General features: G+C 71.1%; 53 protein-coding genes (1 of these 53 cut by a window edge). 39 read left to right on the plus strand and 14 right to left on the minus strand.

The features are described from left to right. From ACFYZ8_RS25680 to ACFYZ8_RS25770, 19 genes are all read left to right on the plus strand, one after another. A protein-coding gene (locus tag ACFYZ8_RS25680) for an enoyl-CoA hydratase/isomerase family protein (RefSeq protein ID WP_388535904.1) crosses the window boundary here: on the plus strand, positions 1-219 show its 3' portion. It extends 555 nt beyond the left edge of the window; only the last 219 of its 774 coding nucleotides appear in the window; its start codon lies beyond the left edge, outside the window; it ends in the stop codon at positions 217-219. Between the two features lies 1 nt (position 220). Next, entirely contained in the window at positions 221-1,030 is an 810-nt protein-coding gene (locus ACFYZ8_RS25685; RefSeq protein ID WP_388535902.1) for an enoyl-CoA hydratase/isomerase family protein, read from the plus strand. Between the two features lie 16 nt (positions 1,031-1,046). Further along, entirely contained in the window at positions 1,047-1,838 is a 792-nt protein-coding gene (locus ACFYZ8_RS25690) for an enoyl-CoA hydratase/isomerase family protein (RefSeq protein ID WP_388535899.1), read from the plus strand. Positions 1,839-1,840: 2 nt separating this feature from the next. Continuing rightward, a complete protein-coding gene (locus ACFYZ8_RS25695; protein ID WP_388535897.1) occupies positions 1,841-3,457 on the plus strand; it encodes a class I adenylate-forming enzyme family protein in 1,617 nt (538 codons plus the stop codon). Positions 3,458-3,549: 92 nt separating this feature from the next. After that, positions 3,550-5,253 (plus strand): class I adenylate-forming enzyme family protein, encoded by a 1,704-nt coding sequence (locus ACFYZ8_RS25700; protein WP_388535894.1) that lies wholly within the window; start codon positions 3,550-3,552, stop codon positions 5,251-5,253. Beyond that, positions 5,250-6,527, plus strand: coding sequence for a Rieske 2Fe-2S domain-containing protein (locus ACFYZ8_RS25705; RefSeq protein ID WP_388535891.1), 1,278 nt, complete (start codon positions 5,250-5,252; stop codon positions 6,525-6,527). The genes ACFYZ8_RS25700 and ACFYZ8_RS25705 overlap by 4 nt, the downstream gene beginning before the upstream one ends. Continuing rightward, positions 6,524-7,045 carry an aromatic-ring-hydroxylating dioxygenase subunit beta gene (locus ACFYZ8_RS25710; protein ID WP_388535889.1) on the plus strand — a complete coding sequence of 174 codons (522 nt, stop codon included), beginning with the start codon at positions 6,524-6,526 and terminating at the stop codon, positions 7,043-7,045. Before ACFYZ8_RS25705 ends, ACFYZ8_RS25710 begins: the two co-directional genes overlap by 4 nt. An 11-nt stretch (positions 7,046-7,056) precedes the next feature. Then, positions 7,057-7,278, plus strand: coding sequence for a hypothetical protein (locus ACFYZ8_RS25715; protein WP_177262142.1), 222 nt, complete (start codon positions 7,057-7,059; stop codon positions 7,276-7,278). 11 nt (positions 7,279-7,289) lie between these two features. Further along, positions 7,290-8,552, plus strand: a complete 1,263-nt coding sequence (locus ACFYZ8_RS25720) for an acetyl-CoA hydrolase/transferase family protein (RefSeq protein ID WP_388535885.1) — start codon at positions 7,290-7,292, stop codon at positions 8,550-8,552. Next, the gene (locus ACFYZ8_RS25725) at positions 8,549-9,766 is read left to right on the plus strand and encodes an acetyl-CoA C-acetyltransferase (RefSeq protein WP_388535882.1); all 1,218 of its coding nucleotides are present in this window, start codon (positions 8,549-8,551) and stop codon (positions 9,764-9,766) included. The genes ACFYZ8_RS25720 and ACFYZ8_RS25725 overlap by 4 nt, the downstream gene beginning before the upstream one ends. 5 nt (positions 9,767-9,771) lie before the next feature. Next, entirely contained in the window at positions 9,772-11,238 is a 1,467-nt protein-coding gene (locus ACFYZ8_RS25730) for an OB-fold domain-containing protein (RefSeq protein WP_388535880.1), read from the plus strand. Next, on the plus strand, positions 11,235-12,428 hold the full coding sequence (locus ACFYZ8_RS25735; RefSeq protein ID WP_388535877.1) for an acetyl-CoA acetyltransferase: 1,194 nt from the start codon (positions 11,235-11,237) through the stop codon (positions 12,426-12,428). The genes ACFYZ8_RS25730 and ACFYZ8_RS25735 overlap by 4 nt, the downstream gene beginning before the upstream one ends. A 79-nt stretch (positions 12,429-12,507) precedes the next feature. Then, entirely contained in the window at positions 12,508-13,704 is a 1,197-nt protein-coding gene (locus ACFYZ8_RS25740) for an enoyl-CoA hydratase-related protein (RefSeq protein ID WP_388535874.1), read from the plus strand. Positions 13,705-13,706: 2 nt separating this feature from the next. Then, a complete protein-coding gene (locus tag ACFYZ8_RS25745) occupies positions 13,707-14,873 on the plus strand; it encodes an acyl-CoA dehydrogenase family protein (RefSeq protein ID WP_388535871.1) in 1,167 nt (388 codons plus the stop codon). A gap of 41 nt (positions 14,874-14,914) precedes the next feature. Next, positions 14,915-15,778 carry an SDR family NAD(P)-dependent oxidoreductase gene (locus tag ACFYZ8_RS25750; protein WP_388535869.1) on the plus strand — a complete coding sequence of 288 codons (864 nt, stop codon included), beginning with the start codon at positions 14,915-14,917 and terminating at the stop codon, positions 15,776-15,778. Positions 15,779-15,814: 36 nt separating this feature from the next. After that, a complete protein-coding gene (locus ACFYZ8_RS25755) occupies positions 15,815-17,146 on the plus strand; it encodes a phytoene desaturase family protein (protein WP_388535866.1) in 1,332 nt (443 codons plus the stop codon). After that, positions 17,146-17,337 carry a ferredoxin gene (locus ACFYZ8_RS25760; protein WP_388535863.1) on the plus strand — a complete coding sequence of 64 codons (192 nt, stop codon included), beginning with the start codon at positions 17,146-17,148 and terminating at the stop codon, positions 17,335-17,337. Before ACFYZ8_RS25755 ends, ACFYZ8_RS25760 begins: the two co-directional genes overlap by 1 nt. Beyond that, positions 17,337-18,572 carry an NAD(P)/FAD-dependent oxidoreductase gene (locus ACFYZ8_RS25765; protein ID WP_388535861.1) on the plus strand — a complete coding sequence of 412 codons (1,236 nt, stop codon included), beginning with the start codon at positions 17,337-17,339 and terminating at the stop codon, positions 18,570-18,572. Before ACFYZ8_RS25760 ends, ACFYZ8_RS25765 begins: the two co-directional genes overlap by 1 nt. Before the next feature lie 11 nt (positions 18,573-18,583). After that, positions 18,584-19,726, plus strand: coding sequence for a CaiB/BaiF CoA transferase family protein (locus ACFYZ8_RS25770; RefSeq protein ID WP_388535858.1), 1,143 nt, complete (start codon positions 18,584-18,586; stop codon positions 19,724-19,726). 81 nt (positions 19,727-19,807) lie between these two features. On the opposite strand, the gene ACFYZ8_RS25775 is transcribed toward ACFYZ8_RS25770, so the two are convergent. The 3 genes from ACFYZ8_RS25775 to ACFYZ8_RS25785 are packed head-to-tail and all read right to left on the minus strand — an operon-like array spanning position 19,808 to position 22,770. Then, on the minus strand, positions 19,808-20,518 hold the full coding sequence (locus tag ACFYZ8_RS25775) for a TetR/AcrR family transcriptional regulator (protein ID WP_359035500.1): 711 nt from the start codon (positions 20,516-20,518) through the stop codon (positions 19,808-19,810). A gap of 7 nt (positions 20,519-20,525) precedes the next feature. Beyond that, positions 20,526-21,575 carry an LLM class F420-dependent oxidoreductase gene (locus ACFYZ8_RS25780; RefSeq protein ID WP_388535855.1) on the minus strand — a complete coding sequence of 350 codons (1,050 nt, stop codon included), beginning with the start codon at positions 21,573-21,575 and terminating at the stop codon, positions 20,526-20,528. A gap of 37 nt (positions 21,576-21,612) precedes the next feature. After that, positions 21,613-22,770 (minus strand): acyl-CoA dehydrogenase family protein, encoded by a 1,158-nt coding sequence (locus ACFYZ8_RS25785; protein WP_388535854.1) that lies wholly within the window; start codon positions 22,768-22,770, stop codon positions 21,613-21,615. Between the two features lie 79 nt (positions 22,771-22,849). Between ACFYZ8_RS25785 and ACFYZ8_RS25790 the strand changes: the two genes are divergently transcribed. Then, a complete protein-coding gene (locus tag ACFYZ8_RS25790) occupies positions 22,850-23,737 on the plus strand; it encodes an HpcH/HpaI aldolase/citrate lyase family protein (RefSeq protein ID WP_388535851.1) in 888 nt (295 codons plus the stop codon). Between the two features lie 53 nt (positions 23,738-23,790). Then, entirely contained in the window at positions 23,791-24,813 is a 1,023-nt protein-coding gene (locus tag ACFYZ8_RS25795) for a MaoC family dehydratase (RefSeq protein WP_388535848.1), read from the plus strand. 9 nt (positions 24,814-24,822) lie between these two features. Here ACFYZ8_RS25795 and ACFYZ8_RS25800 read toward each other — a convergent pair whose 3' ends face one another. Both ACFYZ8_RS25800 and ACFYZ8_RS25805 read right to left on the minus strand, forming a co-directional pair. Beyond that, the gene (locus tag ACFYZ8_RS25800; RefSeq protein WP_388535845.1) at positions 24,823-25,860 is read right to left on the minus strand and encodes an MBL fold metallo-hydrolase; all 1,038 of its coding nucleotides are present in this window, start codon (positions 25,858-25,860) and stop codon (positions 24,823-24,825) included. 128 nt (positions 25,861-25,988) lie between these two features. Beyond that, positions 25,989-26,549: a TetR/AcrR family transcriptional regulator gene (locus ACFYZ8_RS25805; protein ID WP_388535842.1), complete on the minus strand. Its 561-nt coding sequence runs from the start codon at positions 26,547-26,549 to the stop codon at positions 25,989-25,991. A gap of 242 nt (positions 26,550-26,791) precedes the next feature. Between ACFYZ8_RS25805 and ACFYZ8_RS25810 the strand changes: the two genes are divergently transcribed. From ACFYZ8_RS25810 to ACFYZ8_RS25840, 7 genes are all read left to right on the plus strand, one after another. Beyond that, positions 26,792-27,193, plus strand: a complete 402-nt coding sequence (locus tag ACFYZ8_RS25810; RefSeq protein ID WP_388535840.1) for an SCP2 sterol-binding domain-containing protein — start codon at positions 26,792-26,794, stop codon at positions 27,191-27,193. 37 nt (positions 27,194-27,230) lie between these two features. Continuing rightward, positions 27,231-28,499: a cytochrome P450 gene (locus tag ACFYZ8_RS25815; protein WP_388535837.1), complete on the plus strand. Its 1,269-nt coding sequence runs from the start codon at positions 27,231-27,233 to the stop codon at positions 28,497-28,499. Between the two features lie 370 nt (positions 28,500-28,869). Then, positions 28,870-29,661, plus strand: a complete 792-nt coding sequence (locus tag ACFYZ8_RS25820) for a coniferyl-alcohol dehydrogenase (RefSeq protein WP_388535835.1) — start codon at positions 28,870-28,872, stop codon at positions 29,659-29,661. 13 nt (positions 29,662-29,674) lie between these two features. After that, the gene (locus tag ACFYZ8_RS25825) at positions 29,675-31,075 is read left to right on the plus strand and encodes an aldehyde dehydrogenase family protein (RefSeq protein WP_388535832.1); all 1,401 of its coding nucleotides are present in this window, start codon (positions 29,675-29,677) and stop codon (positions 31,073-31,075) included. 61 nt (positions 31,076-31,136) lie between these two features. Continuing rightward, positions 31,137-32,642 carry an acyl-CoA synthetase gene (locus ACFYZ8_RS25830; protein WP_389050107.1) on the plus strand — a complete coding sequence of 502 codons (1,506 nt, stop codon included), beginning with the start codon at positions 31,137-31,139 and terminating at the stop codon, positions 32,640-32,642. Positions 32,643-32,744: 102 nt separating this feature from the next. Then, positions 32,745-33,959 carry an acetyl-CoA C-acetyltransferase gene (locus ACFYZ8_RS25835; RefSeq protein WP_388535826.1) on the plus strand — a complete coding sequence of 405 codons (1,215 nt, stop codon included), beginning with the start codon at positions 32,745-32,747 and terminating at the stop codon, positions 33,957-33,959. A gap of 38 nt (positions 33,960-33,997) precedes the next feature. Next, complete coding sequence (locus ACFYZ8_RS25840) at positions 33,998-36,163, plus strand: 3-hydroxyacyl-CoA dehydrogenase NAD-binding domain-containing protein (RefSeq protein WP_388535824.1); 2,166 nt, start codon at positions 33,998-34,000, stop codon at positions 36,161-36,163. A gap of 166 nt (positions 36,164-36,329) precedes the next feature. On the opposite strand, the gene ACFYZ8_RS25845 is transcribed toward ACFYZ8_RS25840, so the two are convergent. Then, positions 36,330-36,731 (minus strand): hypothetical protein, encoded by a 402-nt coding sequence (locus ACFYZ8_RS25845; RefSeq protein ID WP_388535821.1) that lies wholly within the window; start codon positions 36,729-36,731, stop codon positions 36,330-36,332. Positions 36,732-37,084: 353 nt separating this feature from the next. Between ACFYZ8_RS25845 and argC the strand changes: the two genes are divergently transcribed. The 5 genes from argC to ACFYZ8_RS25870 are packed head-to-tail and all read left to right on the plus strand — an operon-like array spanning position 37,085 to position 41,927. Then, positions 37,085-38,113, plus strand: coding sequence for an N-acetyl-gamma-glutamyl-phosphate reductase (gene argC, locus ACFYZ8_RS25850; RefSeq protein WP_388535818.1), 1,029 nt, complete (start codon positions 37,085-37,087; stop codon positions 38,111-38,113). Next, positions 38,110-39,261, plus strand: a complete 1,152-nt coding sequence (gene argJ, locus ACFYZ8_RS25855; protein ID WP_388535815.1) for a bifunctional glutamate N-acetyltransferase/amino-acid acetyltransferase ArgJ — start codon at positions 38,110-38,112, stop codon at positions 39,259-39,261. Before argC ends, argJ begins: the two co-directional genes overlap by 4 nt. Then, entirely contained in the window at positions 39,258-40,169 is a 912-nt protein-coding gene (gene argB, locus ACFYZ8_RS25860) for an acetylglutamate kinase (RefSeq protein ID WP_388535814.1), read from the plus strand. Before argJ ends, argB begins: the two co-directional genes overlap by 4 nt. Next, complete coding sequence (locus ACFYZ8_RS25865; protein ID WP_388535812.1) at positions 40,166-41,362, plus strand: acetylornithine transaminase; 1,197 nt, start codon at positions 40,166-40,168, stop codon at positions 41,360-41,362. The genes argB and ACFYZ8_RS25865 overlap by 4 nt, the downstream gene beginning before the upstream one ends. A 19-nt stretch (positions 41,363-41,381) precedes the next feature. Continuing rightward, entirely contained in the window at positions 41,382-41,927 is a 546-nt protein-coding gene (locus ACFYZ8_RS25870) for an arginine repressor (RefSeq protein WP_069761381.1), read from the plus strand. A gap of 70 nt (positions 41,928-41,997) precedes the next feature. Here ACFYZ8_RS25870 and ACFYZ8_RS25875 read toward each other — a convergent pair whose 3' ends face one another. The 5 genes from ACFYZ8_RS25875 to ACFYZ8_RS25895 form a co-directional block, all read right to left on the minus strand. Next, positions 41,998-42,798 (minus strand): FAD:protein FMN transferase, encoded by an 801-nt coding sequence (locus tag ACFYZ8_RS25875; protein WP_359039177.1) that lies wholly within the window; start codon positions 42,796-42,798, stop codon positions 41,998-42,000. Then, positions 42,791-43,579 carry an FMN-binding protein gene (locus tag ACFYZ8_RS25880; protein ID WP_359039179.1) on the minus strand — a complete coding sequence of 263 codons (789 nt, stop codon included), beginning with the start codon at positions 43,577-43,579 and terminating at the stop codon, positions 42,791-42,793. The genes ACFYZ8_RS25875 and ACFYZ8_RS25880 overlap by 8 nt, the downstream gene beginning before the upstream one ends. Before the next feature lie 29 nt (positions 43,580-43,608). After that, a complete protein-coding gene (locus ACFYZ8_RS25885) occupies positions 43,609-44,991 on the minus strand; it encodes a ferric reductase-like transmembrane domain-containing protein (protein ID WP_388535806.1) in 1,383 nt (460 codons plus the stop codon). A 77-nt stretch (positions 44,992-45,068) separates the two neighbouring features. Next, positions 45,069-45,545: an FMN-binding protein gene (locus tag ACFYZ8_RS25890; RefSeq protein WP_388535803.1), complete on the minus strand. Its 477-nt coding sequence runs from the start codon at positions 45,543-45,545 to the stop codon at positions 45,069-45,071. 19 nt (positions 45,546-45,564) lie between these two features. Next, entirely contained in the window at positions 45,565-46,917 is a 1,353-nt protein-coding gene (locus ACFYZ8_RS25895; protein ID WP_388535800.1) for a ferric reductase-like transmembrane domain-containing protein, read from the minus strand. A 149-nt stretch (positions 46,918-47,066) separates the two neighbouring features. Between ACFYZ8_RS25895 and ACFYZ8_RS25900 the strand changes: the two genes are divergently transcribed. Together ACFYZ8_RS25900 and ACFYZ8_RS25905 are read left to right on the plus strand one after the other, a co-directional pair. Continuing rightward, positions 47,067-47,807, plus strand: a complete 741-nt coding sequence (locus ACFYZ8_RS25900) for a response regulator transcription factor (protein WP_388535797.1) — start codon at positions 47,067-47,069, stop codon at positions 47,805-47,807. Beyond that, positions 47,804-49,246, plus strand: a complete 1,443-nt coding sequence (locus ACFYZ8_RS25905; RefSeq protein ID WP_388535795.1) for a sensor histidine kinase — start codon at positions 47,804-47,806, stop codon at positions 49,244-49,246. Before ACFYZ8_RS25900 ends, ACFYZ8_RS25905 begins: the two co-directional genes overlap by 4 nt. A gap of 18 nt (positions 49,247-49,264) precedes the next feature. On the opposite strand, the gene ACFYZ8_RS25910 is transcribed toward ACFYZ8_RS25905, so the two are convergent. After that, positions 49,265-49,852, minus strand: coding sequence for a pyridoxamine 5'-phosphate oxidase family protein (locus tag ACFYZ8_RS25910; RefSeq protein WP_388535793.1), 588 nt, complete (start codon positions 49,850-49,852; stop codon positions 49,265-49,267). 121 nt (positions 49,853-49,973) lie between these two features. Next, positions 49,974-50,876: a hypothetical protein gene (locus tag ACFYZ8_RS25915; protein WP_359039194.1), complete on the minus strand. Its 903-nt coding sequence runs from the start codon at positions 50,874-50,876 to the stop codon at positions 49,974-49,976. A gap of 220 nt (positions 50,877-51,096) precedes the next feature. On the opposite strand from ACFYZ8_RS25915, the gene argH reads away from it, so the two are divergent. The 4 genes from argH to ACFYZ8_RS25935 all read left to right on the plus strand — a co-directional run bounded on the left by argH (position 51,097) and on the right by ACFYZ8_RS25935 (position 55,768). Next, positions 51,097-52,521, plus strand: a complete 1,425-nt coding sequence (gene argH / locus ACFYZ8_RS25920) for an argininosuccinate lyase (protein ID WP_388535790.1) — start codon at positions 51,097-51,099, stop codon at positions 52,519-52,521. Between the two features lie 129 nt (positions 52,522-52,650). After that, positions 52,651-53,622 (plus strand): aldo/keto reductase, encoded by a 972-nt coding sequence (locus tag ACFYZ8_RS25925; protein WP_388535787.1) that lies wholly within the window; start codon positions 52,651-52,653, stop codon positions 53,620-53,622. A gap of 83 nt (positions 53,623-53,705) precedes the next feature. Further along, a complete protein-coding gene (locus ACFYZ8_RS25930; RefSeq protein WP_359039200.1) occupies positions 53,706-54,254 on the plus strand; it encodes a helix-turn-helix domain-containing protein in 549 nt (182 codons plus the stop codon). Continuing rightward, positions 54,251-55,768 (plus strand): MFS transporter, encoded by a 1,518-nt coding sequence (locus ACFYZ8_RS25935; RefSeq protein WP_359039202.1) that lies wholly within the window; start codon positions 54,251-54,253, stop codon positions 55,766-55,768. The genes ACFYZ8_RS25930 and ACFYZ8_RS25935 overlap by 4 nt, the downstream gene beginning before the upstream one ends. A gap of 79 nt (positions 55,769-55,847) precedes the next feature. Here the strand turns inward: ACFYZ8_RS25935 and ACFYZ8_RS25940 are convergent, their stop codons facing one another. Then, positions 55,848-56,519 carry a lysophospholipid acyltransferase family protein gene (locus ACFYZ8_RS25940; RefSeq protein WP_359039204.1) on the minus strand — a complete coding sequence of 224 codons (672 nt, stop codon included), beginning with the start codon at positions 56,517-56,519 and terminating at the stop codon, positions 55,848-55,850. Positions 56,520-56,886 lie beyond the last annotated feature (367 nt).

Genomic DNA, 56,886 nt, shown 5'->3' on the forward strand with positions numbered 1-56,886 from the left:
CTGCCGGACGAGGGGTTCGAGGAGGCGGTCGCCGCGTTCGCCGAACGGCTCGGCGGCATGGACCCCCGGGCGCTCGGCACCGCGAAACGCCTGGTGTACGAGGGGCTGCGGCTGCCGCTGGCGGACGGCCTCGCCCTGGAGCGGGCCGCGGTGCTCGACCACCTGGGCGGGGCGGCGGCCGGTGCCGGAATCGAGGCCTTCACGGCGAGAGGCGAGTGAGATGACGGACAAACTGATCGATTCCGGGCCGGTGCTCCTGGACCTGGACACGGACGGAGTGGCACGGCTGCGGCTCAACCGTCCGGAGGCGTCCAACGGCATGGACGTGCCCTTCCTGCGCGCACTGCACGCGGCCGTCATGCGCTGCCACGCCGAGGACGGGGCGCGCGTGGTGCTGATCACCGGAGAGGGCCGCAACTTCTGCGCGGGCGGCGATGTCCACACCTTCGCCGGCCAGGGGGAGAAACTCCCCAAGTACCTGCGGGAGGCCACCTCCTGGCTGCAGATCACCACCTCCGCGCTGCTCCAGCTGCGTGCCCCGGTCGTCGCCGCGGTGCACGGTTTCGCGGCCGGAGGCGGTGGCTTCGGGCTGGTGTGCGCGGCGGACTTCGTCATCGCCGCGGAGTCGGCGCGGTTCATGTCGGGCGCGGTCCGGGTCGGAATGGCCCCGGACGCCGGAGTCTCGGTGACGTTGACCCGGCTCGTGGGTCTGCGCAAGGCCATGGAGATCCTGCTGACCAACCCCACCCTGACCGCCGCCGAGGCGCTGGACGCGGGGCTGCTCACCCGGGTCGTGCCGGACGACCGGCTGCTCGACGAGGCCCTCGCGTTCGCCGGCGGCCTCGCCGCGGGCGCGCCCCTGGCGCTGGCGGCGACCAAGCGGCTGGTGTGGGGCGGGGTGGGCGCCGGCGTCGAGGAGCGACTGGCCGAAGAGGCCCGTACGGTCGCCGAACTGTCGGGCACGGCGGATTCCAGGGAGGGGCTGGCGGCGGTCATCGAGCGCAGGCCCCCGGTCTTCACGGGACGGTGACAGGGGATGAGACGCCATGACTGACCACAGCGGCGAGGACATCGTGCTGGCCGAGGACCACGGCGCCGTCCGGGTACTGACCCTGAACAGGCCCAGGAAGCGCAACGCGATCGACCTCGCGCTGCGGGTGGTGCTCGCGGAGATGCTGGAGTCCGCGATGGCCGACGACACCGTACGGGCGATCGTGCTGACCGGCGGCGGTGGCACCTTCTGTTCGGGCGGGGACATCTCCACGATGCGTCGGCAGAGCCCCGAGGAGACCCGTCCCAGGGCCGAGGCGGCCCAGCGGGTGATCCGGGCCATCTGGGACGGGCCCACACCGGTGGTGGCGGCCGTCGAGGGTTTCGCGTACGGCGCGGGGGCGGCGCTCGCGCTGGCCTGCGACCGGGTGGTCGCCGCGACCGACGCGTCGTTCAGCACGGCGTTCACCGGCGTCGGCCTCGCCGGTGACATGGGGATCACCGTGTCCCTGCCGGCCAGGACCGGTCCGGCCGCCGCCCGGCAGCTGCTCCTGCTGCCCCGCCCGGTCCAGGGCCCGGAAGCGCTCACCCTCGGTCTGGCCGACGTACTGACCGAGCCGGGGGCCGCGTTGGACCGGGCGCTCGCCGACGCCGAACGCATCGCCGAGGGCCCGCCCCTCGCGCTCTCCGCTCTGCGGGCGATGCTCGGCGTCCGCGCCGGGGGCGATCCGCGCGCGGCACTCGACCACGAGGTCGAGCACCAGGTCCGGCTCTTCGACTCGGCGGACTTCGCCGAAGGCGTCGCCGCTTTCCACGAACGGCGCCGCCCCGAGTTCAAGGGATGCTGACCATGACAGAACCACTGGTGTCCTCACTGTGGCCCAGGGACGAGAGTGTGCCCCTGCTCGACCACACCGTCGGCTCCCTGCTGGCGGAGCGGGCCGTGACCCACGCCGACGCCACGGCCCTGGCCGGTGTCGCGCACGGCGGTGGTGCGGAACGCCGGCTGACCTACCGGCAGCTGTACACCGAGGCCCGGCGGGTGGCCGCCGCCCTGCTGAGGCTGGCCGAGCCGGGGGAGTTCGTCGCCCTGTGGGCGCCGAACGTCGTCGAGTGGCCGATCGTCCAGTACGGCGCCGCGCTGGCGGGAGTCACCCTGGTCGCCCTCAACCCCGTACTGCGGCCCGAGGAACTCGTCCATGCCCTCAACCACTCCGGAGCCGTCGCGCTGCTGCACGCGGACGTGAGCCGCGACTACGACCTCGCGGCCGTCGCCGCGGCCGTCCGGCCCCGGTGCCCCGGGCTGCGGCACGTGGTCTCCCTCGCCGAACACGACCGGTGGAACGCCGAGCCGCGGGATCCGCCGGACGCGGCTGTCCAGGACCCCGGTGCACCGGTGATGCTCCAGTACACCTCGGGCACCACCGGCCTGCCCAAGGGCGTGCTGCTGACCCATCGGTCTCTGGTCAACGTCGCGCGACTGAACCTGGAGACGGTTCAGGCCGAGCCGGGAGCGGTGCACGTCAGCCCGTTGCCGATGTTCCACACGGCCGGGTGCGTGGTCGCCACCCTCGGCACCCTGTGGCTGGGAGGCTGCCTCGTACTGGTCGAGCAGTTCCGGCCCGGCCCCGTACTGGAGGTGATGCGCGAGGAGCGGGCCTCCGTCCTGTTCTGCGTGCCCGCCATGCTGTCCGCCCTGAACGAGACCGCCCGGGAGACGGGTGGTCCGGCCCCCGCCCTGCGCAAGGTCCTCGTGGGCGGCGCCAATGTGCCCGCACCCCTGATCGAGGCGACCCGGGAACTGTTCGGCGCCCGCGTGCACAACCTGTACGGCCAGACGGAACTGGGCCCCACCCTGACCGCCACGCGGGTCACGGACGACGACACGGACGTCAGGGACACCGTGGGGCGGCCGCTGCCGCAGGTGGAGTGCAAGATCGCCGACCCGGTGACCGGCCAGGTGCAGCCGCTCGGCACGCCGGGTGAGATCTGCGCCCGCGGCTACCAGCAGATGATCGGGTACCTGCACGATCCGGAGGCGACCGCGCGCACGGTAGACCCCGAGGGCTGGCTGCACACCGGTGATCTCGGCGCCATGGACGCGCGCGGGGTGATCACCATCACCGGACGGCTGAAGGACCTGATCATCCGCGGTGGCGAGAACATCGCGCCGGCCGAGATAGAGACCTGCCTGCTGGGACACGAGGCCGTGCTGGAGGCCGCCGTGGTGGCCCTGCCGGACGAGAGGTGGGGCGAGGCCGTGGCAGCGGTCGTACGTCTTCGAGGACAGGTGCACGACGGCCTGCACGAGGCCCTGGTCGAGCACTGCCGCGGCCGCCTGGCGAAGTACAAGGTCCCGCAGTACTGGTACGTCGCGCACGAGATGCCGGTCACCCCGGCCGGCAAGGTGCGCAAGTTCAAGCTCCGTGAGGCCGCCGCCGCGGGGATCCTGCGCCGACTGGGGTGAGTCCCGTGAACCGGTGAGTCCCGTGAACCGGTGGTTGCCTATCTCTGTCCTCGTCATTTAATCTAACGTCAATTAGAAAAAGGAGGTGTTTCGTGACCTCGGAAATCGAGCGGCGCCGCGAGCACCTGAGTGCCCGGTTCCCGCGCTGGACCCCACGCACCCTCGACGACTGGCTCGACCACTGCGCCGCGCGGTACGGAGACCGCCCCTTCGTCATCACGGACGAGCGGACCATCGGCTATGCCGAGACGGCCGAGTGGGCCGCCCGCCTCGCGGACGGTCTTGCCGCGTTCGGTGTGCGCCCCGGCGACCGGGTGGGGCTGCTGATGGCGAACTTCCTGGAGTTCGCCCCGCTGAAGTTCGCCGTCGCCCGGACCGGTGCCGTGGCGATCCCGTTCAACTACCTCTACCGGCAGGAGGAACTGGCCTACGTCCTGGCCCAGTCCGAGTGCTCCGTCCTGATCTCCATGACCGCGTTCGGCGACCTCGACTACCAGAGCATGCTCGACGCCGTCGCACCCGGCTGGGACACCGGCGCGGCGCCCGCGCTGCCGCACCTGCGGCAGGTCGTCCTGCTGCCCACCGAGGGCACCGAGCCGCGCGACGGCGTGCCGACCGTGGCCTCGCTCGCGGACTTCGGCGACCGCCACCGAGGGGAGTGCCCCGCCGGAGCGGCCCGGCCGGACGAGATCGGGGACCTGCTCTACACCTCCGGCACCACCGGCTCGCCCAAGGGTGTCCTCGTCACCCATGACTCCGTGCTGCGGACCGCCTACGCCTCGGCCCTGACCAGGGCGTTCCAGGACGGCAGGAGGATCCTGTTCTCGCTGCCCTGCTACCACATGTTCGGCTACGTCGAGGGGATGCTCGCCGCGATGACGGTCGGCGGCGCGATCGTCCCGCAGACCGCCTTCGACCCGGTCGCATACCTCGCCGGGATCCAGCGGCACCGCGCCACCGACATCCTCTGCGTGCCCACGATGACCGTGGCCCTGCTGGAACACCCCGCACGCGTGGACCACGACCTCTCCTCGCTCACCGCGCTGCTGTCCGGCGCCGCCCCGGCCCCGGTCTGGCTCTGGAAGCGGGTGCGTGCGGAACTCGGCGTGGAGGAGATCACCACGGGATACGGCATGACCGAGTGCGGCGGAGCGATGACGCTCACCCTTCCCGATGATCCGCTGGCGCGGCACGCCGGCTCCGTCGGCAGACCCAAGCTGGCCGGCCCGGCCGGACTGCCCGACGGCACGCTCGCCACGTACAAGGCGATCGACCCGCTCACCGGCGAGGACCTACCTCCCGGAGCCGAGGGCGAACTGGTCTCCCGGGGCCCGACGCACATGCGGGGCTTCTGGAAGAAACCCGAGGAGACCGCGAAGGCCCTGCGCGACGGCTGGGTGCACTCCGGCGACCTGGGCCGGGTCCGGGACGACGGCTACCTCGAAGTCACCGGCCGCACAAAGGAGTTGTACAAGAGCGGCGGCGAACTGGTCATGCCCAAGGAGATCGAGGACCTGCTCACCGCCCACCCCGCGATCAGCCAGGTCTACCTGGTGGGCGTGCCCGACGAACGATGGGGCGACGCCGGCTGCGCCTGCGTGGTCCGTGCTCCCGGCGCGGACCTCTCCGCCGCGGATGTCGTCGCGCTGTGCAAGCGGCGGCTCGCGCGGTTCAAGGTCCCCAAGCACGTGCTGTTCCTGGACGCCGCCGAACTGCCCACCACACCCACCGGCAAGGTGCAGAAGTTCCGGCTGGCGCAGTACGCCCAGAAGCGAATCGAGGATGGCGAAGCATGACGGCCACGCTGCCGGAGACGGCACACGAGCAGACGGACAAGTACGCACGGCTGATCCAGCCGACCAGGGTGCACGGATCGCTCTACACCGATCCGGAGATCTTCGCCGAGGAACTGGAGCGCATCTGGTACCGCACCTGGGTCTACGTCGGGCATGTCAGCGAGGTCCCCCAACCGGGCGACTACGTACGCAAGAACATCGGTCCGCAGGACGTCATCATGACCCGGGACCGCGACGGCGAGGTGCACCTGCTGCTCAACCGCTGCGCCCACCGCGCCAACCTGGTGTGCGACGCGCCCAGCGGCAACTCCAACTCCTTCCGCTGCCCCTACCACGGCTGGACCTACCGCAACAACGGCGACCTGCTGGGCTACCCCTACAACAAGGGCTACGGCGGCAAGGGCAAGCTCGCCCTCGGCCTCGGCCGCCTCCCCAGGGTCGCCTCCCACCAGGGCTTCGTCTTCGGCAGCTTCGCATCCGACGGCCCGACGCTCACCGAACACCTCGGCGCCGCCGCCGGAGAACTGGACCGTCTCGCACGGCTCTCCCCGGAGGGCGAGGTCGAACTCACCGCCGGCTGGCTCAAGCACCGCACGCGCGCCAACTGGAAGCTCCTCGCGGAGAACGAGACGGACGGCTACCACCCGCAGTTCGTGCACGGCTCCATCTTCAGCGTCACCGGCAGCCCGATCGGCGCCCTGTACAGCGACAACTCCACGGCCGTGACCCGCGACCTGGGTGGCGGCCACAGCGAGAACGACCTGCGCCCGGAGTTCCGCCGCTTCGGCGAGCCGATGCGCTGGTTCGGCACCACCGAGGACCGGGTGCCCCAGTACGTGGCACGCATGAGGGAACTCCACGGCCCCGCCGCCGAGAAGATCCTCGTGGAGGGGTCCCCGCACGTGATGATCTTCCCCAACCTCTTCATCGCCGAGATCCAGCTCTTCGTCATCCAGCCGCTCACGGCCGGCGAGTGCGTCCAGCACGCCACCGCCATCCAGCTCAAGGGCGCCCCCGAACTCAACCGTCGCATGGTGTCGCAGTGCGTCGGCTCGGCCGGGCCGGCCGGGATGCTGCTCGCCGACGACACCGAGATGTACGAACGCAACCAGCGCGGCGTCGCCCTGCGCGAGCCGGAATGGGTCGACATCCGGCGCGGAGTGGACCGCGAACGCACCGACGACAACGGCTTCCGAATCGGCACCGCGACCGACGAGACGGGCATGCGGGGCTTCTGGTCGCACTACCGGAACCTGATGGAGGCGGAGAAGTGACAGCACCGGCCACCACCGACGACACCGCCCTCGACCTGCGCCAGGTGGAGCAGTTCCTGTACCGCGAGGCCCGTTACGCGGACGAGCACGACTACGACGCGTGGGAGGCGCTGTGGACCGACGACGCCCTCTACTGGGTGCCCGCGGGCGCCCCGGACGGTGATCCCGTCCAGCAGATGTCGGTGATCAGCGACAACCGCAGTCGTATCGCCACCCGGTTGGGGCAGCTCAGGACCGGCAAGCGGTACGCCCAGTCACCGCCCTCCCACCTGCGCCGGATCGTCTCCAACGTGGAGATCCTCGACGACGACGCCGGCGGTCCGGGCCGGGAGCCCGGAGACCTGACCGTCGGCGCCAACTTCGTGCTGGTCGAGTCCCGCGAGCGCGGCAAGGAGATCTGGGCCGGGCGCACCACGTACCGGCTGCGTCTCGTCGACGGGCAACTGCGGCTGGCGTACAAGAAGGTCGTCCTGGTCGACCACGACCGTGCGCTGCCCACCCTGTCCTTCCTGATCTGAGGGCGGCACCGATGAACGGGAACGAGATCGTGGGCAGCGAGTTCGCCGAGGTCGCGGTGAGCGTGGACACCACCGCCAACGGTCCCCGGCTCCGGCTGGAGGACCGGCGCACCGGGCGGGTCAGACACCTGGACGCGCTCGAACTGGAAGCCCTGGTGTGGCTCCCCGACGGACACCTGTCCAGGCTGCTCGACCCCTCGGCGGACCGCTGGCGCGAAGACGCCGGCAGCTGACGGGCCGGCACATGGACGTCATCGCACCCGACGAACTCGACCTGTCCCGCTACGTCCGGGCGGGCGACACCGTCGCCTGGGGCCAGGCGTGCGCCGAGCCGCGCACCCTGACCGAGCGGCTGATGCGTCAGCGCGCCGGGATCGGGCCCTTCAGATGCTTCCTCGGGATCCCGGCCACCGACACCGTGCGGCCGGACCACGCGGACATGATCTCCTTCGTCTCCTACACCGGCAGCGGCGGCAACCGGGCCCTGCACCGGGCGGGGAAGCTGGACGTGCTCCCCGCCCCCTATTCCAGCCTCCCCGGTCTGCTCACCACGGGCTCCGTCCGCGCCGACGTGGTGCTTCTCCAGCTCCCTCCGGCGGACGAGCTCGGCCGCCACAGCCCGGGGCTGGCCGACGACTACCTGAGCGCGGCCCTGCACACCGCGCGGGTGGTGATCGCCGAGGTCAACGACCAGGTCCCGCAGACCTGTGGCTCCCGCACGCTGGGTGCCGCCGACCTCGACGTCGTGATCCACACGTCCCGCCCGCCCGCCGAGGTCCGGCCCGCCGCATCCGACGCCGTCACCGCACAGGTGGCGGCCCGCGTGGCCGGCCTGGTGGAGGACGGGGTCACGCTCCAGTTCGGCGTCGGCGGGCTTCCGGAGGCCGTGCTCGGGCTGCTGACGGACCGCCGTGACCTGGGCATCCACTCCGGCCTGATCAACGACGCGGCCATGGACCTGATCGAGAGGGGAGTGGTGACGGGCGCCCGCAAGACGCTCGACCGGGGCTGCTCGGTCGGCGGCCTGCTGATGGGCACCCGGCGGCTGTTCCGCTACGCCCACCGCAACCCCGCGATCCAGCTGCGCGACACCGCCTACACCCACGACCCGCGGACGCTGGCCGCTCAGCACCGGCTGGTCGCCATCAACTCGGCCATCGAGGTGGACCTCTCCGGCCAGGTCAACTCCGAGCTGGCCAGGGGGAGTTACGTCGGTGCGGTCGGCGGCGCCGGCGACTTCCTGCGCGGAGCCGCCCGGTCACCGGGCGGCCTGCCCGTCGTCGCCCTGCCCTCCACCGCCGGTACCGCCAGCCGCATCGTGGCCCGGCTGTCCGGCCCGGTCAGCACCTCCCGCAGCGACGCGGGACTCTTCGTCACCGAGTACGGCGTCGCCGACCTGCGCGGACAGCCGCTGAGCGTACGCCGTGAACGCATGCTCGCCATCGCCCACCCCGACCACCGAGCGGCGCTCGAAGCCGCGCTCGAAGAGCAAGGAGCCCCGGCATGACAGCCCTGCGCCGCGCCGCGATCGTCACACCGCTGCGCACCCCCGTCGGCACCTTCGGCGGCACCCTGCGCCCCGTACCCGCGCACGACCTGGCCGCCACCGTCATCAAGGCCGTGGTCGAGCGCTCCGGTGTCGACCCGCACCGCATCGACGATGTCGTCTTCGCCCAGTCGTACGCCAACTCCGAGGCCCCGTGCATCGGCCGCTGGGCCGCCCTCCGGGCCGGTCTGCCGGTCGAGGTGCCCGGCTTCCAGCTCGACCGGCGCTGCGGCGGCGGACTCCAGGCCGTGGTCACCGCCGCGATGACGGTCCAGACCGGCGCCGCCGACGTGGTCCTGGCGGGAGGCGCGGAGAGCATGAGCAACATCGAGCACTACTCCCCGGACGTCCGCTGGGGCAGCCGCTCCGGCTCCGTACAGCTCTACGACCGCCTCGACCGGGGCCGGGAACGCTCGCAGCCGCAGGAGCGGTTCGGCCCGATCAGCGGAATGATCGAGACGGCCGAGAACCTCGCCGAGCGCTACGCCATCACCCGCGAGGAGGCCGACGCGTACGCGGCCCGCAGTCACCGTCGGGCCGCCGAAGCCCAGGACGCCGGACGCTTCGCCGACGAGATCGTGCAGGTCGACCTCCCTCGCCGGCGCCCCGGTGACCCCCTGTCGTGCCACCGGGACGAGGGCATCCGCCCCGGCACCACCGAAGAGATCCTCGCCGGACTCCGTCCGTTGACGCCCGGCGGCACCGTCACCGCGGGCAACTCCAGCCAGCAGAACGACGCCGCCGCGGCCTGTCTCGTGGTCGCCGAGGACAAGCTCGGCGAACTCGGCCTGGAACCCATGGGTTTCCTGCGCGGCTGGGCGGTCGCCGGCTGCGAGCCCTCGGTCATGGGCATCGGCCCGGTGCCGGCGGTCGCCAAACTGTTCGCCCGGACCGGGCTGGGCTTCGACGACCTCGACCTCGTCGAGCTGAACGAGGCGTTCGCCTGCCAGGTGCTCGCCGTCGTGAAGGAGTGGGGATTCAAGTACGACGAGGACGACGACCGGCTCAACGTCAACGGCTCCGGCATCTCGCTCGGCCACCCCATCGCCGCCACCGGGGTACGCGTCCTCGCCACCATGCTGCACGAACTGCGGCGCCGCGGCGGCCGGTACGCCCTCGAGACCATGTGCATCGGCGGCGGCCAGGGCATGGCCGCGATCTTCGAGGCGGCGTGACCACCATGACGACCACCCTGCCCCGCAGGCCCTACGGCATCGTCTCCTACGCCACCTACCTTCCCCGGCACCGCGTCCTGCGCGACGAACTGGGCACCGCCCTCGGTGTCCGCGCGGGCCGCGGTGCCCGTGTCGCCGCCTCCTTCGACGAGGACAGCACCACGATGGGCGTCGAAGCCGCCCGCCGTCTGCGGCCCGCCCCGCCCGCACCGGCGTCGCTGTACTTCGCGACCACCTCTCCCGCCTACCTCGACAAGACCAACGCCTGCGCCCTCCATGCCGCACTCGGCCTGCCGCGCGACACCTTCGCGGCGGACCTGGCGGGCTCCGCGCGCTCCGGGATCGCCGCGCTGCGCGCCGCCGGGCTCGACGGCGGTCTCGCCGTACTGTCCGACGTCCGCACCGGGCGCCCCGGCTCGGCCGACGAGCGGGACGGGGGAGACGGCGCGGCGGCCTTCCTCTTCGGCGCGGCGGACGCGGCGGTCGCCGAGATCCTCGCCCACACCTCGGCCACCGCCGAGTTCCTCGACCGCTGGCGCACCCCGGGGAGCCCGTCCGGCGAGCACTGGGAGGAACGGTTCGGCCTGGAACGCTACCTGCCGCTGATCGAGGACACCGCACAGCGCGCTCTGAAAGCCGCCGGCACCGGGCAGCCCGACCATGTGCTGCTCGTCTCGCCGAACGCGGCCGTCCGCAAGCGCGCCCCCAAGGTCTTCCCCGCCCGCCTGTCGGCGAGCGGCTCACCCCTCGGGTATTCCGGAGCGGCCGACGCCGGGCTCGCCCTGGCCGACGTCCTCGACCGCGCGGGCGTCGACGAGACGATCCTGCTGCTCTCCGCCGCTGACGGCTGCGACGCCCTCCTGCTGCGGACCACCGACCGCCTCCCCTCGGCCAGGCAGCACGACCCCCTCGCCCGGCAACTCGCCGAGGGCCGCCCCGTTCCGTACCCGACGTATCTGACCTGGCGCGGGTGGCTGGAGCGGGAGCCGCCGCGCAGGCCCGAACCGGATCGGCCGGCAGGACCGCCGTCGGCACGCGGGGAGGGGTGGAAGTTCGGGTTCACCGGCAGCCGCTGTGAGAACTGCGGCTTCGTCCACCTGCCGCCCGCCCGGGTGTGCAAGGACTGTGGCGCGGTGGACGCGATGGCGGCCGTGCCGCTGGCCGGGGCGACCGGCACGGTGGCGACGTACACCGTCGACCGGCTCGCCCACTCGCCCTCGCCCCCGCTGATCGACGCGGTGGTCGACTTCGACGGCGGCGGGCGTTGCACGCTGGAGATCGCCGACACGGTGGCCGACGAACTCGACGTGGGTGTACGGGTCGAGCCGGTCTTCCGGCGGCTGCACACCGCGGGCGGCGTGCACAACTACTTCTGGAAGGCCCGCACGACGACCCGTACGACAGCCGGTACGAAGGCAGGTACGACGGCCTCCGTCGCGGCGGACACGAGTGAGCGGGAGGGCACGGCATGAGCAGCAACGGGATCCGCGACAGGGTCGCGGTGGTCGGCATGGGGTGCACCTCCTTCGGCGAGCACTGGGAGCGTTCGGCGGACGACCTCCTCGTCGACGCGACCCAGGAGTGCTTCGCGGGGACCCCGGCCCTGGCGGCCGATGACGTGGACGCCTACTGGCTGGGCACCCTCGGCTCCGGACAGTCCGGCCTCACGCTCAGCCGCCCGCTGGCCCTGGACCACAAGCCCGTCACCCGGGTCGAGAACTACTGCGCCACCGGATCCGAGGCCTTCCGCAACGCCTGCTACGCGGTCGCCTCCGGGGCCTACGACCGGGTGATGGCCGTCGGCGTGGAGAAGCTGAAGGACTCCGGCTTCTCCGGGCTGCTGCGCTCCGACCCGCCGGGCGACGGCACGGCGCCCGAGCTGTCACTGACCGCGCCGGCCGCCTTCTCCCTGCTCGATCCGGCGTACTGCGCACGGTACGGGGTGGATCCGGCCGCGATGCGGGAGGCGATGACGCACGTCGCGTGGAAGAACCACGCCAACGGCGCCCGCAACCCCAAGGCCCAGTTCCGCTCCGTGGTCGCCAAGGAGACGATCGAGCGGGCCCCGCTGGTGGCCGGACGGCTCGGGGTCTTCGACTGCTCCGGGGTCTCCGACGGCGCCGCCTGCGCCCTGATCGTCCGGGCCGAGGACGCCCTGCGCTACACGGACCGGCCGATGTACGTGAAGGGTCTGTCCCTGGTCGCGGGGGCCGTCAGGGGAGCCATGGACCCCGGCTACGACTACACCACCTTCCCGGAGGTGGTCCACGCCGCCGCCGACGCCTACCGGCAGGCGGGCGTCACCGACCCGGGCACGCAGATATCGCTCGCCGAGGTGCACGACTGCTTCACCCCGACCGAGGTGGTGCTGATGGAGGACCTGGGGTTCGCCGAGCGCGGCCAGGCGTGGAAGGACGTCCTGGACGGGGCCTTCGAGCTGGACGGCCGGCTGCCCGTGAACCCCGACGGCGGGCTGAAGTCCTTCGGTCATCCCGTAGGGGCGAGCGGCCTGCGGATGCTGTACGAGTGCTGGCTGCAGTTCCGCGGTGAAGCGGGCGAGCGCCAGCTGACGGATCCGCGTCTCGGCCTCACCCACAACCTGGGCGGGCGGCCGGGCGGATGTGTCTCGTTCGTCTCGGTCGTGGGTCCCGACCCGGGGTGACCGGTCCCGTCCGGCGAAGGGGCGTTGACCCGGAGTCGGAATCTTATTTATATTAGATTCAAAACTGGAGGCTGTGAGCGTGCGACACGATGGGAAAGAGGCGGTGGCGGCCGAGCTCTACCGGGCATTGGCCCACGGAGACCGCGAGCGGCTCGACCGGATCCTGCATCCCGCGTTCGAGGGCCGGACCACCGAGGGACTCCCGCTGGGCCTGGGCGGGACGTACACCGGGTCCGACGCCATGCGCCGCGGGTTCTGGGGCCGGATCGCCAGAAGCTACGACGCCCGGGCGGAACCCGCCGGTTTCCGCCACCTCGAAGACGGAGACCTGCTGGTCACCGGCCGGTACGTGGGCGAGGCGAGACAAGGCGGCGGCAAGCTCGACGCGGAGTTCTGCCACCTCCTGAGCTTCGAGGGTGAGCGGATCATCGGCCTCGTCCAACTGACGGACAGCGCGCGCTGGTCCGAGGCCCTGGGGACCGGCCGGGCCCTGTCGACCGTGGATTTCCGCGTCACCGACGGACTCGCCGAGCTCCGGCTCGACCGCCCGCACGCCCGCAACGCCCTCGACCAGGCCATGGCCGACGACCTGTACGAGGTCGCCCAGCGCCTGGCCGCAGATCCGGACGTGCGGGCGGTACTGATCACGGGCGACGGTCCCGCCTTCACCGTGGGCGGCGACATCGCCTACTTCGCGGACAACGCCGACGCCGGGCTGCCCGGCACGTTGCGCAGGATGATCTCGCCGTACCACGAGGCGCTTCGTCTGCTCAGCACGCTCGACGCGCCGATCGTGTGCGCCGCGCACGGCGCGGTCGCGGGCGGCGGGCTGGGGCTGCTGTACTGCGCCGACATCGTGCTGGCCGCCGAGGGCACCAAGTTCGCCTCCGGGTTCACGGCGCTCGGGCTGTCCGGTGACGGTGGTAACTCCTGGTTCCTGCCAAGGCTCGTGGGACCCCGCCGGGCAGCCGAGTTCTACTTCGAACAACGGGTGCTCGACGCTCATGAAGCCGTCGAATGGGGCCTGGCGACACGCGTGCTGCCGGCCGGCGAACTGGCCGACGAGGCCCTCGCGGTCGCCCGGCGACTGGCCGACGGTCCCACCCGCGCCCATGGCGAGATCCGCCGGCTGCTGCGCGAAACCTGGTCGGCCACGCTGGCCGAGCAGTTGGCGGCCGAGGGGGACGCGGTCGCCCGCACCGCCCGGACATCGGACGTCTCGGCGGCCGTCGCCGCCTTCATCGACAAGCGCAAGCCCACGTTCCAGGGACGGTAGCGATGACAGCACTGATCACGGACAGCGACGAGCATCGGCTGATCCGGGAGAGCACCGCAAAGATCGCCGCCCGCTACGGGCACGCGTACTACAGCGAACGTGCCCGGACGGGCGCGGGCGTGGAGGAGCTGTGGAGCGAACTGGGGGAGGCCGGGCTGCTGGGCGTCCACCTTCCCGAGGAGTACGGGGGCGGGGGCGCGGGTCTCGCCGAACTCGTCGTGGTCCTCGAGGAGTTGTCGGCCCATGGCATGCCGCTCCTCAGCAGCGTCATCTCGCCCGCCATCTGCGGCTCGATCCTCGCTGCCCACGCCTCGCCGGAGATGAAACGGGCCTGGCTGCCGGACATCGCCACGGGCCGCCGGAGGATGGCGTTCGCCATCACCGAGCCGGACGCCGGCTCCAACAGCCACGCCATCACCACCACCGCGCGCTCCGACGGCGACGGCTGGCGCATCTCGGGCTCCAAGTACTTCATATCCGCCCTGAACGAGGCGGACGCCGTGCTCGTCGTCACCCGGGACGGCGATCTCGTCCCCTCGGCGTCCGGACGCGGCCCGCTGTCCCTGTTCGTTGTTCCCGTCGACTCACCCGGCCTGCAGTTCCAGCCCATCGAGACCGAACTGGTCTGCCCCGACAAGCAGTTCACCCTGTTCTTCGACGACGTCCGGGTGACCGGCGACGCCCTGATCGGGGAGCGCGGCAAGGGCCTGCGCCAGGTCTTCGCCGGCCTCAACCCCGAGCGCATCACCGCCTCGGCGCTCAGCAACGGCATCGGCCGCTACGCGGTGGGCAAGGCCCGCGACTACGCCCGCGAACGCACGGTGTGGTCCGCTCCGATCGGAGCTCACCAGGGCATCTCCCACCCTCTCGCCGAAGCGCACATCGGGGTCGAGCTCGCCCGGCTCGCCACAGCCCGCAGTGCGGAACTGTTCGACGCCGGACAGGACGCCGCGGCAGCGGCCAACATCGCGAAGTTCACCGCCGCCGAAGCCTCTCTCAAGGCCCTCGACCAGGCGATCCAGACCCATGGCGGCAACGGCCTGTCCCGCGAGTACGGCCTGGCCGACCTGTGGTTCGTCGCCCGCATGCTGCGCACCGCCCCGGTCAGCCGGGAGATGGTGCTCAACTTCGTGGCCCAGCACAGCCTCGGCCTGCCGAACTCGTACTGATCCCTCTATCCGAGCAACTCCGAGCAACGAGGAGTACCCACATGGCAGGAGTACAGGACCGGGTCGTCGTGGTGACCGGCGCGGGCGGCGGGCTGGGGCGCGAGTACGCGCTGCTGCTGGCCCGGCACGGCGCCCGAGTCGTGGTCAACGACCTCGGTGGCGCGCGGGACGGCACCGGATCGGGCAACGCGATGGCCGACGCCGTCGTCGCCGAGATCCGGGCCGCGGGCGGCCAGGCGGTCGCCAGCTACGACAGCGTGGCCACCGAGGAGGGCGCCACCGGCGTGATCGGCACCGCCCTGCGGGAGTACGGGGCCGTGCACGGCGTGGTCAACAACGCGGGCATCCTGCGGGACGCCTCCTTCGCGAAGATGACGGTGGACCAGTGGGAGGCCGTGCAGCGCGTGCACCTCTTCGGCGGGTACCACGTCACCCGCGCCGCCTGGCCGCACTTCCGCGAGCAGGGACACGGCCGGGTGGTCATGGCCACCTCCACCTCCGGGCTGTACGGCAACTTCGGACAGGCCAACTACGGCGCCGCCAAGCTCGGCCTGGTCGGCCTGGTCAACACGCTCGCCGTCGAGGGGCGCAAGTACAACATCCTCGCCAACGCGGTCGCACCGCTGGCCAGGACCCGGATGAGTGAGGACGCCGCCCCCGCCGAGCTCCTGGAGCGGCTGCCGGCCGAGTTCGTGGCACCCGTCGTCGCCCATCTGCTGACCGACGAATGCACCGACACCGGCACGGTGCTGATCGCCGGCGGCGGGCGGGTCCAGCGGGTCGCGTACTTCGCCTCCAAGGGGGTGACCTTCGCCGGCACCCCGAGCCTGCGGGACGTTGCCGACCGCTGGTCCGACATCACCGACATGGACGGCGCCGCCGTCGGCACCAATCCGCTGGCCTGAGCCCGGAAACCCGAGCCCGGAAAGGAGACAGCCTTCGTGAAATCCTTCGACGCCCTCGTCATCGGCGCCGGCGCGGGCGGCCTGTTCACCGCCGCCCGCCTCACCCACCACGGTTACCGCACCCTCGTGGTGGAACGCCTCGACCGTGTGGGCGGGCGCGCCTCCACCCACGACATCGACGGCTTCAAGGTCAACAACGGGGCCATCGTCATCGAGGTGGGCGGCATCACCGAGCAGACCTTCCAGGAGGTCGGCGCCAAGTTCGACGTCCGCCGGGCCAACCCGCCCATCCTGTACCGCATCGGCAGCAAGGACATCGACGTGACCGGCGGCGGCTGGGGCATGCTGCTGTCCAGGCTCACCCGCCAGGGCGCCAAGCTCCTCGGCGGCCTCGGTGCCGCCCGCGAGGACAGCGGCCTGCCCGACGCCCAACTGTCCACCGCCGACTGGATCCGCCGGTACACCAAGAACGAATCCGTGCACGGTGTCTTCCGCAACATGTGCGGATCGGTCTTCGCGGTGAGTTCCGAGGAGCTGCCCGCCCGCGTCTTCCTCACCTACTTCACCCGCAAGAGCGCCTTCAAGAAGTTCGGGTTCTGCCCCGACGGCACCATCGGGATCTGGCGCGCGCTCGCCGACGTGGTCACCGCCGGCGGCGGTGAGGTCTGGCTGGACAGCGAGGTGCGCAGGCTGACTCTGGACGCCGGCCGGGTCACCGGCGCCGTCGTCGCCCGCGACGGTCAGGACACCGAGGTCGCCTGCCGGTTCGCGGTCAGCGACGTGGGGCCGAGCGCCACCGTGGCACTCGCCGGGGAGGAGCACTTCTCCGAGGAGTACCTGACCTCGGTACGGCGCGGCGACCGGCCCTGCGCGATGATCTCGGTCAACTTCGCCAGCCGGGAGCGCCTGGTCGAGGCCCCGGGCCTGCTCAGCTTCGCCAGCACCCGCCGCATGTGCTACGTCGCCAACTTCACCGCGACCTGCCCGGAGATGGCGCCGGAGGGCTGGCACCTCTACGTGGGCACGGCCGTCCCGCAGCCGGCTGTCGGCGACTTCGACGAAGCGGCCGAGACCGAGCTGCTCATGGCCGATCTCCGCGACCAGATCGCAGGTTTCGACCGCGCCCGGATCCTGTCCACCGTCGTCACCCGCGACGGCTGGCCCCCGCAACGTGCCGTGGCGGGCTTCGACCTTCCGAACACCACTCCCGTCCCCAACCTCTGGAACGTCGGCGACGCGGTCAAGGAGTACGCCAACGGCGGCACCACGGCCTGCGCGGAGACCGCGAAGCTCGTCGTCGAACAGATCCTGCGACACCACCCGGTCGGCGTCGCGGCCGAGCCGACCGGAGCCCCGAGGGAGCACTGATGAAGATCATCGTTGACCGTTCCAGGTGCACGGGTCTGGGTATCTGCGAGTCCCTGGCACCCGACGTGTTCGAAGTGAACGACGAGGGCGAACTCGTGCTGAAGACGCAGACCGTCCCCCCGGGGACTCTTTCCGACGTCGAGGAAGCCATCGCGGGCTGCCCGACCGAGGCCCTCCGGCTGGAGCCCTGATGGGGACCCGCCGACTGGTCGTCGTCGGCGCGTCCCTGGCCGGGCTCCGGGCCGTCGAGGCCGCACGCAAAGGCGGCTTCGAGGGGCGGATCACCCTCGTCGGGGCCGAGCCGCACCTCCCGTACGACCGGCCCCCGCTCTCCAAGCAGTTCCTCGACGCGAACGGTGCGGACGAAGCACCGCCGACCTTCCGCACCGAGGAGGTGCTCCGCACCGACCTCGGCGCGGAACTCCTGCTCGGCGCCCCCGCCACGTGCCTGGACACCGCGGCCCGCACGGTCGTCGTCGGCGAACGGCCCATCGGCTACGACGCCCTGGTCATCGCCACCGGCGCGATGGCCCGCCGGCTGCCCGGCACCGAGGGCCTGGCAGGTGTTCACACGCTGCGCACCCTGGACGACGCGGCCGCTGTCCGACGGGCCCTCGACGCCGGGGCGCGGACCGTGGTGATCGGCGCCGGTTTCATCGGCGCCGAGACCGCTGCCGCCGCCAGGAAACGCGGGCTGGACGTCGTCGTGGTCGAGGCCCAGGCGACGCCGCTGGTACGTGCTGTCGGCCAGGCCATGGGAGGCGCTCTCGCCTCCCTGCACCGGCGCCACGGCACCGATCTGCGGTGCGGGCTGAGCGTCACCGCGCTGGAGGGGGAGGGCCGGGTCGAAAGGGTCCGGCTCTCCGACGGGAGCGTGCTCGACGCCGACCTGGTCGTCGTCGGCGCCGGCGCGGTACCCGCCACCGACTGGCTGGTGGGTTCCGGCCTGACCCTGGACGACGGCGTGGTCTGCGACGAGACGCTCTGCACCGGGGCCGAAAGCGTGTATGCGGCGGGTGACGTCGCCCGCTGGCACAACCCCCTCTTCGACCGGCCCATGCGCCTGGAGCACTGGACCAGCGCGGCCGAACAGGGGGCCCTCGCCGCCCGCAACGCCCTGAACCCCGGGGCGGCGAAGACCTACGCGACAGTGCCGTACTTCTGGTCCGACCAGTACGACACCCGTATCCAGTTCGTCGGCGTCCCCGACGCGGAGGAGATCGCCGTAACCGACGGCGACATCGAGCGCGACCACCAGGGCGTCGCCCTGTACCGCGCGGGTGACCGGCTGGTGGGGGCCCTGGCCGTCAACAGGCCCACCGAGATCATGAAATACCGGCGACTCGTCGCCCGGGGCGCCTCGTGGGAGGAAGGGCTCGCGTTCGCCCGGTCGCGGAGCCAGTCCCGGCAGACCGCCGACGTATGAGAGGGAAGAAGATGGCAGACGGCCCGCTCTCGGGATGCAGGGTGCTGGAACTCGCGGGCATCGGCCCGGGCCCGTTCGCGGGCATGACCCTGGCGGACCTGGGCGCCGAGGTGGTCCGGGTCGACCGCCCCGGTGGCAGCGGGCTGTTCCCGGGCTTCGAGCACGTGGACGTCCTCAACCGCGGGAAGAAGTCGGTCCTGCTCGACCTGAAGCGACCGGACGCCGTGCGGGCCGTACTGGACATGGCGGCCCGGGCCGACGTCCTCATCGAGGGTTACCGCCCGGGAGTCGCAGAGCGGCTGGGCCTCGGCCCCGACGACTGCCTCGCCAGGAACCCGCGCCTGGTCTACGGCCGTATGACCGGCTGGGGCCAGGACGGGCCGCTGGCCCGACTGGCCGGGCACGACATCGGATACATCGCCCTGACGGGCGCCCTGCACGCCGTCGGCAGCGCCGGCGGCCCGCCGCAGATCCCGCTCAATCTCGTCGGCGACTTCGGTGGCGGCGGGACGTACCTCGTCATCGGAGTCCTGGCCGCCCTGCGTGAGGCCGAGCGCACCGGCCGGGGGCAGGTCGTGGACGCCGCCATCGTGGACGGCACGGCCCATCTGCTCGCCGGCACCCACATGATGCTGGCGACCGGAACGTGGCAGGACGAGCGCGGCGTGAACCTCCTGGACGGCGGAGCGCCGTTCTACGCGGTGTACGAGACCTCCGACGGCCGTCACATGGCGGTCGGCGCCCTGGAACCGAAGTTCTACGCGGAACTGCTCGCCGTTCTCGGACTCGACGAGGACCCCGCCGCCCAGCACGACCGCGCCGGTTGGCCTCGGCTGCGCGAGCGCCTCGCGGCGGCGTTCGCGAGCCGTACCCAGGACGAATGGGCCGAGGCGTTCTCCGCGTCGGACGCGTGCGTGGCGCCGGTGCTGAGCCTGCGCGAGGCGTCCGACCACCCGCACATCAGGGCCCGCGGCACCCTGGTGGAACGCGACGGCGTCCTCCAGCCGGCGCCCGCTCCCCGCTTCTCGGCGACGCCCACCGCTCTCGGCTCGCCCCCGCCGGTGCCGGGCCGGCACACCGCCGACGTCCTCGAGTCGTGGGAGGTCGAGGACGCCGAGGGCTTGCTGTCGTCGGGCGCCGCCGTGCAGGCCTGAGCCTTCGTCACGGTAATTCTCTAATTTACATTAGATTACGCTCTGAAGCGGGGAAGTCCCTGGGGCCCCTGCACGCGCCTCTCAGGCCGTTCGGCCCGCCGACGTGGCCGTCCGCCCGCCCCGGGAACCCCGTGACGGCCGCGCGCCGCCCTGTTCCTGCGCGGTAGGCACTTCCAGGCCGTGCCGCACCAGGGATTTCGCGGTGCGTACCACGACGTCCAGCGAGCCCTGGCGGGGATTCCACCACTCGTTCGCCCAGTTCAGGGCGCCCAGGACCAGCATGCGGGCGGCCCGGGGTTCGAGGTCGGCGCGGAGTTCACCCGCCTTCTGGGCGTCGTGAAGGAGCGTGCGCCAGATGTCTCCGTACTTGCGCTCCTCGGCGAGCTGCCGGGTCCGGATGTCCTCGGGGACCTGGCCCGCGTTGCGGATCGCGGCGGTGGCGAAGTCGGAGATGGCCAGCTGATAGCGCAGGTGTTCCTCCACGGCGGTGTCGATGCGGTCCATGGGGGTGGTGTCCGGCGGGAGCGCTTCGAGCGCCTCCGCCACATGCTCCCGCAGACGGGCCACACCGACCCACATGACCTCTTCGATCAGTACTTCCCGGGAGGAGAAGTAGTAGTAGATGGCGGGAGCCTGGATCTCCGCCTGCTCCGCCACGTCACTCAGCCGTGTTCCGGCGTAGCCCTTGCGGCTGAGGACGTGGGCCGCCGCGTCCAGGATGCGTTCGCGTGTGCGCGCCGACTTGGAGTCGGACGGATCGGCCGGCGGCTTACCCGCGGATTTTCTAGGCACGGGTCAACTATAGGTCGTCGACCAGCCGCCGGACGGCCTCCACCGTGCCGGCCGGGTCCGGTCCCACCGGGTCCAGGTTCAGGGTCGTCACGCCGGCCTCCCGGTACGCGTGGATCCGTTCCGCCACCAGACCCGGCGGACCGATCAGCGTGGTCCGGGCCAGCCACTCCCGGGGGACCGCGGCCTCGGCCTCCTTCTTCTTGCCGTCCAGATAGAGGTCCTGGATGAGCTCGGCCTCGGCCTCGAAGCCGTATCGGCGGGCCAGGTCGTTGTAGAAGTTCTTGTCGCGGGAACCCATACCGCCGATGTACCGGGCGGCCGTCGGCCGTTCCAGGTCGAGCAGGTCGTCGACCGGGAGGTGCTCCCCGACGGCGACCGGGCCGCCGGCGACGATGTCGAGCGGCGCCAGTTCGGGGGAGCGGCGTGCGGTTCCCGCGGCGAGCGCGGGCCCGAAGACCTCCGCCGCCTTGTCCGGCATGAAGAACAACGGAAGCCAGCCGTCCGCCAGTTCGGCCGTCGCGGTCACCGAACGCTCCATCAGGGAGGCCCAGTAGACGGGGATCTCGGCGCGGTACGGATGGTTGATCAGCCGCAGCGGTTTGCCGAGCCCGGTCCCGCGGTCGGCGGGCAGGGGCAGTTGGTAGACCCGGCCGTCGTGGGTGAGGGGTTCCTGGCGCCGCCAGATCTTCCGGCAGATCTCGATCGTCTCGGTGATCCGCCGCATCGGCCGGTCGAACGGCACTCCGTGGAAGCCCTCGACGACCTGCGGCCCGGAAGCGCCGAGACCGAGGGCGAAACGGCCCCGGGAGAGGCTGTCCGCGGCGGCGGCGCTCATGGCCAGGAGGGCGGGGGTGCGACTGAAGACGTTGACGATGCCGGTGCCGATCCGGATCCTTTCGGTCGTCGCGGCGAGATAGCCGACGAGCGTCATGGCGTCGAAACCGTAGGCCTCGGGGACCCACACCAGGTCCAGGCCCGCGGACTCCAGGTCGCGCACCAGGCCGGCGGTGGCCACCGGATCGCCGGTGTACCGGGACAGCAGCATCGAGAGTTTCACGTGGTCCTCCGGTCGGTCGTGGACTGCGGTGGCCGGTTCACGTCAGTCCGCCCCTGTCGACCAGCTGGGCGGCGATGACGTTGCGCTGGATCTCGTTGGTGCCCTCGCCGACGATCATCAGGGGGGCGTCGCGGAAGTAGCGCTCGACGTCGTACTCGGTGGAGTAGCCGTACCCCCCGTGGATCCGGACCGCGTCGAGCGCGATCTCCATGGCGGTCTCGGAGGCGAACAGCTTGGCCATGCCCGCCTCCATGTCGCACCGGTCCCCGGAGTCGTGGCGTTCCGCGGCGTACAGCACCAGCTGTCGTGCCGCGACGAGCTTCGTGGCCATGTCGGCGAGACGGTGGCCGACCGCCTGGTGCCGCCAGATCGGCTTGCCGAAGCTCTCGCGCTCCCGGGCGTAGCGCAGGGCGTCGTCCAGGGCCGCCTGGCCGACGCCGAGTGCCCGCGCGGCGACCTGGATACGGCCCGTCTCCAGGCCCTTCATCATCTGTGCGAACCCATGTCCTTCGACGCCGCCCAGGAGCGCGTCGCCCGGTGCCCGGTAGCCGTCGAAGGAGAGTTCGCAGCTCTCGACGCCCTTGTAGCCCAGCTTGGGCAGGTCGCGGGAGACGGTGAGGCCGGGGCCGTGCTCGACGAGCAGGATGCTGATGCCCTTGTGGCGGGGCGAGGCGTCGGGGTCCGTCTTGCACAGCAGCGCGATGAGTCCGGAGCGGCGGGCGTTGCTGATCCAGGTCTTGGCGCCGGAGACGACGTAGTCGCCGCCGGGCCGCCGACGGGCGACGGTGCCCATCGCCTGGAGATCGGAGCCGCCGCCCGGCTCGGTGAGCGCCATCGTGGCCCGCACTTCCCCCGTCGCCATCTTCGGCAGGTAACGGTTCTTCTGCTCCTCGGTGCCGAAGGCGAGGAGGAGCTTGGCGACGACCGTGTGGCCGCCCATCGCCCCGGCCAGGCTCATCCAGCCGCGGGCCAGCTGCTCGGTCACGCCGACATAGCAGGACGTGGACACCGGCGCCCCGCCGTAGGACTCCGGGACGGCCAGGCCGTAGATCCCGAGCCCCTTCATCTGCTCGATCAGCTTCTCGGGATACTCGTTGGCGTGCTCCAGCTCCCGCACCACGGGCCGTACATCCCGGTCGACGAACTCCCGGACGACATCGACGACGTCCTGTTCCTCCTCGGACAGGGTGGGCATACAGGTCTCCTCACTCGGCTACCGGACTCGCGTCGATCGATTATAGTCTAATTTAGATTAGATAATGAGAGGGGATGAGGTGACCGCGAACATTTCGGCGGGTGCGCTCAGGGCACGTCTGACGGTACCCGGCTCGGACGAGCACAAGATGGCGAAGGCCCTCGCGTCAGAAGCGGACGAGATCGTGCTCGACCTCGAGGACGCGGTCGCGGCCACGGCCAAGGCGGACGCACGGGAACGCGTCACCGCCTGGCTGGCCCGTGCGCCGGAGGCCGGTCCTCGGATCGCGGTCCGGGTGAACGCGCCCCGGACGCCGTGGTGTCACGAGGACGTCGTCGCGTGTGCTCAGCAGGGCGCGCGGGTGTCCCTGGTGCTGCCCAAGGTCGAGTCGGCCGGGGACCTCGCCTTCGTGGACCGGCTGCTGGCGGGCGCGGAGGCAGCCGTCGGCCGTGTCGATCCGGTCCCCGTACAGGCGCTGATCGAGACGGCGGCGGGACTGGCCAACCTGCGCGAGATCGTGACCGCGACGCCCCGGCTGACCACCCTGATCATCGGCTACGCCGACCTGGCCGCGTCGCTCGGGCGGGCCGCCGACGCGCCGGCGGAGACCTGGCTGCGCACACAGGACGAGATCCTGACGGCGGCTCGCGGGGCAGGCCTCGCCGCCGTGGACGGTCCGTATCTCGGGGTGGCCGCCGACGAGGAGTTCGCCGGACAGGTGCGCCGTGCCGCGCGACTCGGTTTCGACGGCAAATGGGTCATCCATCCACGCCAGATCGCGCAGGTCAACGAGGCGTTCACACCGTCGGCCGAGGAGGTGGCGAGGGCCCGGACGGTGCTGGCCGCCCTGGAACGGGGGCACGCGCGCGCCGAGGGAGCCGTCGTCCTGGACGGACAGATGATCGACGAGGCCGTGGCGGTCGCCGCACGCCGGACACTCGGCCGGGTGGGAAGGGCAACAGCGTGAGCGCGGTTCCTGAAGGCGGGTCGTCGACGGCCGGCGAAGAGAGGGGCACGGGAGTGAGTGCGGCGATCCCGAAGGGGACGGCACGTACGGCCGAGGGGCCCTACTTCGACGAACTGGCCGTGGGGCAGGTGTTCGGCGGGGCGCCAGGGGTGACCCTGACCTCCGGTCACGCCGCCACCCACCAGTCGATCGTGGGGGACCGGCTCGCGCTCCCGCTGGACGAGGAACTGAGCCGCGCCGTGACGGACCAGGCTCCCCTCGCCCACCCCGCCCTGGTCTGGGACATGGCGATCGGGCAGTCCACGCCGGCCACCCATCATGTGAAAGCCAACCTCTTCTACCGCGGCCTGGTCCTGCGCCGCACGCCGCTCATCGGCGACACGCTGCGCACCTCCACCGAAGTCGTCGCCCTGCGTCGCAACAAGGACCGTCCCGGGCGCCGTCCCACTGGTCTGGCCGCCCTGCGGATCACCACCACCGACCAGCACGATCGCCCGGTACTGGATTTCTGGCGGTGCGCCATGCTGCCCCTGCGGGACCCGGACGCCGGTACCCGCCACGCGGCCGACCTCGACGCCGTGGGCGCGGAACCCGACCACGCCGCGCTCGCCGCGGTGGTGCGGGGATGGCGACTCGACCGGTTCGCGCGGCGCGTGGCCGGGCCCCGGTTCGCCGATCTGGCCGAGGGAATGGTCTGGGAGGTCGGCGGTGGGGACGTGGTGTCGGGCGCTCCCGAATTGGCCCGGCTCACGCTCAACGTGGCCATGGTGCACCACGACCAGCATGCCGCGGGCGGGCGGCGGCTCGTCTACGGCGGCCACACGATCGGCGTGGCTCTCGCGCAGGCCGCCCGAGCCCTGCCGTCCATCGTCACCGTTGCGGGCTGGCAGGGCTGCGACCACCTGGGCCCCGTCCATGAGGGCGACACCCTGTACAGCACGGTGGCCGTGGAGCGCCTGCGGTCGCTGGGCGAACACGGCGGGCTGGCGTACCTGCGCTCGCGGGTCCGCGCGGTCGGCGGCGACGAGCCCGCCCGCTCCGTCCTGGACTGGCGCTTTGCGGTCGTGCTCGCGTGAGGAGCACCGTCACGCGGCCGACGTGAACCGCCGTACTCCGTCGACGCGTTGCGGGCTGACCGCTCCCAGCTGGGCCAGGACATCCAGGTGGGCGTCGATCTCCAGCACCGCGGTCATCCGGTGCACCGGCGGGAGTTCGTCGAGCCCGCTCCGGCGACGGGTCCACGGCAGGGCGCGGGCCACCGCGTAAGCCGTGTCCGCGCCGGCCGCGACCTGCCGGAGGACCTCGTCCAGCCGCTCCTCGTGATGCGCGATCAGCTGGTCCACCCGGGTGTGGACGCTCCTGGTCACGGGGCCGTGGGCGGGCAGGAGCAGCGCGTCCGGCAGCTGTCGGGTCAAGCGCAGGGAGGCGAGATAGGACCGTAGCGGGTAGCGCTCGGGCGAGCGTTCGAAGCCCAGCGACGGAGTGATGTGCGTCAGCACGTGGTCACCGGAGAACAGCAGGCCGTCGGTCGGGTCCCCGACCACGACATGCCCCCGCGTGTGGCCGGGCGTGGCCCGTATGTCCAGGCGGCGGTGTGCGAGATCGATCCGCTCGCCGTCCCTCAGCCACTCGTCCGGAGGCCCGAACGGCATGTCCCGGTCGCTCTGTTCGACCGGTACGGCGGCGATGAGGGCCGCCAGCTCGGGGGCGCCGCACTCGCGCAGCAGCTCGACCTGGCGGGGCCACACCCCGTCCTCCAGATCGAAGCCCTCGATGGTGTGACGCTCTTCCCAGCCGACCCGGACCCGGCTGCCGATCGACTCACGCAACGCCAGGGCCTGGGTGTAGTGGTCCCAGTGGGCGTGGGTGACGATGATCTGGCCGATGTCCTCCAGGCGGTGTCCGAGGCTCTGCACCGCCTCGATCAGTGCCTTCTCGGTGTCGGGCCCGGCCCAGCCCGAGTCGATCAGCACCAGGCCGTCGTCGTCCTCGATCAGGTAGACGTTGACCGCCGCCAGCCCGTCCACCGGCAGGGTCAGAGGGATGCGGTACACGTGGTCCACCACGGGGTGGGCACCGGGTTCGGTCCAGTCGTCGGGTTGTTCGAGCAGTGGGGGCGCCAAGGTGTGCTCCTGCAAGCTGACGGCGAAGGATTTTATCTACCGTATATTAAAATTCGCAGGTGGGTGAGAAGGACTCTCCAGCCGGCCGGCCGGGGAGTGGCGCGCCAGTGGCGGGTGTGACGGGACGGTCATCGTGGCGCGGAGCGCCGTGCCGCTCCTTTGGTTGCCGTCCTCTTGAGCTCGTGCAGCGCCCACGAGAGCGCTTCCGGGTCGCGGAGTGACTCGGCCTGCTCGAACCCGATCAGAAGGTACATGCCGAGCGTGGCGAGTCGGTCGGCCTCTTCTGTGTCGACCAGAGCGGCGAACGCCGTCCGGACGAAGCTGTGCCGCTCCAGGTCGACGCTCTCCTGGATCCGGTGGACCGCGGGGTCGATCGTGCTCCACACCCGGATCGCGGCTTCGGCGCCGTGCGGGAGCTCCATGGCCGCGTCGAGGAGGACCTGGAGCCGGTCCAGAGGGTCCGATTCGAGTCCGGCCAGTTCGACGAGCTGCCGCGTGCGCTCCCGGTGCCAGTGCTCCAGCAGTGCGTCCGTGAAGGCGCCCCAGTTCGCGAAATGGTGGTAGAAGGCGCCTGTCGTCACGCCCATCCGTTCGCACAGGGGGGCGAGTTTGAGTCCGCCGTAGCCCTGCTCGGCGAGGATGGTGAACGCGCAGTCGAAGTAGCGGGCGGCATCCTTGCGTGCGGGCATGCGCGGACTCCTGGTCGGGGGTGTGGGAAGTCATGGTAGGCGCCCCGAGGGCATGAGTTCGGTGCCGGGCTCTAGTCGCCATAAGAAGACTTATGTTACGTTCCCGAAACGCGCCCCCCTTCGAGGCTGCGGCACGTGAGGTGCTGCCCGGCGGACCCGTTCGGGTGCGGAATTTAATCAAATCTATATTTGAATCGCTCGTCGGATTCGGGCGATCTTCCTCGCGGACGTCAGGAGGAACCGTGGGATTCAGGGACGCGGACGAGGTCAGGAAGTACATCGGCGGCATCTTCGAGGCGGCGTTCGCCGACGCGGAGATCGGGCCCAAGCTCCGGGACACCGCAATGGTGCTGCAGTTCGTCTTCACCGAGCCGGACACGGTCGTGGAAGTGGACACGACGGCGGGCACCGTCGGGGACGGCATCGGCGGTGCGCCCCCGCAGGCCGTCATGAGAATGGCGGCCGACGTCGGCAACGCCTACTGGCAGGGAAAGGTCAACCTCCCGCTGGCGATGGCCAAGAGCAGGATCAAGGTCGAGGGCAACGTGGCGAGCCTGCTCAAGCTGGCGCCGCTCGGCAAGAAGCTCTTCCCCCTCTATGTCGACAGCCTGCGCGGCGACGGCCGGGACGACCTCGTCCTCTGAGCCCGCCCGGGCCCGCCACCCCACCCACGGAGGAAAGATGGCCATCCAGTCCACCGAAACCGCGTCACGGGCGTACGACCCCGTCAGCATCTCCCCGTTGTCCTTCTGGGCCGGCACCTGGGAGGACCGGGAGAAGGCGTTCCGCACGCTCCGCGACGAGCGCCCGGTCAGCTGGCACCCGCCCCTCGAAGGCGCCCTGATGCCCCCGGAGAACGACGGCGTGTGGGCCGTCACCCGGCACGAACACATCGCCGAGGTCAGCAAGAACCCCGAGATCTACAGCTCGGCACGCGGAGTGATGGTCGAGGAGGTCCCCGAGGACATCATTGAGGCGGCGTCGTCGTTCCTCGCCATGGACGCTCCACGCCACTTCCAGCTCCGGCGCCTGGTGAGCTCGGCGTTCACGCCCAAGCAGGTCGCGAGGATCCACGACCAGATCAGGCACCAGGCCACGACGATCGTCGACGACCTCCTGGCCACGCGGGAGGGCGACTTCGTCAGCCAGGTCTCCAAGCGGCTCCCCATGTGGACCATCTACGAGATGATGGGCCTCCCCGAGGACCAGCGCGAACTGGCCGCCCACCACGCCGACGGCATGGTCTCCTGGGCGGACGAGGACGTCGCCGCGGGGCGCGAACCGGGCGAGGTGCTCAACGAGGCACTGGTCACCCTGTTGCAGATCGGCCTGGAACATGCCGAACGCCGCCGGGCGGAGCCGAAGGACGACCTGTGGACCAGCCTGGTCCAGGCCGAGGTGGACGGCCGGCGGCTGACCGACGACGAGATCGCCGCCTTCTTCGTGCTGCTGTCCGTGGCCGGCAACGACACCACCCGCAACACGATCAGCGTGACCGCCCGCGCCCTCCAGGACTTCCCCGACCAGAAGGCACTGCTCCTTGAGGACTTCGGGGGCCGGATCGCCCCGGCCGTCGAGGAGTTCGTCCGGTACGTCACCCCCGTCCAGACCTTCCGCCGTACCGCCACCCGCGACACCGTGCTGGGCGGGCAGGAGATCAGGGAGGGCGACTGGGTCCTGATGATGTACGTGTCCGGGAACCGGGACGAGCGCGTCTTCAAGGACCCGCACCTCCTCGACATCCTGAGGCCGACCAACAACCACCTGGCCTTCGGCGGTGGCGGTCCGCACTACTGCATGGGCAACTTCCTCGCGAAGATGCAGCTCACCGAGATCTTCGACCAGCTGCTGTACCGCGCTCCGACCCTTCGGGTGGGCGAACCCGTGTACCTCGCCGGCAATTTCGTGCGTGCCGTCAAGAGCATGCCGTACACCGTTCCTGTGGACTGAGCGGGAGTGAGTCCGCTCAGCCGCGCGCCCCGAACGGTCTTGGGCGAGCTGGTCCCCGGCGTACTCGACCCCGGGTGGCGACACGCATCCTGTGCGTGGTCCTGGCCCGGGAGGCCAGTTCCCTGTGCGACCTGGCCAGTGGGTACGGCCAGAGGCGACGGGGAGGCCCTGAACCATCACTCCGGTGGAGCAGGGGCCCCGCACGCTGACGCCGTACCCGGTGTCCCAGGTCGCACAACCGCGCTAACCCAAACGGCCCAGGGCGCCGCAAGCCTAGAAGTCGATCCTCACACGATCGAGCTAATTCGCCGTTGTGCGCACTCCTTGCCGAGCAGCTACCAACCCTCTGAGCGCGTTGAGAGGCAGTCAGATGTCACAGTTCGCGGGAAAGCGTTACCTCGTCACCGGAGCCGCCTCCGGCATCGGTCACGAGGTCGCGGAGAAGCTGGTCGCCGCCGGCGCGGAGGTGTACAGCCTCGACCGTAACCAGCCCACGGCGAAGGTCCATGCCCACATCGAGGTCGACCTCTCCGGCCCCGCCTCCATCGACGAGGCGGTCGGCCGGCTCGACGGCACCTTCGACGGGCTGCTCAACATCGCCGGCATCCCCGGCACGGCTCCGGGCGACACCGTGTTCGCCGTGAACTTCCTGGCCGTACGGCACCTGACGGAGTCGCTGTTGGAGCGGCTGACGCCGGGCGGCTGTGTCGTGATCGTGTCGTCGACCGCCGGCTTCGGCTGGCAGGAGCGACTCGGGGCCATCAGGGAGCTGCTGGCCACCGACACCTTCGAAGAAGGCGCGCGATGGTTCGCCGACCATCCCCAGCAGGGCAACGCCTACAACTTCTCCAAGGAGGCGACGACCGTCTACACGATGGCGATGGCGCTCGCCCTCGGAGAGATGGGCCTGCGGATCAACGCCGTACTGCCGGGGCCGGTCGAGACACCCATCCTGGCCGACTTCGAGCAGTCGATGGGCAAGGACCAGCTCGACGGTGTGAAGGCGCTGCTCGGCCGGCACGCCACACCGGACGACATCGCCGGCGCCGCGCTGTTCCTGCTGACGGACCAGGCCCGCTGGATCAACGGTCACCCACTGACCGTCGACGGCGGCATCACCGCCTCGGTCCTCTCCGGCAACGTCCCGGCGCCCCAGGTCTGAGGGGCGGACGGACATGACCACCTCACCGAGCACCCGGGCCGCCCAGGAGGCGGCCGGACTCGACGCACTGATGGCGACCCTGCGGTCGGTCCACGCCGACGGCCGCACCCGGAGCCTGGAGTGGCGCAAGCGGCAGCTCGACGGCATCGCACGGCTCGTGGAGGAGTGCGAGACGGAGATCGCCGAAGCCCTGGCCATGGACCTCGGGCGCGGCGCCGCGGAGTCCTGGCTGGGCGACATCACCTCCACCCGGGGAGAGGCGCTCTACGCACGCCGGCGTCTGCGCTCGTGGATGAAGCGGAAGAGGCAGCGCGTGCCGCTGAGCCAGCAGCCGGCGTCGGGCTGGGTGCAGTACGAGCCGCTCGGGATCGTGCTGGTCATCGGGCCCTGGAACTACCCGGTGTACCTCAGCCTGGGCCCGCTGGTCGCGGCGGTCGCCGCGGGCAACTGCGCCGTGCTCAAGCCGTCCGAACTGGCCCCGGCCACCTCCGCGCTGCTGGCGCGGCTGGTTCCGCGGTACCTGGACCCGGAGGCGGTCAAGGTGGTCGAGGGCGACGCCGTGGTGACCCAGGACCTGCTCGCCCTGGGCTTCGACCATGTGCTGTTCACCGGCGGCACCGAGATCGGCAAGAAGATCATGGCCGGAGCGGCTCCGACGCTGACCCCGGTGACCCTCGAACTCGGCGGCAAGAGCCCGGCGATCGTCCTGGCCGACGCCGACCTCGACGTCGCCGCGCGGCGCATCGCGTGGGTCAAGCTGATGAACTCGGGACAGACCTGCATCGCACCGGATTACGTGCTCGTGGAGCGTACGGTCCGGGATGCTCTGGTCGACCGCGTCGTAGCGTCCATGAAGGCCTTCCGCGCCGACCAGGTCGGCGGGATGCGCATCGTCAACGAGCGTCAGTTCGACCGGATCGCCGGTTACCTCGACGCCACCGAAGGCGCGGTCGTGACCGGGGGTGGCACCGACCGCGCCGCGCTGACCGTCGAGCCCACGGTCGTCGTGGACCCGGCCCCCGACGAACCCCTCATGACCGAGGAGATCTTCGGACCCGTCCTGCCCGTGCTGACCGTCGACTCGCCCGACGAGGCCATACGCTTCGTCACCCGCCGCCCGAAGCCGCTGGCCCTGTACGTCTTCAGCAGAGGCAGGGCGGCACGCACCCGGCTCGTCGACGAGATCCCCGCCGGCGGCGCCGTCGTCAACCACGCCGCGATGCACTGCCTCGTCCCCTCCCTGCCGTTCGGCGGGGTCGGCGCCAGCGGTATCGGCGCCTACCACGGGGAGTGGGGCTTCCAGCGGCTCAGCCACCGCAAGGCCGTACTGGCCAAGACCTTCAGACCCGACCCCCGCGTGATGTACCCGCCGTACACCGAGAAGGCGCTGAGCATGATGCGCCGGATCCTCTGACCCGCAGCCGGACCGACACCCCAGTGAGGACGCCATGCCCAACCCAGCGCCAGACTCACCCATGTGGTACCCCGGAGCGCACCGTGGGGACAAGGAGACCAAACCGGCGGTCGTCATGGCGGACACCGGCGAGGTCCTCACCTACGGCGAGCTCGACGACGCCGCCAACAGGATCGCGCGCGTGTTCGGGAGCCTCGGACTCGCCCCGGGCGACCACGTGGCGATCTGCGCGGAGAACCGTGTCGACTATCTCGAGGTGGTGTGGGGTGCGCACTACGCGGGCCTCTACTACACACTGATCAGCACCCACCTCACCCCGGACGAGGTGGCGCACATCGTCCGGGACTGCGAGGCCGGCGCCGTGGTCCTCTCCGCGACGACCGCGGGGGTTTACCTCGACGCGGTACGGGCGGCCGTCCCCGGCGTCGCCGTCCTCACCCTCGACGCGACGCCGTACGACGGAGCCGAGGAACTGTCCGTCCTCATGAGCGGCCGGCCCGCCGAACCGCTCCCCGGCGCGGTCGAGGGCTCCGAGATGCTGTACTCCTCCGGTACGACGGGCAGGCCCAAGGGCATCAGGCCGACCTCGGTCGGCGCCCCCCTCGGCACCACGCCCCCGATCCCCGCACCGGCCCTGGCCATGTTCCAGGTCGACGAGGACACCGTGTACCTTTCCCCGGCCCCGCTCTACCACGCGGCGCCGGCCAGATGGACCCGCGCCGACGCCGCCCTGGCCCTGGAGGCGATCGCGAAGCACCACGTCACGCACAGCCAGTGGGTGCCCACCATGTTCACCCGCCTGCTCCGGCTGCCCGAGGAGGTACGGCGCGGGTACGACCCCTCCTCCCACCGCTTCGCCATCCACGCGGCGGCGCCGTGCCCGCCGCAGGTGAAGCAGGCCATGATCGACTGGTGGGGGCCGATTGTCGTCGAGTACTACGGGGGTTCCGAAGGGCACGGCATGACCGTGTGCACCACCCCCGAGTGGCTGGAGCATCCGGGCACCGTCGGCCGGGCGGTGGTCGGCAGGGTGCACATCGTCGGCGCGGATGGAGAGGAACTCGGCCCCGGCCAGGAGGGTGTCGTCTACTTCTCCGGCGGGCCGCCGTTCGAGTACTACAAGGACCCGGAGAAGACCAGGTCGGCACAGCTGCCCGGCGGTCTGGCCACCATGGGCGACATCGGCAGGCTGGACGAGGACGGCTACCTCCATCTCACCGACCGGCTCAGCAACATGATCATCAGCGGCGGGGTGAACATCTACCCGCAGGAGATCGAGAGCCTGCTGGCGAGCCACCCCGACGTCGAGGACGTCGCGGTGATCGGCGTGCCGGACGAGGAGTTCGGCGAGCAGGTCAAGGCCGTCGTCACACGGGTGCCGGGCCCCGACTCCGACGAGGCCGTGGCCGCACGGCTCATCGCCTATTGCCGGGACCACGCGGGGCACGTGAAGTGCCCGCGCTCGGTGGACTTCCGGGCGGAACTGCCCCGGCACCCCAACGGCAAGCTCCTGAAGCGCCTGCTGAAGGACGAGTACTGGGCGGGTCGGGCATCCGGACTGGTCTGAACCGCGCACTTCGTACGGGCCGGAAGCCGCCTTCGGTCACCTGCACCCATGTTTTCTAATCTATCCAAGATTCAAATCCCCTGCCGGGAAGGGCCGCCGCCTGTGACCACCGAAGCCTTTGTCTACGATGCGATCCGCACGCCGCGAGGCCGCGGCAAGGAGACCGGCGCCCTGCACGGCACCAAACCGGTCTCCCTGGTCGTCGGGCTGATCGACGCCCTGCGCAAGCGCAACGCGAGCCTGGACCTCGACCGTCTCAGCGACCTCGTCCTCGGCGTGGTCACGCCGGTGGGGGACCAGGGCGCCGACATCGCGCGCACCGCCGCCCTCGTGGCCGGACTGCCGGACACCGTGACCGGCGTCCAGCTGAACCGCTTCTGCGGCTCCGGTCTGGAGGCGGTCAACACCGCGGCGCAGAAGATCCGCTCCGGATGGGACGACCTGTTCCTCGCGGGCGGCGTGGAGTCCATGTCGCGGGTACCGATGGGCTCGGACGGCGGAGCCCTCGCGGCCGACCCGGCCACCGCCTACGACCTGGGCTTCGTGCCGCAGGGCGTCGCCGCCGACCTCCTCGCCACCATGGAGGGCTTCACCCGCGCGGATCTCGACCGGTACGCGGCGGGCTCGCACGAGCGAGCGGCACGGGCCTGGCAGGAGGGCCGGTTCACGGGCTCCGTGATCCCGGTGACCGACCAAAACGGCCTGGTCGTCCTCGACCGCGACGAACACCTGCGGCCCGAGACCACCGCGGAGAGCCTGAGCCTGCTGCCGCCCGTATTCGCCAAGGCCGGCGAGGCGGGCGGGTTCGACGCGGTCGCCCTGCAGAAGTACCACCACGTCGAGGCCGTCGACCACCGGCACACGGCCGGCAACTCCTCCGGCGTCGTGGACGGAGCTGCCCTGCTGCTTCTCGGCTCCGCGCAGGCGGGAGGCGACCTCGGGCTCACCCCCCGGGCCCGGATCACGGGCGCCGCGACCTCCGGGGCGGATCCCACGATCATGCTGACCGGCCCGATCCCGGCCACCCGCAGGCTGCTCGCCCGTGCCGGACTGACAGTCGATGACATCGACCTGTTCGAGATGAACGAGGCCTTCGCCTCCGCGGTCCTGAAGTACGCGGGGGACCTGGGCGTGCCCATGGAGAAGCTCAACGTCAACGGCGGCGCCATCGCCCTGGGACACCCCCTCGGCGCGACCGGCGCCATGCTCGTGGGCACCGCCCTGGACGAGCTGGAACGCCGTGGCGCCCGGCGGGCCGTGGTCACCCTGTGCGTCGCCGGCGGCATGGGCGTGGCGACCCTCGTCGAACGCGTCTGACGCCGTCCATCACGTCGTAGGGAAGAGGAAGACAAGAAATGAGCGAGCAGGACACCATTCACTGGTCCCGTGACGAGGACGGCGTCGTCGTACTGACTCTGGACGCCCCGGGTCAGTCGGCCAACACCATGAACGCCGCCTACGTCGCGTCCATGGGCCGGGCCGTCGACCGGCTGGAAGCGGAGCGCGACACCCTCACCGGAGTCGTGATCACCTCCGCCAAGAAGACCTTCTTCGCCGGCGGCGACCTGCACGACATCATGGCGGCACGCCCCGAGGACGCGCAGTCGGTCCTCGACACCGCCACCCGGGTCAAGGACCAGCTGCGCAGGCTGGAACGGCTGGGCAGGCCCGTGGTCGCCGCCATCAACGGCAGCGCCCTCGGCGGCGGCCTCGAGATCGCCCTGGCCTGTCACCACCGTATTGCCGCGGACACCCCGGGCTGCCGGATCGGCCTGCCCGAAGTCACCCTCGGCCTGCTGCCCGGCGGTGGTGGCATCGTCCGCACGGTCCGCATGCTCGGCGTCCAGGAGGCGCTGCTGAAGGTGCTGCTCCAGGGGCAGCGGCACCGGCCGCGAGCGGCTCTGGCCATCGGACTGGTGGACGAGGTGGTCGACACGGCCGCGGAACTCCTGCCCAGGGCCAAGGCGTGGCTCCGGGCGAACCCGGAGCCGGTGCAGCCCTGGGACACCAAGGGGCACCGCATCCCGGGCGGCACCCCGTCCACCCCCTCCTTCGCCGCCGTCCTGCCCGCCCTTCCCGCGAATCTGCGCAAGCAGCTCAAGGGCGCGCCGGTCCCCGCACCGCGGGCCATCCTGTCGGCGGCGGTCGAGGGCGCGCAGGTGGACTTCGACACCGCGCTGCGTATCGAGTCGCGCTACTTCGTGGAGCTGGCGACCGGACAGACCGCCAAGAACATGATCCAGGCGTTCTTCTACGACCTCCAGCACATCCAGTCCGGCGGTTCCCGGCCCGAAGGCCACGAGAAGACGGTCGCACGCAAGGTCGGTGTCCTCGGTGCGGGCATGATGGGAGCCGGCATCGCCCATGTCTGCGCCGTGGCCGGACTCGAGGTCGTCCTCAAAGACGTGTCGGCCGACGCCGCGGAGAGGGGCAGGGACCATTCGGCCGGGCTCCTTGCCAAGGCGGTACAGCGGGGCCGGATGACCCGGGCCGACGCCGACACCGTCCTGGCGAGGATCACGGCCACCGCACTCCCCTCGGACCTGACCGGCTGCGACGTCGTGATCGAGGCGGTGTTCGAGAGCCAGGAGCTCAAGCACAAGGTGTTCGCCGAGATCGAGGGCATCGTGGCCCCCGACGCGCTGCTGGGCTCCAACACCTCCACCCTGCCGATCACCGGGCTGGCCGAAGGTGTCGAACGCCAGGCGGACTTCATCGGGCTGCACTTCTTCTCGCCGGTCGAGCGGATGCCGTTGCTGGAGATCATCCGGGGCGAGCGGACCAGCGACGCCGCCTTGGCCCGGGCGATCGACCTCGCGGGCCAGATCGGCAAGACCCCGATCGTGGTCAACGACAGCCGGGGATTCTTCACCAGCCGGGTGATCGGGGCGTTCGTCAACGAGGCCGTGAGCATGGTGGGGGAGGGGCTGCCGCCCGCCTCCATCGAGCAGGCGGGCGCCCAGGCCGGGTATCCCGCGCCGCCTCTGCAACTGGTGGACGAACTCTCGTTGACCCTCTGGCTCAAGGTCCGGGAGGAGACGATCGAGGCCCTGGAGAAGGAGGGGCGGGACGCGCCCGTCTTCGGCGCGGACGACGTCGTGCGCCGCATGGTGAGGGACTTCCACCGCGGAGGCAGGACAGCGGGGGCCGGCTTCTACGAATACGCCGAGGGCAGCCGCCTTCGGCTGTGGCCCGACCTCGCGGAGCACTTCGGCTCGGGCCGGCACCGCATCCCTTTCGAGGACATGCGGGAACGGATGCTGTTCGCCGAGGCGTTGGAGGCTGTGCGGTGCTTCGACGAAGGGGTGATCCTCTCCGAAGCGGACGCCAACATCGGGTCTCTTCTGGGGATCGGTTTCCCGGCCTGGACCGGGGGCGTCGCGCAGTACGTCAAGGGCTACCCGGGAGGCGTGGCGGGCTTCGTGGCGCGTGCCAGGGAACTGGCCGACCGCTACGGTGAGCGCTTCCTTCCGACGCCGTCCCTGGTGGCCAGGGCTGACGCGTCCGGCGACCGCGCGTGAAACGACAGCGGGACGGGCCGACTTGAGGCTGCCTGACCCGGTCGCCGTCCTGCGGTCGGCCGGACCAGCCGGAGCGAGGTCGCGAGCCGCGGCTCCGTCTCAGCGGGCGGAGGAGGACGGCGATCACCCGCGGGCGTCGGCGTCGAAGACCGATGCCCGCCACCGACTACCGCCAGCCGCAGGCAGCCGCCACTTCCCTGGCCGCCGCGCACGTCAGGGCGTCCTCTTCCTTGATCAGCTCCATCGGGCGGACGGCCGGCAACCACATCCCACCGCCGATCGCGGCCGGGAAGTCCGGGATGTGCCAGGCCCGCCCGCCCGCATGCCCGAAACCCAGCCGGAACGGCTGCGACAGCACTTCCGATGCCCTCAAGAAGTCCAGCGCGACCAGCAGGCTCACTTCCCTCAGCGACTCGAAGCCATGCTTCCCGCCCGCTGACGCCATCGCCTCCGGGCCGGGGCGGTGCCGCTGCTTCGCCCGCCACGTGAACCCCCGCATCGGCCGGGACGACATCACCGGTACGTGAGCCATGTCCCGGACCGGCCGGCAGACCTCGTCGGCGCCCACCTGCCACGTCGAACTCCACCGACGCGGCCAGCCGTCCCCGAGCCGCAGTCGATCCCGCAGTCCGGCGTCCCTGTCGTACGCCGTGACAAGGTGGTCCAGCTGACTTGAATCCGAGGGGATCTTCGCTCTCGCTGCCTCGCCCGCTCATCCAGAGAAGCGTCACTCGACCGGCGACGGGGGCGTTTCGCCGGTACTGCCCGCAACACAGCGTGACGGGACCAAGATTTGCCAACCAGCGTTCTCCATGCGCCGACCAAAATGCTCCGTCCCAGGTGCGAGCACGCGTGAGTATGCACGCGGTTGCATAAACGTGCAGCGAAACGTATAGTCATGCCATCCAGGAGGAGGATGACATGGCAGTACGGGCGGCAGTGGCCGGAGCGAGCGGATACGCGGGCGGTGAGGTCCTGCGACTGCTTCTGGCGCACCCCGAGGTCGAGGTCGGCGCGCTGACCGGCAACTCCAACGCCGGGCAGAAGCTGGGCGCGCTCCAGCCCCACCTGCTCCCGCTGGCCGACCGGGTCCTCCAGGAGACCACGGCCGACGTCCTCGCCGGACACGACGTGGTCTTCCTCGCGCTGCCCCACGGACAGTCCGCCGCCGTCGCCGAGCAGCTCGGCCCGGACGTCCTCGTCGTCGACATGGGCGCCGACTTCCGGCTGAAGGACGCGGCCGACTGGGAGAAGTTCTACGGCTCCGCGCACGCCGGCACCTGGCCGTACGGCCTGCCCGAACTGCCGGGTGCCCGCACCGCGCTGGAGGGGTCCAAGCGCATCGCGGTACCCGGCTGCTACCCGACCGCCGTCACGCTCGCCCTCTTCCCGGCCTACACCGCGGGCCTCGCCGAGCACGAGGCCGTGATCGTCGCCGCCTCCGGCACCTCCGGCGCGGGCAAGGCGCCCAAGCCGAACCTGCTGGGCAGCGAGGTCATGGGCTCCATGTCGCCGTACGGCGTCGGCGGCGGCCACCGGCACACGCCCGAGATGATCCAGAACCTCAGCGCGGTGGCGGGTGCGAAGGTGAATGTCTCCTTCACCCCGACCCTCGCGCCCATGCCCCGCGGCATCCTCGCCACGTGCAGCGCCAAGGCGAAGCCCGGTGTCACCGCCGAGGCCGTCCGCGCCGCCTACGAGAAGGCCCTCGCCGACGAACCCTTCGTCCACCTGCTCCCCGAGGGGCAGTGGCCCGCCACGGCGTCCGTCTACGGTTCGAACGGCGTTCAGGTGCAGGTCGCCCTCGACGAGTCCGTGGGCCGCATCATCGCGATCAGCGCCATCGACAACCTGGCCAAGGGCACCGCGGGCGGTGCCGTCCAGAGCATGAACATCGCCCTCGGGCTCCCCGAGGAGCTCGGTCTTTCCACGATCGGAGTCGCACCGTGAGCGTCACGGCAGCCAAGGGATTCCAGGCGGCGGGCATCGCCGCCGGAATCAAGGAGAACGGCAACCCGGACCTGGCCCTCGTGGTCAACACCGGGCCCCGCCGCGCCGCCGCCGGCGTCTTCACCTCCAACCGCGTGAAGGCAGCGCCCGTGCTGTGGTCCGAGCAGGTCCTCAAGAGCGGGCAGTTGTCCGCCGTGGTCCTCAACTCCGGTGGCGCGAACGCCTGTACGGGCCCCAAGGGCTTCCAGGACGCGCACGCCACCGCCGAGAAGGTCGCCGAGGTGCTGGAGATCGGCGCGGGTGAGGTCGCCGTCGCCTCCACCGGACTCATCGGACTCCTGCTTCCGATGGACAAGCTCCTGCCGGGAGTCGAGGCCGCGGCCGCCCAACTCTCCGAGCACGGCGGTGAGAAGGCCGCCATCGCCATCAAGACCACGGACACCGTCCACAAGACGTCCGTGGTGACCAAGGACGGCTGGACCGTCGGCGGCATGGCCAAGGGCGCGGGGATGCTCGCCCCCGGCCTCGCCACCATGCTCGTCGTCCTGACCACCGACGCGGACCTGGAGAGCGACGTCCTGGACAGCGCCCTGCGGGCCGCCACCCGGACCACCTTCGACCGGGTCGACTCCGACGGCTGCATGTCCACCAACGACACCGTGCTGCTGCTCGCCTCCGGCGCCTCCGAAGTCACCCCGGAGTACGCGGAGTTCGCCGAGGCCGTACGCCAGGTCTGCGACGACCTCGGTCAGCAGCTCATCCGGGACGCCGAGGGCGCCAGCAAGGACATCAAGGTCGAGGTCGTCAACGCGGCGAGCGAGGACGACGCCGTCGAGGTGGGCCGCTCCATCGCCCGCAACAACCTCCTCAAGTGCGCGATCCACGGCGAGGACCCCAACTGGGGCCGCGTGCTCTCCGCGATCGGCACGACCAAGGCCGCCTTCGAGCCGGACCACCTGAACGTCGCCATCAACGGCGTCTGGGTCTGCAAGAACGGCGGTGTCGGCGAGGACCGCGACAAGGTCGACATGCGCTACCGCGAGGTGCACATCGTCGCCGACCTCGCCGCCGGGTCCGAGACCGCCACCATCTGGACCAACGACCTCACCGCCGACTACGTCCACGAGAACAGCGCCTACTCGTCATGAGCAGCCCCACGCGGAAGCACACCGCGCTCCCGAAAGCCCAGATCCTCATCGAGGCGCTGCCCTGGCTGGTCCGCCACAACGGCAAGACCGTCGTCATCAAGTTCGGCGGCAACGCCATGATCGACGAGGACCTGAAGGCCGCCTTCGCCCAGGACGTCGTCTTCCTGCACCACGCCGGGCTCAAGCCGGTCGTCGTGCACGGCGGCGGCCCGCAGATCAGCGCCGCCCTCGACAAGCACGGCATCGTCAGCGAGTTCAAGGCCGGCCTGCGCGTCACCACCGAGGACGCCATGGACGTCGTACGGATGGTGCTGGCCGGGCAGGTGCAGCGCGAGCTGGTCAACCTGCTCAACGAACACGGGCCGCTGGCCGTCGGGTTGACCGGCGAGGACGCGCACACCATCACCGCCACCAAGCACCAGCCCGAGATCGACGGCGAGTTGGTCGACATCGGGCGGGTGGGCGAGATCACCGCGATCGACACGGGCGCGATCGAGGCACTGCTCGCCGACGGCCGGATCCCGGTCGTCTCCTCGATCGCCCGGAGCCAGGACGACGGACATGTCTACAACGTCAATGCTGATACGGCGGCTGCGGCACTCGCTGCTGCTCTGGACGCCGAAACCCTCATGGTCCTCACGGACGTCGAGGGCCTCTACGAGGACTGGCCGCACAGCGACGAGGTGATCAGCCGCCTCACGGCTTCCCAACTGGAGAAGCTGCTGCCGGAGTTGAGCTCCGGCATGGTCCCGAAGATGGAGGGCTGTCTGCACGCCGTGCGCAACGGCGTGACCACGGCCCGGGTCATCGACGGGCGGGTCCAGCACTCGATCCTGCTGGAGATCTTCACCGACGAAGGCATCGGCACGATGGTCGTGCCCGACGCACAAGAGGGGGATGCCGTATGACCGACACCGCGACCAACGCAGAGCTCACCCAGCGGTGGCAGGGCTCGCTCATGAACAACTACGGCACCCCGCGCCTCCCTCTCGTGCGCGGCGAGGGACTCAAGGTCTGGGACAGCGAGGGCAGGCAGTACCTCGACTTCGTCGGCGGCATCGCCACCAACGCCCTCGGCCACGCCCACCCGGCGATCGTCGAGGCCGTGAGCAGCCAGGTCGCCTCCCTCGGCCACGTCTCCAACCTCTTCATGGCCGAGCCGACCATCGCCCTCGCCGAGCGGCTGCTCCAGCTCTTCGGCCGGGACGGCAAGGTCTTCTTCTGCAACTCCGGCGCCGAGGCGACCGAGGCGGCCTTCAAGATCGGCCGGCTGACCGGGCGCACCCACATGGTGGCCACCGAGGGCGGCTTCCACGGCCGGACCATGGGCGCCCTCGCGCTCACCGGCCAGCCCGCCAAGCAGACCCCCTTCCTGCCGCTCCCCGGTGACGTCACCCATGTGCCGTACGGCGACGCGCAGGCCCTGGCCGCCGCGGTCACCGAGGACACCGCGCTCGTCCTCATCGAGCCGATCCAGGGCGAGAACGGCGTGGTGGTGCCCCCGCCCGGCTACCTCAAGGCGGCCCGGGCGATCACGGCGGCCAAGGGCGCGCTGCTGGTCCTCGACGAGGTGCAGACCGGCATCGGCCGTACCGGGAACTGGTTCGAGTACCAGGCCCACGAGGGCGTACTGCCGGACGTGGTCACCCTCGCCAAGCAGCTCGGCGGCGGACTCCCGCTCGGCGCGACCGTCGCCTTCGGGCGGGCCGCGGACCTGCTCCAGCCGGGCCACCACGGGACGACCTTCGGCGGGAACCCGGTCGCGTGCGCCGCGGGACTCGCCGTACTCGACACCATCGAGAACGAGGGGTTGCTGGAGAACGTCAAGCAGCAGAGCGAGAGGCTGCGGGACGGAATCGAGTCACTGGGCCACCCGCTGATCGACCATGTCCGGGGTGCCGGGCTCCTGCTGGGTATCGTGCTCACCGAGCCGCTCGCGCCGAAGGTGCAGCAGGCGGCTCAGGAGGCCGGTTTCCTGGTGAACGCGCCCGCCCCCGATGTCGTACGGCTGATGCCGCCGCTGAACCTCGGCGACGACGAAGTGGACGCGCTTCTTCAGGCTCTCCCCGGCATCCTGGGTGCCGCCGAGGGAGATGGATGATCCGGGGAATGAGACGACGATGAGCCATGCGCAGGATCACGAGCACAACGGGGTCGCGGGGCCTGCCGTGCCGCAGACGCGTACCGCGCGCCACCGCCGGATCGTGGACATCCTCAACCGGCAACCGGTGCGGTCGCAGAGCCAGTTGGCCAAGCTGCTGTCCGACGACGGGCTGAGCGTCACGCAGGCGACGCTCTCCCGGGACCTCGACGAGCTGAACGCGGTGAAGATCCGCAACAACGACGGCGACCTGATCTACGCGGTGCCGAGCGAGGGGGGTTTCCGGACTCCTCGGGCGCCGCTGGGGGAGTCGGCGAAGGAGGAGCGGATGCGGCGGCTGTCGCAGGAGCTGCTGATCTCCGCGGAGGCTTCGGCGAATCTTGTGGTCCTGCGTACGCCTCCGGGGGCCGCGCAGTTCTTGGCGTCGGCGATTGATCAGGCTGAGCTGCACGACATCCTGGGGACGATTGCCGGTGACGACACGCTGATGCTGATCAGCCGGAACCCGACCGGGGGACAGGCGCTGGCTGAGCATTTGCTGCGGTTGGCTCAGAACGGGCACTAGCGGTTGTCTGTTGGGCGCGGGTCTGTGGGGGGCCGGTCGCGCAGTTCCCCGCGCCCCCAGGGAAACCCGTTCACCCGAGTCGAGCTGCCAGGCCCCCTGTGCACCTGACCTCGTCGCCCGCCGTGATCAGCAGCGCCTCCACGTCCGGCAGGCTCTCCAGCCAGGCCAGACCCTCCCGCGAACCCATCGCGAACGCCGCCGTCGCCCAGCAGTCCGCCCAGGTGATGGTGGGGGCCACCACCGTGACCGCCAGCAGGTCCGTGACCGCCGAGCGGCCCGTGCGGGGGTCCACGATGTGGGCGCCTCTTTCGGCCGTGCCGGAAGTCGCCACCGCCAGCTCCGACGCGCCCGCCGCCGAGACCACCGCCGCCAGGCCGCCCGGGCGCAGGGGGTCCGAGACACCTACGCGCCACGGGCGTTCGGGGCCCGGTACGCCCAACAGCTGTACGTCTCCGCCGCCGTTGACGCTCACCCCGGTGGCTCCCGCGAGAGCGATGCGGCGGGCCGCGCGTTCCACCGCCCAGCCCTTGACGATGCCCGTCGGGTCCAGGCGGCCCTCGTAGCGCGTGCTGAACCAGCCGTCGCTCAACCGCTCGGCCTCGGCGCCGAGTTCGAGGACCTCGGCGACCTCGGGATCGCAGTCGGCGACCGTCAGCTCACCGCGGGCCAGGCGGGAGACCTGGCTGTCGTCGCGGTAGGTGCTGAACACCTCGTTGACGCGGTGCAGTTCCGCCACCGCCTCCCGCAGTGCCGTCTGCACGGCGAGGGGTTCCCCGCCGCGGACGTCGAAGGAGAAGACCGTCCCCATGACCTCCTCCGCGTGACGCACCGCGGCGGGAGCTTGTGCCGGCTCGGCCACGGTGTCAGCCACCGGCCTGGTCCAGCGCGGACTGGAGCGACTTCTTGTAGCCCTCGCTGGTGTAGGTGGCCCCGGACACCGAGTCGATGTCCGCGCTGCCGGCCGCCACGGCCTCCTGGTTGAGCTTCGGGATGGACAGCGCCGTCTTCTGGTCGCTCGTCCCGCCCTTCGGGGCCTGCACGGCCTCGGCGTCGGTGATCTTGCCGCCGCTGACCGTGATGCGGACCTGAACGGGTCCGTACTGGGTCTGGGAGACGGCTCCGGTGACCGTCTTCGCCGCCGCCCCGGCGCCGCCGCCGGCCGGCTGGGAGGGCTGAGCCGACGGCTGGGCCGGGGCAGCCGCGTTCGCCTTGTCGATCGCCGACTGGAGCGACTTCTTGTAGCCCTCGCTGGTGTAGGTCGCCCCGGAGACCGTGTCGATCTTCGGGCTCTGCTTGGCGACCACGTCCTGGTTGAGCTTCGGGACGGACAGCGCCGTCTTCTGGTCGCTCGTCCCGCCCTTCGGCGCCTGCACGGCCTCGGCCTTGGTGATCTTGTTGCCGCTGACGGTGATACGGACCTGGACCGGCCCGTACTGCGTCTGGACCACGTCACCGGTGATCGCGCCGCCCGCGGCGGCCCCTGCGCCGCCCTGGGCCGACTCCTGGACCCCCGCGGTCTGCTGCGGGATCGTTCCGCCCGCCTGGGCGGAAGCCGGGTCCGTGGACGGCTTCAGCGACAGCATCAGCACGACACCGGAGACGGTGGCGGCGGTCGCGAGCACGACTCGACGGACGGGGTGAGACTTCCTCATCGCTTCAACAGCTCCTGGATTCCCGTCGCTCACATCTCGAACGACTCGTGATGGATGCGGCGGGCGGGCACACCCGCGCCGCGCAGTGCTTCGTACACGGCCTGCGCGAAACCGTTCGGCCCGCACATGAACACGTCGTGCTTGTCGATGTCGGGGAGCTTGCGCTGGAGGGACTCCGCGGAGATGTCCGGGCGCTCCCCGTCCGGACTGTTCACCGCGTACATCAGACGGGCGCCGCGCTCGTCCGCGATGGCGGAGAGCTCGTCCCACAGGGCCAGGTCCTGGGTGGTGTTGGCCCGGTACAGCAGGGTGATGTCACCGGCCGCGCCCGGCAGCGTCTCGAACAGGGCCCGCATCGGCGTGATGCCGACACCGCCGGCCACCAGCAGCACCTTGCCGCGGCTGCGGCGCTGGGCGGTCAGGGCGCCGTACGGCCCCTCGGCCCACACCTTGGTGCCGGGCTCCAGCTCGCGCAGCCGCTCGCTGTGGTCGCCGATCGCCTTCACCGTGATCCGCAGCATGCCTGGTCGGGGCGCCGCGGACAGCGAGTACGGGTGGGAGGAGAACCGCATGCCCGGGGCGAGGAACCGCCAGCGGAAGAACTGGCCCGCCTCCGCGCCCATCCGGTGCAGCTTGCGCCCGCCGATCAGCACCGACACCACGCCCGGGGTCTCCTCGACGACCGCCTCGACGTACATCCGGTGGCGCAGGTTCAGGCGGATCGGGGTGAGGATCCGGTACCACACCACCAGCGCGGTGACCGAGCCGTACAGCCCGTACCAGACGGTCTTGGCGACCGGCTCGACCGCGAAGTCGTTGCCGGTGGTCAGCTGGTGCCAGAAGGTCAGGAAGACCGCCGCGTACGTCAGCAGGTGCACGTGGTACCAGGTGTCGTACGGGATCCTCCTGCGCACCCCGCCGATCGACATCAGGCCGATGACGAACAGCAGACCCGTGCCGATGGCCGCCTTGCCCATGTCCGGCAGCTGGTTGATGGAGTCCATCGTCTGCTGGACGATGTCGCCGAGCCCCTTGCCTGCCTGGAGCGCGTATCCCCACATGATCAGGAAGACGTGGGCGACGACCAGGCAGAGCGTGTAGCGGCCGGTCATCGCGTGCCATCGGGCGACCCGGTCGGAGCCCACCCGGCGTTCCAGGGCGGGCACCCGGGCCATCTGGAGCACCACGAGCGCCATCAGATAGCCGGCCAGCAGACCGGTGATCCGGCCCGCGTTGAGGATCTTGCTGTTGTCGTCGGCCACGGACGGCGTGTTGTGCCACCACAGCCACAGCACACCGGCCGCGCCCGCCCATACGGCGATCAGCAGGACGGTCGCCGGAGAACGGCGCGGGCGGATGCGGCGCATCGTCTGACGGCGGGCGGCGCGGCCGCTGGCGAGCGTGGTCGTCACGTTTCCTCCGGGGACGGGGGCAAGGGGGGTGGGCGTGGTCCCTTGGCCCTTGGATACGTGCCGTGACGCCGGTGTGTTCAGCTCCCCGCGGAGTCCAGTGCGGACTGGAGTGACTGGCGGTAACCCTCGCTCGTATAAGTGGCCCCGGAGACCGTGTCGATGTCCGCGCTCTGCGCCTGGAGCGCCTCGCTCCGCAGCCGGGGCAGGGCGTAGCTGTTGATCTCCTGGTCCCGCGGGTTGTCCGTGGGGTAGGTGACCGCCGTGACCCCGGTGAGCTTGCCGTCCTTGACGGTGACGCGGACCTGGACCGGCCCCCAGCGGGTCTGGATCGTGTCTCCTGTGACGGTCTTCGTGCCGGTGGTGCCCGATCCGGAACCGCTCGACGATCCGCTGCCGCTGGACGCGCTCGCGCTGCCGGAGGGCGCGGGCAGTGTCAGGGCGGCCTGCGGCGAGGCGTGCGGCTTCAGCGACAGCAGCATCACCATCCCGGAGACGGTGGCGGCGCTCGCCAGCACGATCCGGCGCAGTGGGCGGTTCTTCTTCAACGCGTGCACTTCTACGGCCTCACAGTTCTCACAGCTCGAACGACTCGTGGTGGATCCGGCGGTCCGGGACCCCGGCGGCGCGCAGCTCCTCGTACAGGTCCCGGGCGAAGCCGTGCGGGCCGCAGAGGTAGACGTCGTGCTCGGCGAGGTCGGGCAGGGCCGCTCGCAGCGACTCGGCGGTGATGCGCGGCCGTTGTCCCCCGGGTCCGTTGAGCAGGTAGTGCAGCCTGGCCCCGCGCCAGCGCGCGACGGCCTCCAACTCCCCGCCCAGCGCGAGGTCTTCGACCGTGCGCGCCCGGTACAGCAGGGTGACCTCGCCCGGCAGCGTCTCGAACAGCGCCCGCAGCGGGGTGATGCCGACACCGCCGCCGATCAGCAGCGACTTGGGGGATGTCTGCCGGTCCCCGGTCAGGGAGCCGTACGGCCCCTCGGCCCACACGCGTGTGCCGGGCCGGAGCAACGCCACGGCCGCGCTGTGGTCGCCGAGTGCCTTGACCGTGATCCGCATGCGGTCGCGGCGGGGCGGCGCCGACAGGGAGTACGGCGTCGACGTCCACCGCAGACCGTCGGCGAGGAACCGCCAGCGGAAGAACTGCCCGGCTCGTGCGCCGAGTCGGTCCAGCTCCCGCCCGTGCACGACGACGGACCACACCCCCGGCGCCTCCTGGTGCACCGACTCCACCCGCAGCCGGTGCCGCAGGTTCAGCCGCACCGGGGCGAGTATCCGGAACCACAGCACCAGGGCCGCGACACCGAGGTAGAGGGCGTACCAGGCCGCGGTGGCCGCGGAGTTGCCGTTGAAGTCGTTGCCGAGGGCCAGTTGGTGGCCGAAGGAGAGGAACACCGCGGCGTACGTGAGGAGATGGACGTAGTACCAGAACTCGTGGCCGGTACGACGGCGTACCGCTCGCGCGGAGGTGATCCCGACGGCGAGGAGGATCACCGTCCCCGCGGTCGCCTTGAGCATCTCCGGATAGTCCAGGACCACGGTGACCGTCTCGTGCCACAGCGAGGCGCCGTCCTGGGCGGCGTACCCGGCGAGGATCAGCCCGATGTGCGCGAGCAGCAGGCAGACGGTGTAGCGGCCGGCCATCGCGTGCCAGCGGGCCACCCGGTCCGAACCGACCCGCCGCTCCAGCACCGGCACCCGCGCCATCAGCCCGACGAGCACCGCGCAGGCGTACCCGCACAGCAGCCCGGCGATCCGCCCCGCCCCGGTCAGCCACCCGGCCGTACCGACCACGGAACCGGTGTCCGCCCACCACAGGGCGAGCACGGCCGCCGCCCCGGCCCACAGCAGCGCCAGCACGGCACCCGCCGGGGAGCGTCGGGCGGGCGGCGTCACGGCCGGTGCGGCCCGCCGCTCGTACACGGTGGTCATGGATGCGTCCTTTCGCCTGTGCAGGACACCACCGTGCGGGGCGAACCTCTCAGGACCCTCTGAAACGGCACCCCCAGAGCGCACTCAGAGGAAACTCAGAGCTTCCCGAGGCCCCCGTCACCCCGGCCAGGGGCGATCCTGGAGAGGACATGAACACCGCCCGCTCCGGCCGCCCCGCCCTCACCCGCCCCGACGGCACCCCGCTGCGCGTCCTCGTCGTCGACGACGACCCGGATCTCGCCGAGGTCCTCTCCGGCGCCCTGCGCTACGAGGGCTGGCAGGTCCGCACGGCCGGCGACGGCGCCTCGGCGGTGTCCGCCGCCCGGGAACTGCTGCCCGACGCCGTCGTCCTGGACGTGATGCTCCCGGACACCGACGGCTTCACCGTGCTGCGGGCCCTGCACACCGTGAAGTCCGACGTCTGCGTGCTCTTCCTGACCGCGCGGGACGCCGTAGAGGACCGCATCAAGGGCATCACGGCGGGCGGCGACGACTACGTGACCAAGCCGTTCAGCCTGGAGGAGGTCGTCGCCCGGCTGCGCGGACTGCTGCGCCGCGCGGGCATGGCCCGGCAGCTCGACGAGGGCCCCCGACTGACCGTCGGCGACCTGGTCATGGACGAGGAGGCCCGCGAGGTCACCCGGGGCGGCGAGCTGATCGAGCTTTCCCCGACCGAGTTCGAGCTGCTGCGCTTCCTCATGCGCAACCCGCGCCGGGTGCTCAGCAAGGCGCAGATCCTCGACCGGGTGTGGTCCTACGACTTCGGCGGCCGCGCCCACGTGGTCGAGCTGTACATCTCGTACCTGCGCAAGAAGGTGGACGCGGGCCGCGAGCCGATGATCCACACCGTGCGCGGGGCGGGGTACGTGATCAAGCCGGTGACATCGTGAGGGATCTGCGGCCGCGCACACTGCGGTCCCGGCTCACCCTCGGCCTGGTGGTGCTGCTGGCGGTGAGCTGCGCCGCGGTCGGTGTCGCCGCGGTTCTCGGATTGAACGGCTTCCTCACCAGCCGCCTCGACGAGCAGCTCACCGAGGCGGGGAACAGGTTCGCGGTCAGTCTTGAGCACAAGGGGCAGCCGCAGAAGGACGACCACGACGGCGACGAGCACGGCGACACCCGCAGGCAGGCCACCGGCACGTTCGGCGCCCGCCTGGTGGACGGCACGGTCACCAACGCGGCGGTCGTCCGCCGCGCCGGCACCCTGAACGTGGACCTGAGCGCGGCCGACCGTGAGCGGCTCGCGGCCGTCCCCGTCGACGGCCGGGGCCACAGCGTCGACCTCTCCGCCCTGGACGACTACCGGGTGATCGCCACCCAAGGGCTGGACGGCGACGTCCTGATCACCGGGATGCCCCTGGAGCCCGTCGAGGCCACCGTCCACCGCCTCGAACTGGTCGCCGGGATCGTCTTCGGCGCCGCCCTCACCACGGCGGGTGTCACGGGCGCCCTGTGGGTGCGCTGGTCCCTGCGCCCGCTCAGCCGGGTCGCCGCCACCGCCACCCGGGTCAGTGAACTCCCGCTGGCCAGCGGGGAGGTGGCCCTTCCGCCGCGCGCACCGGAGTCCGACCCGCGCAGTGAGGTGGGCCGGGTCGCCGGCGCCTTCAACCGCATGCTCGGCCACGTCGAGGACGCCCTCACCAAGCGCCACGCCAGCGAGGAACGGCTGCGCAGCTTCGCCGCCGACGCCAGCCACGAACTGCGCACCCCGGTCGCCTCGGTCCGGGGCCACGCCGAACTCGCCCTGCTGCACCCAGGACCGCTCCCGCCCGAGATCACCCGGGCGCTGGAACGCATCGCCGCCGAGTCGACCCGTATGGGCGCCATGGTCGACGACCTGCTCCTGCTGGCCCGTCTGGACGCCGGCCGCCCCCTGGAGGCCGCCCCCGTCGACCTCACCCGCCTGGTCCTCGACGCCCTCACGGACGCGCGGGCCACCGGTTCCGGGCACCGCTGGGAGCTGGACCTCCCCGAGGACCCGGTCACGGTGACGGGCGACGCGCACCGCCTCCACCAGGTCCTGGCCAACCTGCTGTCCAACGCCCGGCTGCACACCCCGCCCGGCACCAAGGTGACGGTGACGCTGGAGACCGACGACACCACCGCGGTGCTGAAGGTCCACGACGACGGCACCGGCATCCCCGAGGACATCCGGTCCGGCGTCTTCGAACGCTTCACCCGCGCCGACCGCAGCACCAAGGCGGAGACCGGCGGCGCGGGCCTCGGCCTGTCGATCGTGGCGGCCGTGGTGGAGGCGCACGGGGGAAGCGTGACGGTGGAGAGCAGGCCCGGATCGACGACGTTCGCCGTCCGGCTCGGCAGGGCGTGAATCAGACCGGGACGTGCGTCAGACCGTGGACGGCGGCAACGGCAGCGGCAGCCCCGGCAGGCCGTCCAGGCTCGTGGCGATGTGCTCCTTCTTGCTGAAGTACTCGCTGAGCGACGCGTCGTCCTCGCGCGCGAACCGCCTGCCGTGCAGGTCCCGCTCGCCCTCGTACGCCATGTACGGCACCGCGTAGCCGCAGGAGTCCCGGACCAGTTCGGCCGTCACCACGACGATCGCCCGCAGTCCGTGCACGGTCGGGTCGATGTCGGGGAAGTGGGAGAGCAGTTCCCCGAAACGCTGGTCGTCCCGGAAGACCGGCTCACCGCGCCCGTGCACCCGGACGATGTTCGGCGGCCCCTGGAACGCGCACCACATGAGGGTGATCCGGCCGTTCTCCCGCAGGTGCGCGACCGTCTCGGCGGTGGAGCCGGCGAAGTCGAGGTAGGCCACGGTCAGTTCGTCCAGAACCGCGAAGGAGCCGCGCAGGCCCTTGGGCGAGAGGTTGACCGTGCCGTCGCCGGAGAGGGGAGCGGTCGCGGTGAAGAAGAGGGGCTGCGCCTCGATGAAGGAGCGGAGCCGGCCGTCTATGCGCTCATAGGTCTTTCCCATGTCTAAGCATTATGGGTGCAGACCTTTCGCCTGTCTAAGGAATCCGGGCGTCCTCTTGCGGGAAGACGTCCGTGGCCGCCCCGGCCGGCGCTCACACGGGGCGGCCACAGCGCCTGTCACGTCACTGGGTGAGCGTGCAGGCAGCGAGGGAGTCGAGGCCCTGCGGCTTCTCCGCGGTACGGCCGATGGAGATGGCGATACGGTCGATGGTCGACTTCCGCTTGTCGGCCAGCGGGCCGAGGATCGCGTTCTGGACGAAGTTCGGACCGCCCTGGCCGACCGTGTCGACGAGCCGCTTGTTCGCCTCGGCGAGCTGCGTGTTCAGCAGCGCCAGGTTGCGGTCCACCTCGGCCTGCGCGGTGGCCGGGATCGCGGGGAGCTTCGAGGCCACGTCCGGGCAGGAGATGGCGCCCGCGCCCGCGGCCTGACCCGCGTCGCCCGCGCCCTCGGCGTTCCCGGTGTCCTCGGCGCCGCCGGCCGCCTCCGAGGCCGCCTCGCTCGGCGTGGCCTCCGCGCCCATGCCGGCCCCGGCCTCCTCACCCGCGCCCGCCTCCTCGCCGGCGCCCGCCGCGCCGTCGGCGTTGAGGGTGCAGGGGGCCAGGGCGTCGAGGCCCTGCGGCTTGTCCGCGGTACGGCCGATGGCGGTGGCGATGCGGTTGACCGTGGCGATCCGCTTGTCCTCCAGCGGGCCGAGGATGGCGTTCTGGACGAAGTTGGGGCCGCCCTGGCCGACCGTGTCGACGAGCCGCTTGTTCGCCTCGTCGATCTGGGTCTGCAGCAGGGTCAGGTTGCGGTCGACCTCGGCCTGCGCGGTGGCCGGGATCGCGGGCAGCTGGGAGGCCACGTCCGGGCAGGTGATGGTGCCCGGGCCGGCGGCCAGCGTGCGGGCGCCCGTGGTGCTGCTCTTGGAGGTCTCCCCGGCGAGGGCGGTGCCGGCGACGATCGCCCCGGTCAGTGCGACGGCGGCGGCGCCGCCGATGATCGCCACGCGGCGCTTGTTGTACTTCGGAAGAGCCCTGGACATGCGGATGCCTCACTCGGGGTCGGGAGTGGTCTTCGTTTACAAACGCGGCGCCTGCGTTCGGCGTGGAATACGGGCAAGCGGTTTCCCGTGTTCAAAGGGACCGCAAATTCTCCGCCGACCCCGGATCCTGGAGGGCGACCCCGAGCCCGGATTGACGAATCATGCAGAGTTCTGCATAATCATGCATACCCTTGGAGTGCAGCGGTGAGGAGCAACGCAAGTGAGCAGCAACAGCGGTGACGTCCGGCTCTGGGGCGGTCGTTTCGCCGACGGTCCCGCCGAGGCGCTGGCGAAGCTGTCCGCGTCCGTCCACTTCGACTGGCGGCTCGCGCCGTACGACATCGCCGGTTCCCGCGCCCACGCGCGCGTGCTGCACAAGGCGGGCCTGCTCACCGAGGACGAGCTCCAGCGCATGCTCGCCGGACTCGACCAGCTGGAGGCCGACGTGGCCGACGGCTCCTTCGTGGGCACGATCGCCGACGAGGACTGCCACACCGCCCTGGAGCGCGGCCTGCTGGAGCGGGTCGGTCCCGACCTCGGCGGCAAGCTGCGCGCCGGCCGCTCCCGCAACGACCAGATCGCGACCCTCTTCCGCATGTACCTGCGGGACCACGCCCGGATCATCGGCGGTCTGATCGCCGAGCTCCAGGACGCCCTGGTCGGCCTTGCGGAGGCCCACCCGGACGTGGCGATGCCCGGCCGCACCCACCTCCAGCACGCCCAGCCGGTGCTGTTCGCCCATCACGTCCTGGCCCACGTCCAGTCGCTGTCCCGGGACGCGGAGCGGCTGCGCCAGTGGGACGAGCGCACGGCGGTCTCCCCGTACGGCTCGGGCGCCCTGGCCGGTTCCTCCCTGGGCCTGGACCCGGAGGCGGTCGCCAAGGACCTCGGCTTCGAGCACGGCTCGGTCGGCAACTCCATCGACGGCACGGCCTCCCGTGACTTCGTCGCGGAGTTCGCCTTCATCACCGCGATGATCGGCGTCAACCTCTCCCGGATCGCCGAGGAGATCATCATCTGGAACACGAAGGAGTTCTCCTTCGTGACCCTGCACGACGCGTTCTCCACGGGCTCGTCGATCATGCCGCAGAAGAAGAACCCGGACATCGCGGAGCTGGCGCGCGGCAAGAGCGGCCGGATGATCGGCAACCTGACGGGCCTGATGGCCACGCTCAAGGCCCTGCCCCTCGCCTACAACCGCGACCTCCAGGAGGACAAGGAGCCGGTCTTCGACTCCTGCGACCAGCTGGAGGTCCTGCTCCCCGCCTTCACCGGCATGATGGCCACCCTCACGGTCAACCGCGACCGCATGGAGGAACTGGCCCCGGCCGGCTTCTCCCTCGCCACCGACATCGCCGAGTGGCTGGTCAAGCAGGGCGTGCCCTTCCGCGTCGCCCACGAGGTCGCCGGCGAGTGCGTCAAGGCGGCGGAGGCCGAGGGCAAGGAGCTGAACGACCTGACGGACGACCAGTTCGCCAAGATCAGCGCCCACCTGACCCCGGAGGTCCGGTCGGTCCTCAACGTCCCCGGCGCCCTGGCCTCCAGGAACGGCAGGGGCGGTACGGCCCCTAGCGCGGTGGCGGTCCAGCTGGCAGAGGTGAAGGCGAACGTGGCCGCTCAACACGCGTGGGCTGAACGCCGCTAGGGGCGCGGGGCTGTGTCGATCTGCGGCTCCGCCGCGTGGGCGCGACCAGCCACGTAGTTGCCGCACCCGCCCTCGCACCGCACACCCCACCCCCTGAGGCGAAAGGGCATCCCGCGTTACGTTGGCGGCATGCCCTTCGCCCGCCTCGCCACAGCGACCACCCCCACCTGCCACATCGGCCTCGGCCTCGCCGCGATCGCCCGCCCCGGCTACATCAACCTGGGCCGGGACGAAGACCTGGGAGACGACCGGAGCGTCGAGACGCTACGAGCCCGCACCCACGAACTTCTCGACGCCGCCTACGCCCAGGGCGTCCGCTACTTCGACGTGGCCCGCTCCTACGGCCGGTCCGAGGAGTTCCTCGCCGACTGGCTCAAGAAGAACCCCCACGTCGACGACGTCGTCATCGGCAGCAAGTGGGGCTACACCTACACCGCCGCCTGGACCACCGACGCCGAGAAGCACGAGGTCAAGGACCACAGCGTCCGCACGTACGACCGTCAGCGCGCCGAAAGCGCAGAACTGCTCGGCGACCGCCTGGACCTCTACCAGATCCACTCGGTGACCCCGGACAGCCCCGCCCTCACCGACAGGGAACTCCACGCGAGGCTCGCGGAGGCGGCCGCCCAGGGCACCACGATCGGCTTCTCCACCAGCGGCCCCGCCCAGGCCGACGCCATCCGTGCCGCACTGGAGGTGACCGTCGACGGCGAACCCCTCTTCCGTACCGTCCAGTCGACCTACAACGCCCTGGAGACCTCGGCCGGCCCCGCCCTCGCCGAGGCCCACGAGGCGGGACTCACGGTGATCGTCAAGGAGGGCATGGCCAACGGCAGGCTCGCCGCACCGCACGCCCCGGACGCGCTGAAGGCCGTGGCCGCGGAGACGTCCCTGGGCTGTGACGCCGTAGCCCTGGCCCTGGTCCTGCGTCAGCCCTGGGCCGGGGTCGTCCTGTCCGGCGCCGCGACGGCCGGCCAGCTCGCGTCCAACCTGCACGCGGCCGTCGTGGACCTGGACGACGGGCAGCTGTCCCGGCTGGCGGAGCTGGTGGAGGAACCGCGGGCGTACTGGGAGCGGCGCGGGCAGCTGCCCTGGCACTGAGAAAAGTCCTGCTCGACCGGCATGAGTGACACACCTGTACCTCGGGTGAGACATGAATGTCTCACCCGAGGTATTCTTGTCTCATGGCTGTCGATCGTGACCATGTGCTGCGCAGCGCCGCGGCCCTGCTGACCCGCAAATCCACCGCGACCATGGACGAGGTCGCCAGGGCCGCGGGGATCAGCCGGGCCACGCTGCACCGCCACTTCGCGGGGCGCGACGCCCTCGTCCGGGCGCTGGAGGAGCACGGCATCGCCGGATGCGAGGCTGCGCTGGACGCGGCCCGCCTCGACGAGGGGTCCGCGAGCGAGGCCGTACGCAGGCTCGTGCGGGAGATCGAGCCCGTCGCCGGACTGGTGGCCTTCCTCTACGGCGAGAACGAGCTGTGGGAGGACGGCGGAGGCGACGCCTGGTCGCGCCTGGACCTCCGGATCGCCTCGGTGTTCGTGCGCGGCCAGCAGAACGGCGAGTTCCGTATCGATCTCAGCCCGGCCTGGCTCACCGAGGCGCTCTACGGACTGATCGCCTCCGGCGCCTGGGCCACCCAGGCGGGCCGCGTGGCTCCCAAGGACTTCACCCACATGATCACCGAACTGTTGCTCGGTGGCGCACTACGGAGAGAGGAATCATGACCAGCACCCTGCGGCCGGCGACCACGACCGAGGCGGTGCAGCGTCCCGGCCGTTGGCTCGCGCTGTCCGTCCTGGTGCTCGCCGTGCTGCTGGTGGCCGTCGACGCCACCGTCCTGGGCCTCGCGACCCCTTACATCAGCGAGGACCTGAGGCCGACCGGCACCCAGCTGCTGTGGATCGGCGACGTCTACTCCTTCGTCATCGCGGGCCTGCTGGTGTCGATGGGCAGCCTCGGCGACCGCATCGGCCGCAAGCGGATCCTGCTGATCGGCGCGACCGCGTTCGGCGCCATCTCGGTCCTCAACGCCTACGCGACGACACCGGAGTTGATGATCCTCGCCCGGGCCCTGCTCGGCGTCGCCGGCGCGACCCTGATGCCCGCCACCCTGGCCCTGATCCGCAACCTCTTCCACGACCCGCGCGAACGCAGCCTCGCCGTCGGCATCTGGGGCGCCACCGCCTCCGCCGGTACGGCGGTCGGCCCGATCGTCGGCGGCTTCCTCCTCGAACACTTCTGGTGGGGCTCGGTCTTCCTGATCAACCTGCCGGTGATGGCGGTCCTGGTCCTGGTCGGCATCAAGTCGCTGCCGGAGTCCCGCAATCCGGACCCGGGCCCGTGGGACACGGCCAGCGTGGCATTGTCCCTGGTCGGCATGATCGGCGTGGTCTACGCGGTCAAGGAGTTCGCCGCGCACGGCGTCACCTGGGAGCCGCTGGCCACGGGCGCCCTGGGCGCGGCAGCGCTCTACGCCTTCGTCCGCCGCCAGTTGACCCTCCCGGCCCCCCTCCTGGACATGCGCCTCTTTCGCCACCACGGCTTCAGCGGCGCCGTGCTGGCCGACCTGCTCACCATCCTCGGCCTGTCCGGCCTGGTCTTCTTCCTCTCCCAGTACCTGCAACTCGTGCAGGGCAGAGGCCCCTTGGAGGCAGGTCTGGCCGAACTCCCGGCGGCGGTGGGCGCGGTGGCGGCGGGTCTGGTGGCCGGAACGATGGCCCGCAGGTACTCGGTACGCGCGGTGGTCTCCGGGGGACTGGCCGCCATCGGCCTGGCCCTGGCCGCACTGACCCTGCTCGACCAGTCCACGGGCTACCCGATGCTGGGCGCGGCCCTGCTGGTGGTGGGCGTGGGCGCGGGCTTCTCGTTCACGGTGACGTCAGACGTCATCCTGTCGAGCGTCCCGAAAGAACAGGCGGGCGCGGCGTCGGCGGTCTCCGAGACGGCGTACGAACTGGGCGCGGCCCTGGGCATCGCCGTGCTGGGCTCGATCGTGACGGGGGTGTACCGGGGCTTCGCGTCTCCGGCAGGGACACCGGAGGGCGCGCACGAGTCGCTGGGCGGCGCGGTGGAGGCAGCGTCGGGGCTGCCGTCAAACGCAGCTCAGGAGTTGTTGTCGTCAGCCCGGGAAGCCTTCGTGGACGGCCTCGCCATCGCCGCGGGCGCGGGAGCAGCTGTCCTGCTGGCAACGTCAATAGCAGCCTGGTTCATGCTGAAGAACCAACGGTTGGGCTCCTAGGGGCGCGGGGCTGTATCGATCTGCGGCTCCGCCGCGCGGGCGCGAGAAGCCCCACGGCGCCGCACCCCACAACGAACCCCTACGCGGCCTTCGCCTTCGTGGCGTACATGTCCACGTACTCCTGCCCCGACAGCCGCATGACCTCAGCCATCACCGAGTCCGTCACGGCCCGCAGCACATACCGGTCCCGGTCCATCCCGTCGTACCGGGAGAACTCCATCGCCTCACCGAACCGCACGGTGACCCGCCCCGGCCGCGGCATCCCCGAACCCCCCGGCTGCAACTTGTCCGTGCCGATCATCGCGAAGGGGACCACCGGCGCCCCCGTCATCAGCGTCAGCCGGGCGATACCGGTCCGCCCCCGGTACAGCCGGCCGTCGGGCGACCGCGTCCCCTCGGGGTAGATCCCGAAGACCTTCCCCTGCTCCAGGACCCGTCGCCCGGTCATCAGCGCGGCCACGCCACCGCGTCCGCCGTCGCGGTCCACCGGGATCATCCCGACGCCGGTGAAGAACCAGGCCATGAGCCGGCCCTTGAGGGACTTGCCGGTGACGTACTCGTCCTTGCCGATGAAGAACACCTGCCGGTCGCACACCAGCGGCAGGATCATCGAGTCGATGAAGGTGAGGTGGTTGCCGGCCAGGATGACGGGACCGTCACCGGGGATGTGCTCCGCGCCCTCCACCCGTAGGCGGAACATCAGGCGCATGATCGGTCCGAGCATTGCCTTGATGAGCGCGAAGCGGGACAACGGGCCCTCCGGTGTCAAGAGAACAGCCAGGGAAACTGTATGAGTCTGTGCAGGTGAGGACATTACTCGCGGCTCGGGGGATCGTGCACATCGAGCACGCGGGGTTCACCGAGGCCTTACGCACTGTTGACACTCGTTTACCTGCGGCAAGGCCCCGTTGCCTCCCGGAAACCCGGGCGGAACGATGTGACGGAGGTCGCCCCGACCGACGCGTACCCCGGCTCCGTGCCATGAAGCCGACGCATCGTCAGACATTTGTTCCCATACGACATCCCGCGTCACCCGCGTGTTCGGACGTGGGTCTCCCGCCCGTCATGGACACGGACCTACGATCGGCCCGCATCGAAGAGGCGACGGCAGGAGGGGT

The sequence above is a fragment of the Streptomyces sp. NPDC001668 genome (assembly GCF_042893155.1).
Classification (GTDB): domain Bacteria; phylum Actinomycetota; class Actinomycetes; order Streptomycetales; family Streptomycetaceae; genus Streptomyces.

What these genes read in the sequence shown, in the direction of transcription:
- ACFYZ8_RS25695 (WP_388535897.1), top strand. Translation starts at nt 1,841, where the DNA reads ATGACAGAACCACTGGTGTCCTCACTGTGGCCCAGGGACGAGAGTGTG.
- ACFYZ8_RS25690 (WP_388535899.1), top strand. Translation starts at nt 1,047, where the DNA reads ATGACTGACCACAGCGGCGAGGACATCGTGCTGGCCGAGGACCACGGC.
- ACFYZ8_RS25910 (WP_388535793.1), bottom strand. Translation starts at nt 49,852, where the DNA reads ATGGGAAAGACCTATGAGCGCATAGACGGCCGGCTCCGCTCCTTCATC.
- ACFYZ8_RS25770 (WP_388535858.1), top strand. Translation starts at nt 18,584, where the DNA reads ATGGCAGACGGCCCGCTCTCGGGATGCAGGGTGCTGGAACTCGCGGGC.
- argB (WP_388535814.1), top strand. Translation starts at nt 39,258, where the DNA reads ATGAGCAGCCCCACGCGGAAGCACACCGCGCTCCCGAAAGCCCAGATC.
- ACFYZ8_RS25830 (WP_389050107.1), top strand. Translation starts at nt 31,137, where the DNA reads ATGTGGTACCCCGGAGCGCACCGTGGGGACAAGGAGACCAAACCGGCG.
- argC (WP_388535818.1), top strand. Translation starts at nt 37,085, where the DNA reads ATGGCAGTACGGGCGGCAGTGGCCGGAGCGAGCGGATACGCGGGCGGT.
- ACFYZ8_RS25785 (WP_388535854.1), bottom strand. Translation starts at nt 22,770, where the DNA reads ATGCCCACCCTGTCCGAGGAGGAACAGGACGTCGTCGATGTCGTCCGG.
- ACFYZ8_RS25725 (WP_388535882.1), top strand. Translation starts at nt 8,549, where the DNA reads ATGACAGCCCTGCGCCGCGCCGCGATCGTCACACCGCTGCGCACCCCC.
- ACFYZ8_RS25765 (WP_388535861.1), top strand. Translation starts at nt 17,337, where the DNA reads ATGGGGACCCGCCGACTGGTCGTCGTCGGCGCGTCCCTGGCCGGGCTC.
- ACFYZ8_RS25900 (WP_388535797.1), top strand. Translation starts at nt 47,067, where the DNA reads ATGAACACCGCCCGCTCCGGCCGCCCCGCCCTCACCCGCCCCGACGGC.
- ACFYZ8_RS25930 (WP_359039200.1), top strand. Translation starts at nt 53,706, where the DNA reads ATGGCTGTCGATCGTGACCATGTGCTGCGCAGCGCCGCGGCCCTGCTG.
- ACFYZ8_RS25735 (WP_388535877.1), top strand. Translation starts at nt 11,235, where the DNA reads ATGAGCAGCAACGGGATCCGCGACAGGGTCGCGGTGGTCGGCATGGGG.
- ACFYZ8_RS25825 (WP_388535832.1), top strand. Translation starts at nt 29,675, where the DNA reads ATGACCACCTCACCGAGCACCCGGGCCGCCCAGGAGGCGGCCGGACTC.
- ACFYZ8_RS25715 (WP_177262142.1), top strand. Translation starts at nt 7,057, where the DNA reads ATGAACGGGAACGAGATCGTGGGCAGCGAGTTCGCCGAGGTCGCGGTG.
- ACFYZ8_RS25915 (WP_359039194.1), bottom strand. Translation starts at nt 50,876, where the DNA reads ATGTCCAGGGCTCTTCCGAAGTACAACAAGCGCCGCGTGGCGATCATC.
- ACFYZ8_RS25840 (WP_388535824.1), top strand. Translation starts at nt 33,998, where the DNA reads ATGAGCGAGCAGGACACCATTCACTGGTCCCGTGACGAGGACGGCGTC.
- ACFYZ8_RS25815 (WP_388535837.1), top strand. Translation starts at nt 27,231, where the DNA reads ATGGCCATCCAGTCCACCGAAACCGCGTCACGGGCGTACGACCCCGTC.
- ACFYZ8_RS25705 (WP_388535891.1), top strand. Translation starts at nt 5,250, where the DNA reads ATGACGGCCACGCTGCCGGAGACGGCACACGAGCAGACGGACAAGTAC.
- ACFYZ8_RS25745 (WP_388535871.1), top strand. Translation starts at nt 13,707, where the DNA reads ATGACAGCACTGATCACGGACAGCGACGAGCATCGGCTGATCCGGGAG.
- ACFYZ8_RS25720 (WP_388535885.1), top strand. Translation starts at nt 7,290, where the DNA reads ATGGACGTCATCGCACCCGACGAACTCGACCTGTCCCGCTACGTCCGG.
- ACFYZ8_RS25750 (WP_388535869.1), top strand. Translation starts at nt 14,915, where the DNA reads ATGGCAGGAGTACAGGACCGGGTCGTCGTGGTGACCGGCGCGGGCGGC.
- ACFYZ8_RS25895 (WP_388535800.1), bottom strand. Translation starts at nt 46,917, where the DNA reads ATGACCACCGTGTACGAGCGGCGGGCCGCACCGGCCGTGACGCCGCCC.
- ACFYZ8_RS25760 (WP_388535863.1), top strand. Translation starts at nt 17,146, where the DNA reads ATGAAGATCATCGTTGACCGTTCCAGGTGCACGGGTCTGGGTATCTGC.
- ACFYZ8_RS25805 (WP_388535842.1), bottom strand. Translation starts at nt 26,549, where the DNA reads ATGCCCGCACGCAAGGATGCCGCCCGCTACTTCGACTGCGCGTTCACC.
- ACFYZ8_RS25730 (WP_388535880.1), top strand. Translation starts at nt 9,772, where the DNA reads ATGACGACCACCCTGCCCCGCAGGCCCTACGGCATCGTCTCCTACGCC.
- ACFYZ8_RS25925 (WP_388535787.1), top strand. Translation starts at nt 52,651, where the DNA reads ATGCCCTTCGCCCGCCTCGCCACAGCGACCACCCCCACCTGCCACATC.
- ACFYZ8_RS25685 (WP_388535902.1), top strand. Translation starts at nt 221, where the DNA reads ATGACGGACAAACTGATCGATTCCGGGCCGGTGCTCCTGGACCTGGAC.
- ACFYZ8_RS25870 (WP_069761381.1), top strand. Translation starts at nt 41,382, where the DNA reads ATGAGCCATGCGCAGGATCACGAGCACAACGGGGTCGCGGGGCCTGCC.
- ACFYZ8_RS25820 (WP_388535835.1), top strand. Translation starts at nt 28,870, where the DNA reads ATGTCACAGTTCGCGGGAAAGCGTTACCTCGTCACCGGAGCCGCCTCC.
- ACFYZ8_RS25935 (WP_359039202.1), top strand. Translation starts at nt 54,251, where the DNA reads ATGACCAGCACCCTGCGGCCGGCGACCACGACCGAGGCGGTGCAGCGT.
- ACFYZ8_RS25880 (WP_359039179.1), bottom strand. Translation starts at nt 43,579, where the DNA reads ATGAGGAAGTCTCACCCCGTCCGTCGAGTCGTGCTCGCGACCGCCGCC.
- ACFYZ8_RS25865 (WP_388535812.1), top strand. Translation starts at nt 40,166, where the DNA reads ATGACCGACACCGCGACCAACGCAGAGCTCACCCAGCGGTGGCAGGGC.